66 protein-coding genes (2 of these 66 only partly in view) are annotated in these 56,270 nt (G+C 39.7%); 30 read left to right on the top strand and 36 right to left on the bottom strand.

Features of this window, described 5'->3' with window-relative positions; translation table 11 throughout:
• The 3 genes in view from C9J41_RS08555 to C9J41_RS08545 are tightly spaced (at most 25 nt apart) and all read right to left on the bottom strand, a layout consistent with a single transcriptional unit that may run on beyond the window.
• Positions 1 to 103: the beginning of a DUF3592 domain-containing protein gene (locus tag C9J41_RS08555; protein WP_107206808.1), read on the bottom strand. The gene continues 290 nt to the left of window position 1, outside the view; only the first 103 of its 393 coding nucleotides appear in the window; it begins with the start codon at positions 101 to 103; its stop codon lies beyond the left edge, outside the window.
• Positions 104 to 120: 17 nt separating this feature from the next.
• Entirely contained in the window at positions 121 to 1,134 is a 1,014-nt protein-coding gene (locus C9J41_RS08550) for a Gfo/Idh/MocA family protein (protein ID WP_107294457.1), read from the bottom strand.
• Between the two features lie 25 nt (positions 1,135 to 1,159).
• Positions 1,160 to 1,360 carry a DMT family transporter gene (locus C9J41_RS08545; protein ID WP_233220402.1) on the bottom strand — a complete coding sequence of 67 codons (201 nt, stop codon included), beginning with the start codon at positions 1,358 to 1,360 and terminating at the stop codon, positions 1,160 to 1,162.
• A 513-nt stretch (positions 1,361 to 1,873) separates the two neighbouring features.
• Here C9J41_RS08545 and C9J41_RS08540 point away from each other — a divergent pair.
• Positions 1,874 to 3,523 carry an AAA family ATPase gene (locus tag C9J41_RS08540; protein ID WP_107294456.1) on the top strand — a complete coding sequence of 550 codons (1,650 nt, stop codon included), beginning with the start codon at positions 1,874 to 1,876 and terminating at the stop codon, positions 3,521 to 3,523.
• The gene (locus C9J41_RS08535; RefSeq protein ID WP_107294455.1) at positions 3,516 to 4,580 is read left to right on the top strand and encodes a hypothetical protein; all 1,065 of its coding nucleotides are present in this window, start codon (positions 3,516 to 3,518) and stop codon (positions 4,578 to 4,580) included. The genes C9J41_RS08540 and C9J41_RS08535 overlap by 8 nt, the downstream gene beginning before the upstream one ends.
• Positions 4,581 to 4,971: 391 nt before the next feature.
• Here the strand turns inward: C9J41_RS08535 and C9J41_RS08530 are convergent, their stop codons facing one another.
• From C9J41_RS08530 to C9J41_RS08475, 12 genes are all read right to left on the bottom strand, one after another.
• Positions 4,972 to 5,448 (bottom strand): GNAT family N-acetyltransferase, encoded by a 477-nt coding sequence (locus tag C9J41_RS08530; protein ID WP_199194434.1) that lies wholly within the window; start codon positions 5,446 to 5,448, stop codon positions 4,972 to 4,974.
• A gap of 204 nt (positions 5,449 to 5,652) precedes the next feature.
• Positions 5,653 to 6,057, bottom strand: coding sequence for a DUF1801 domain-containing protein (locus C9J41_RS08525; protein ID WP_107247881.1), 405 nt, complete (start codon positions 6,055 to 6,057; stop codon positions 5,653 to 5,655).
• A gap of 148 nt (positions 6,058 to 6,205) precedes the next feature.
• A complete protein-coding gene (locus C9J41_RS08520) occupies positions 6,206 to 6,589 on the bottom strand; it encodes a GFA family protein (protein WP_045130267.1) in 384 nt (127 codons plus the stop codon).
• Positions 6,590 to 6,751: 162 nt separating this feature from the next.
• Entirely contained in the window at positions 6,752 to 7,984 is a 1,233-nt protein-coding gene (locus tag C9J41_RS21795) for a hypothetical protein (protein WP_158259675.1), read from the bottom strand.
• A gap of 388 nt (positions 7,985 to 8,372) precedes the next feature.
• Positions 8,373 to 8,816 (bottom strand): flagellar export protein FliJ, encoded by a 444-nt coding sequence (gene fliJ / locus C9J41_RS08510; RefSeq protein WP_107259752.1) that lies wholly within the window; start codon positions 8,814 to 8,816, stop codon positions 8,373 to 8,375.
• A 37-nt stretch (positions 8,817 to 8,853) separates the two neighbouring features.
• Positions 8,854 to 10,203, bottom strand: coding sequence for a flagellar protein export ATPase FliI (fliI, locus tag C9J41_RS08505; protein ID WP_107294454.1), 1,350 nt, complete (start codon positions 10,201 to 10,203; stop codon positions 8,854 to 8,856).
• Complete coding sequence (gene fliH, locus C9J41_RS08500) at positions 10,181 to 10,978, bottom strand: flagellar assembly protein FliH (RefSeq protein ID WP_107287764.1); 798 nt, start codon at positions 10,976 to 10,978, stop codon at positions 10,181 to 10,183. Before fliH ends, fliI begins: the two co-directional genes overlap by 23 nt.
• Entirely contained in the window at positions 10,978 to 12,012 is a 1,035-nt protein-coding gene (locus tag C9J41_RS08495) for a flagellar motor switch protein FliG (RefSeq protein WP_107208383.1), read from the bottom strand. Before C9J41_RS08495 ends, fliH begins: the two co-directional genes overlap by 1 nt.
• Complete coding sequence (gene fliF, locus C9J41_RS08490; protein ID WP_107294453.1) at positions 11,978 to 13,723, bottom strand: flagellar basal-body MS-ring/collar protein FliF; 1,746 nt, start codon at positions 13,721 to 13,723, stop codon at positions 11,978 to 11,980. Before fliF ends, C9J41_RS08495 begins: the two co-directional genes overlap by 35 nt.
• 3 nt (positions 13,724 to 13,726) lie before the next feature.
• Entirely contained in the window at positions 13,727 to 14,098 is a 372-nt protein-coding gene (locus tag C9J41_RS08485; RefSeq protein ID WP_107208381.1) for a flagellar hook-basal body complex protein FliE, read from the bottom strand.
• Between the two features lie 12 nt (positions 14,099 to 14,110).
• Positions 14,111 to 15,460, bottom strand: a complete 1,350-nt coding sequence (locus C9J41_RS08480) for a sigma-54 dependent transcriptional regulator (RefSeq protein ID WP_107294452.1) — start codon at positions 15,458 to 15,460, stop codon at positions 14,111 to 14,113.
• Complete coding sequence (locus tag C9J41_RS08475) at positions 15,460 to 16,260, bottom strand: OmpA family protein (RefSeq protein ID WP_233218532.1); 801 nt, start codon at positions 16,258 to 16,260, stop codon at positions 15,460 to 15,462. Before C9J41_RS08475 ends, C9J41_RS08480 begins: the two co-directional genes overlap by 1 nt.
• A gap of 727 nt (positions 16,261 to 16,987) precedes the next feature.
• On the opposite strand from C9J41_RS08475, the gene C9J41_RS08470 reads away from it, so the two are divergent.
• The 18 genes from C9J41_RS08470 (at position 16,988) to C9J41_RS08385 (ending at position 31,946) form a co-directional block, all read left to right on the top strand.
• The gene (locus tag C9J41_RS08470) at positions 16,988 to 17,635 is read left to right on the top strand and encodes a FliM/FliN family flagellar motor switch protein (RefSeq protein WP_233220399.1); all 648 of its coding nucleotides are present in this window, start codon (positions 16,988 to 16,990) and stop codon (positions 17,633 to 17,635) included.
• Positions 17,636 to 17,637: 2 nt separating this feature from the next.
• Positions 17,638 to 18,003: a flagellar motor switch protein FliN gene (gene fliN, locus C9J41_RS08465; protein WP_107247888.1), complete on the top strand. Its 366-nt coding sequence runs from the start codon at positions 17,638 to 17,640 to the stop codon at positions 18,001 to 18,003.
• Positions 18,004 to 18,006: 3 nt separating this feature from the next.
• Positions 18,007 to 18,798, top strand: coding sequence for a flagellar type III secretion system pore protein FliP (fliP, locus tag C9J41_RS08460; RefSeq protein ID WP_107290758.1), 792 nt, complete (start codon positions 18,007 to 18,009; stop codon positions 18,796 to 18,798).
• An 18-nt stretch (positions 18,799 to 18,816) separates the two neighbouring features.
• Entirely contained in the window at positions 18,817 to 19,086 is a 270-nt protein-coding gene (gene fliQ, locus C9J41_RS08455) for a flagellar biosynthesis protein FliQ (RefSeq protein WP_107208376.1), read from the top strand.
• Positions 19,086 to 19,862, top strand: a complete 777-nt coding sequence (gene fliR / locus C9J41_RS08450) for a flagellar biosynthetic protein FliR (RefSeq protein WP_107208375.1) — start codon at positions 19,086 to 19,088, stop codon at positions 19,860 to 19,862. The genes fliQ and fliR overlap by 1 nt, the downstream gene beginning before the upstream one ends.
• Complete coding sequence (gene flhB / locus C9J41_RS08445) at positions 19,859 to 20,986, top strand: flagellar biosynthesis protein FlhB (protein WP_107208374.1); 1,128 nt, start codon at positions 19,859 to 19,861, stop codon at positions 20,984 to 20,986. The genes fliR and flhB overlap by 4 nt, the downstream gene beginning before the upstream one ends.
• 39 nt (positions 20,987 to 21,025) lie before the next feature.
• Positions 21,026 to 23,119, top strand: a complete 2,094-nt coding sequence (flhA, locus tag C9J41_RS08440; protein WP_107208373.1) for a flagellar biosynthesis protein FlhA — start codon at positions 21,026 to 21,028, stop codon at positions 23,117 to 23,119.
• A 32-nt stretch (positions 23,120 to 23,151) separates the two neighbouring features.
• Positions 23,152 to 23,982 (top strand): EAL domain-containing protein, encoded by an 831-nt coding sequence (locus C9J41_RS08435; RefSeq protein ID WP_107208372.1) that lies wholly within the window; start codon positions 23,152 to 23,154, stop codon positions 23,980 to 23,982.
• A 233-nt stretch (positions 23,983 to 24,215) separates the two neighbouring features.
• Positions 24,216 to 25,085 (top strand): lateral flagellin LafA, encoded by an 870-nt coding sequence (lafA, locus tag C9J41_RS08430; protein WP_107259765.1) that lies wholly within the window; start codon positions 24,216 to 24,218, stop codon positions 25,083 to 25,085.
• 267 nt (positions 25,086 to 25,352) lie between these two features.
• Positions 25,353 to 26,687 (top strand): flagellar filament capping protein FliD, encoded by a 1,335-nt coding sequence (fliD, locus tag C9J41_RS08425; RefSeq protein ID WP_107208370.1) that lies wholly within the window; start codon positions 25,353 to 25,355, stop codon positions 26,685 to 26,687.
• A 13-nt stretch (positions 26,688 to 26,700) separates the two neighbouring features.
• Positions 26,701 to 27,096: a flagellar export chaperone FliS gene (gene fliS, locus C9J41_RS08420; protein ID WP_107208369.1), complete on the top strand. Its 396-nt coding sequence runs from the start codon at positions 26,701 to 26,703 to the stop codon at positions 27,094 to 27,096.
• Positions 27,083 to 27,385 carry a hypothetical protein gene (locus tag C9J41_RS08415; protein WP_107208368.1) on the top strand — a complete coding sequence of 101 codons (303 nt, stop codon included), beginning with the start codon at positions 27,083 to 27,085 and terminating at the stop codon, positions 27,383 to 27,385. Before fliS ends, C9J41_RS08415 begins: the two co-directional genes overlap by 14 nt.
• Before the next feature lie 3 nt (positions 27,386 to 27,388).
• The gene (locus C9J41_RS08410; RefSeq protein WP_107294449.1) at positions 27,389 to 28,474 is read left to right on the top strand and encodes a flagellar hook-length control protein FliK; all 1,086 of its coding nucleotides are present in this window, start codon (positions 27,389 to 27,391) and stop codon (positions 28,472 to 28,474) included.
• 23 nt (positions 28,475 to 28,497) lie between these two features.
• Positions 28,498 to 28,983, top strand: coding sequence for a flagellar basal body-associated protein FliL (fliL, locus tag C9J41_RS08405; RefSeq protein ID WP_107208366.1), 486 nt, complete (start codon positions 28,498 to 28,500; stop codon positions 28,981 to 28,983).
• Between the two features lie 10 nt (positions 28,984 to 28,993).
• Positions 28,994 to 29,722, top strand: a complete 729-nt coding sequence (locus tag C9J41_RS08400; protein ID WP_107208365.1) for a FliA/WhiG family RNA polymerase sigma factor — start codon at positions 28,994 to 28,996, stop codon at positions 29,720 to 29,722.
• 9 nt (positions 29,723 to 29,731) lie between these two features.
• Positions 29,732 to 30,589 (top strand): flagellar motor stator protein MotA, encoded by an 858-nt coding sequence (motA, locus tag C9J41_RS08395; protein ID WP_107208364.1) that lies wholly within the window; start codon positions 29,732 to 29,734, stop codon positions 30,587 to 30,589.
• The gene (locus tag C9J41_RS08390) at positions 30,589 to 31,587 is read left to right on the top strand and encodes a flagellar motor protein MotB (protein ID WP_107208363.1); all 999 of its coding nucleotides are present in this window, start codon (positions 30,589 to 30,591) and stop codon (positions 31,585 to 31,587) included. Before motA ends, C9J41_RS08390 begins: the two co-directional genes overlap by 1 nt.
• A 65-nt stretch (positions 31,588 to 31,652) precedes the next feature.
• Positions 31,653 to 31,946: a hypothetical protein gene (locus tag C9J41_RS08385; protein WP_107208395.1), complete on the top strand. Its 294-nt coding sequence runs from the start codon at positions 31,653 to 31,655 to the stop codon at positions 31,944 to 31,946.
• Here C9J41_RS08385 and C9J41_RS08380 read toward each other — a convergent pair.
• Entirely contained in the window at positions 31,943 to 32,218 is a 276-nt protein-coding gene (locus C9J41_RS08380; protein ID WP_107208362.1) for a hypothetical protein, read from the bottom strand. The genes C9J41_RS08385 and C9J41_RS08380 overlap by 4 nt on opposite strands.
• 171 nt (positions 32,219 to 32,389) lie before the next feature.
• Positions 32,390 to 33,085, bottom strand: coding sequence for a class I SAM-dependent methyltransferase (locus tag C9J41_RS08375; RefSeq protein WP_199187102.1), 696 nt, complete (start codon positions 33,083 to 33,085; stop codon positions 32,390 to 32,392).
• 449 nt (positions 33,086 to 33,534) lie between these two features.
• Between C9J41_RS08375 and C9J41_RS08370 the strand changes: the two genes are divergently transcribed.
• Positions 33,535 to 33,816 (top strand): hypothetical protein, encoded by a 282-nt coding sequence (locus C9J41_RS08370; RefSeq protein WP_105062575.1) that lies wholly within the window; start codon positions 33,535 to 33,537, stop codon positions 33,814 to 33,816.
• 71 nt (positions 33,817 to 33,887) lie between these two features.
• Positions 33,888 to 34,595 (top strand): SDR family NAD(P)-dependent oxidoreductase, encoded by a 708-nt coding sequence (locus C9J41_RS08365; protein WP_107290754.1) that lies wholly within the window; start codon positions 33,888 to 33,890, stop codon positions 34,593 to 34,595.
• Between the two features lie 578 nt (positions 34,596 to 35,173).
• Here C9J41_RS08365 and C9J41_RS22155 read toward each other — a convergent pair.
• On the bottom strand, positions 35,174 to 35,386 hold the full coding sequence (locus C9J41_RS22155; protein WP_107290753.1) for a toxin-activating lysine-acyltransferase: 213 nt from the start codon (positions 35,384 to 35,386) through the stop codon (positions 35,174 to 35,176).
• 524 nt (positions 35,387 to 35,910) lie between these two features.
• Positions 35,911 to 36,807, bottom strand: a complete 897-nt coding sequence (locus C9J41_RS08355; RefSeq protein WP_107246762.1) for a permease — start codon at positions 36,805 to 36,807, stop codon at positions 35,911 to 35,913.
• Between the two features lie 110 nt (positions 36,808 to 36,917).
• Between C9J41_RS08355 and C9J41_RS08350 the strand changes: the two genes are divergently transcribed.
• The gene (locus C9J41_RS08350) at positions 36,918 to 37,214 is read left to right on the top strand and encodes a helix-turn-helix transcriptional regulator (RefSeq protein WP_107246763.1); all 297 of its coding nucleotides are present in this window, start codon (positions 36,918 to 36,920) and stop codon (positions 37,212 to 37,214) included.
• Positions 37,215 to 37,231: 17 nt separating this feature from the next.
• Here C9J41_RS08350 and C9J41_RS08345 read toward each other — a convergent pair whose 3' ends face one another.
• The 12 genes from C9J41_RS08345 to flgB form a co-directional block, all read right to left on the bottom strand.
• Positions 37,232 to 38,281, bottom strand: coding sequence for a flagellin (locus C9J41_RS08345; protein ID WP_107208357.1), 1,050 nt, complete (start codon positions 38,279 to 38,281; stop codon positions 37,232 to 37,234).
• Positions 38,282 to 38,295: 14 nt separating this feature from the next.
• Positions 38,296 to 39,195: a flagellar hook-associated protein FlgL gene (gene flgL, locus C9J41_RS08340; RefSeq protein WP_107208356.1), complete on the bottom strand. Its 900-nt coding sequence runs from the start codon at positions 39,193 to 39,195 to the stop codon at positions 38,296 to 38,298.
• A 10-nt stretch (positions 39,196 to 39,205) separates the two neighbouring features.
• Positions 39,206 to 40,573 carry a flagellar hook-associated protein FlgK gene (flgK, locus tag C9J41_RS08335; RefSeq protein WP_107208355.1) on the bottom strand — a complete coding sequence of 456 codons (1,368 nt, stop codon included), beginning with the start codon at positions 40,571 to 40,573 and terminating at the stop codon, positions 39,206 to 39,208.
• A 5-nt stretch (positions 40,574 to 40,578) separates the two neighbouring features.
• Complete coding sequence (locus C9J41_RS08330; protein ID WP_107287752.1) at positions 40,579 to 41,061, bottom strand: rod-binding protein; 483 nt, start codon at positions 41,059 to 41,061, stop codon at positions 40,579 to 40,581.
• A 9-nt stretch (positions 41,062 to 41,070) separates the two neighbouring features.
• Positions 41,071 to 42,192, bottom strand: coding sequence for a flagellar basal body P-ring protein FlgI (locus C9J41_RS08325; RefSeq protein ID WP_107290752.1), 1,122 nt, complete (start codon positions 42,190 to 42,192; stop codon positions 41,071 to 41,073).
• Positions 42,192 to 42,860 (bottom strand): flagellar basal body L-ring protein FlgH, encoded by a 669-nt coding sequence (gene flgH / locus C9J41_RS08320; RefSeq protein WP_005364296.1) that lies wholly within the window; start codon positions 42,858 to 42,860, stop codon positions 42,192 to 42,194. The genes C9J41_RS08325 and flgH overlap by 1 nt, the downstream gene beginning before the upstream one ends.
• Before the next feature lie 9 nt (positions 42,861 to 42,869).
• A complete protein-coding gene (gene flgG / locus C9J41_RS08315; protein WP_107290751.1) occupies positions 42,870 to 43,655 on the bottom strand; it encodes a flagellar basal-body rod protein FlgG in 786 nt (261 codons plus the stop codon).
• 35 nt (positions 43,656 to 43,690) lie between these two features.
• Positions 43,691 to 44,422: a flagellar basal body rod protein FlgF gene (locus C9J41_RS08310; protein ID WP_107246772.1), complete on the bottom strand. Its 732-nt coding sequence runs from the start codon at positions 44,420 to 44,422 to the stop codon at positions 43,691 to 43,693.
• A gap of 12 nt (positions 44,423 to 44,434) precedes the next feature.
• Complete coding sequence (gene flgE / locus C9J41_RS08305; RefSeq protein WP_107246773.1) at positions 44,435 to 45,631, bottom strand: flagellar hook protein FlgE; 1,197 nt, start codon at positions 45,629 to 45,631, stop codon at positions 44,435 to 44,437.
• A 70-nt stretch (positions 45,632 to 45,701) separates the two neighbouring features.
• Positions 45,702 to 46,379 (bottom strand): flagellar hook assembly protein FlgD, encoded by a 678-nt coding sequence (flgD, locus tag C9J41_RS08300; RefSeq protein WP_107208348.1) that lies wholly within the window; start codon positions 46,377 to 46,379, stop codon positions 45,702 to 45,704.
• Positions 46,379 to 46,813: a flagellar basal body rod protein FlgC gene (flgC, locus tag C9J41_RS08295; protein ID WP_005364289.1), complete on the bottom strand. Its 435-nt coding sequence runs from the start codon at positions 46,811 to 46,813 to the stop codon at positions 46,379 to 46,381. The genes flgD and flgC overlap by 1 nt, the downstream gene beginning before the upstream one ends.
• A 2-nt stretch (positions 46,814 to 46,815) precedes the next feature.
• Positions 46,816 to 47,178: a flagellar basal body rod protein FlgB gene (gene flgB / locus C9J41_RS08290; protein WP_107246777.1), complete on the bottom strand. Its 363-nt coding sequence runs from the start codon at positions 47,176 to 47,178 to the stop codon at positions 46,816 to 46,818.
• 831 nt (positions 47,179 to 48,009) lie between these two features.
• Here flgB and flgA point away from each other — a divergent pair.
• Positions 48,010 to 48,804 carry a flagellar basal body P-ring formation chaperone FlgA gene (flgA, locus tag C9J41_RS08280; RefSeq protein WP_233217723.1) on the top strand — a complete coding sequence of 265 codons (795 nt, stop codon included), beginning with the start codon at positions 48,010 to 48,012 and terminating at the stop codon, positions 48,802 to 48,804.
• Between the two features lie 171 nt (positions 48,805 to 48,975).
• On the opposite strand, the gene C9J41_RS22140 is transcribed toward flgA, so the two are convergent.
• Positions 48,976 to 49,548: a prepilin-type N-terminal cleavage/methylation domain-containing protein gene (locus C9J41_RS22140; RefSeq protein ID WP_107259785.1), complete on the bottom strand. Its 573-nt coding sequence runs from the start codon at positions 49,546 to 49,548 to the stop codon at positions 48,976 to 48,978.
• A gap of 245 nt (positions 49,549 to 49,793) precedes the next feature.
• Between C9J41_RS22140 and flgM the strand changes: the two genes are divergently transcribed.
• From flgM to C9J41_RS08260, 3 genes are all read left to right on the top strand, one after another.
• The gene (gene flgM, locus C9J41_RS08270) at positions 49,794 to 50,075 is read left to right on the top strand and encodes a flagellar biosynthesis anti-sigma factor FlgM (RefSeq protein WP_107259787.1); all 282 of its coding nucleotides are present in this window, start codon (positions 49,794 to 49,796) and stop codon (positions 50,073 to 50,075) included.
• Positions 50,076 to 50,105: 30 nt separating this feature from the next.
• On the top strand, positions 50,106 to 50,573 hold the full coding sequence (flgN, locus tag C9J41_RS08265) for a flagellar protein FlgN (RefSeq protein ID WP_107290750.1): 468 nt from the start codon (positions 50,106 to 50,108) through the stop codon (positions 50,571 to 50,573).
• Between the two features lie 75 nt (positions 50,574 to 50,648).
• Positions 50,649 to 51,386, top strand: a complete 738-nt coding sequence (locus tag C9J41_RS08260; RefSeq protein ID WP_107259789.1) for a lytic transglycosylase domain-containing protein — start codon at positions 50,649 to 50,651, stop codon at positions 51,384 to 51,386.
• 284 nt (positions 51,387 to 51,670) lie between these two features.
• On the opposite strand, the gene C9J41_RS21915 is transcribed toward C9J41_RS08260, so the two are convergent.
• Positions 51,671 to 51,823: a hypothetical protein gene (locus C9J41_RS21915; protein ID WP_199187097.1), complete on the bottom strand. Its 153-nt coding sequence runs from the start codon at positions 51,821 to 51,823 to the stop codon at positions 51,671 to 51,673.
• A 419-nt stretch (positions 51,824 to 52,242) separates the two neighbouring features.
• Here C9J41_RS21915 and C9J41_RS08250 point away from each other — a divergent pair, with 419 nt between their 5' ends.
• Together C9J41_RS08250 and C9J41_RS08245 are read left to right on the top strand one after the other, a co-directional pair.
• Complete coding sequence (locus tag C9J41_RS08250; RefSeq protein WP_107287751.1) at positions 52,243 to 53,052, top strand: PhzF family phenazine biosynthesis protein; 810 nt, start codon at positions 52,243 to 52,245, stop codon at positions 53,050 to 53,052.
• Between the two features lie 121 nt (positions 53,053 to 53,173).
• Entirely contained in the window at positions 53,174 to 53,464 is a 291-nt protein-coding gene (locus C9J41_RS08245; RefSeq protein ID WP_107208340.1) for a YkgJ family cysteine cluster protein, read from the top strand.
• 70 nt (positions 53,465 to 53,534) lie between these two features.
• Here C9J41_RS08245 and C9J41_RS08240 read toward each other — a convergent pair whose 3' ends face one another.
• Both C9J41_RS08240 and C9J41_RS08235 read right to left on the bottom strand, forming a co-directional pair.
• Positions 53,535 to 54,122, bottom strand: a complete 588-nt coding sequence (locus C9J41_RS08240) for a YceI family protein (protein ID WP_107290749.1) — start codon at positions 54,120 to 54,122, stop codon at positions 53,535 to 53,537.
• Positions 54,123 to 54,167: 45 nt separating this feature from the next.
• Positions 54,168 to 54,713 (bottom strand): cytochrome b, encoded by a 546-nt coding sequence (locus C9J41_RS08235; RefSeq protein ID WP_107294448.1) that lies wholly within the window; start codon positions 54,711 to 54,713, stop codon positions 54,168 to 54,170.
• A gap of 252 nt (positions 54,714 to 54,965) precedes the next feature.
• Here C9J41_RS08235 and C9J41_RS08230 point away from each other — a divergent pair, with 252 nt between their 5' ends.
• A complete protein-coding gene (locus C9J41_RS08230) occupies positions 54,966 to 55,661 on the top strand; it encodes a pseudouridine synthase (protein WP_107294469.1) in 696 nt (231 codons plus the stop codon).
• Positions 55,662 to 55,782: 121 nt separating this feature from the next.
• On the opposite strand, the gene C9J41_RS08225 is transcribed toward C9J41_RS08230, so the two are convergent.
• On the bottom strand, positions 55,783 to 56,270 hold the 3' portion of the coding sequence (locus C9J41_RS08225) for a lactoylglutathione lyase family protein (RefSeq protein ID WP_105061909.1). The gene runs 19 nt beyond the window's last position; the window shows 488 of its 507 coding nt (coding positions 20-507); its start codon lies beyond the right edge, outside the window — the gene reads right to left on this strand; its stop codon occupies positions 55,783 to 55,785.

Genomic DNA, 56,270 nt, shown 5'->3' with positions numbered 1-56,270 from the left:
CTTGAGTCTTAATCGCATTTTTATTAAATCGCCGATAGTCATAGCATATATAAACGCCTAAAACACTAAATAGAATTGCAGCAAAGAGAGGAACAATATTCATTATTATGCCTTAAATTATCAATTACTTGAGGGTTTCGAACAAACTAGATAGTCAAAGCCATTCTCAACGAGAGACGCTTCCATAATAGAAATAACTTGCCGACTCGTTTTTTTACACATCACATCCGAATAATTGATCTTGTTTAGAATAAGCGAAGATATATGCTCTATCTCGTATTCAAACCCACCTCCGCTTACAGCCGCTGAAATTTGTGTTTGTTCACCTTTAAACGATATATCGATTTTCTTTGGGTTCCACCATTTATTATGAATAACGATTTCTAGTTCAGGCCCTCGAATGATGGCTTCTCGTTTGAGGTCACGCGTGATCGATGCGCAAATTTCACCTTTTATCTGGCCATCAAATTTAAACACGACATTTTCATCGACTTCGCTTTGGCTATTATCATTAACGTACTCGACAGTGGGTTTCTCTATAGGAGTATTTGTTAATCGACACAAATCAGCATAAAACCAGAGACCGTATACACCGACATCTAAAGTCGCCCCGCCACATAACGTTGGATTAAATAAGTGCCAATCACTATCGAACTCATGCCAATTACCAAAGGAAGCTTCTATCGCGTTAATTTCAACCTTGTTTTCTTTTATAAACTGCTTCATTGCTTGATAAGCGGGAAATGCGACTGTTTTCATTGCTTCAGCTAACAGTAACCCTTTTTCTTCAGCAAGCGTCGACATCGCATCCCAATCTTGTAAGTTAGTGAATGCTGGTTTCTCTACAAGAACATGCTTTCCTTTATTTAGAAATAATTCAACCAAGCCTTTATGAAATGGGTGAATAGTCGCGATATAGACAATATCTACATTAGCGTCGTTTGCGAGTTCTGTGTAGGAACCATAACTTCTTTGGCAACCATATTGATTTGAAAAGCTATCAGCTCGCTGTTTATCTCGTGCCGCAACAGTATAGAGTTCAGCATTGTCGACTTGCATAGTCAGATCTGAAACAAAGCGATGTGCAATTTTACCCAGTCCTGCAATTCCCCAGCGTGCTTTCTGATTATTCAACTTATTATCCTTTAATGTTTGCTTTCTAGTCTTGTCCGCGCTTGGTGACCAAGATACCCGTAAGGATACACAAAATACCCAATAAAAGGGCAAGTTCTACACCGTTACTGATAGCATCCCAAACAACTCCCGTCAGCAATTGACCGGTTATGACAAGTATTACTGTCAGCGTTGCGCCAACTTTTGATAACACATAACTATTAAGAGCGACAAACAAAGCCCCCATCACACCGCCAAGTTAATCTAATATTGGAACAATATCGACTACCCTAATGCACATTTATGCCAACAAAATTGAAAGTATCTCTTGATTATTTAGAACAAAATTTGAGTGATAAGAGCCAAATTTGGTAATGGTATTCACTCTAACTACAGAAGAGATAATGATGAGTTAGCCGAATAGCTAACTCATTTATGGACAGAACCTTCTTAGTCGCTTTAGGCGATATCTACCCTTCGGATAACTTTTCGTATCCTAAAAAGCTAAATGCCACCGTTGATACAGGTGGTGATTTTGATAGAAACTGGACACAACCTTATATCCTCAAATCGTTGTGTCAGATTTGCTTAATGCAAAACTTTTTTAGAAAGTGCAAAGCACGACTAAACTCTGAAGTGCTTTAGATCCATTTTAAGTGTTAGTACTCGTCCCCACCAATAATCGATAAAACAAAAGAACTGTCTTTATAATATGTGTATAATGTATATTAAATCAAACACATAAAAGCTAAGTAAGCTCATGCATATCTGTTACATTTGGGTAAAGAAGTACAAAAATTTTCGAAACTATGGATTGAATTTATCGAATGATTACACATTCAACTTTGATCATACAAACTCAACGCTTAGTTACAGTGATAATACAGTACTGCCTGAAGGCTTTTTTGGAAAAAACATTAGTGGTGTTACTGCTCTTTTGGGAGTAAATGGATCAGGTAAAACCACTGCGTTGGAGCTAATATGCCGATGTATTACGGAACATTACCACTTCATAGAAAGTTACATTTTAATTTACAAAATAGATAATAATTTCTATTTATCAAATAATTTCAAAGAAAACATATCGATCAATTTCCCTTTCATCCCAGATAATGAAAATAGAAAATTAAGGGAACTGAATACAATATATTTTTCAAATGTATTCGATCAAAACAATCTTGAATTTAACAATAAGGTTATAGATATATCAATAAATAGAAAGATGAACCCTAGGTACCAATATAAAGATAGCTTAGATAAAAAAAGAGGAGAAATTGAAAAGCAAATTATATTTTTGCAGTCAGGCAAAGCAAAAAAGATTAACTTAGATGCACCAAGAAGAATTGAATACAAACTATATAAAAACACAACAGAGCTAATAAAAAAAACATTCAAGACAAATTTTGGACGAAGTAATTCAGACATTTACGAGCCTAAACCAGATGAAAACATAGGCGAAAACTTAAGAAGAATATTCATTAGTGAGCGAAGAGAATATCATTCTCGAGACGGTATAAAATATACCTCAATGCTAATTAGACAGCATTTTATAGTTTCAATCATTAGAACAAAACCTGAGGTCCAGAAGGTTCTATCTACCTTTTTTGAGGATTTGAATAGCGAAAGTAGCTCTATAGCTATACTAGAAGCTCTTTCAAAGAAAACCTCTTTATCCCTTGGTGAACATTACTTATCGGAAATGATTAACATAATAATACTTCAACTTGAGGGTTGGCTAGAAGTATTTAACTATGAATCAGAACAAAGCATTCGAGGAGGAAGACATTCATTTATAGTCGATATAAATGAAGACAACCTTTGGCATCATACAAAGTTGTCACACATATTTGAAATGCTAATCGAAATGGATGCATCATGGCATGGTATTAGCTCTGGACAAAAAGCATATTTAAACATGTTTAGTTCAATATGGAATTGCATAGAAGAAAATAAAAATAATAAATTTAATAATCACACACTAATATGTATTGATGAAGGGGATTTATATCTTCACCCTCAATGGCAAGTAGAGTTCGTAGAACGTCTAACAAACTGCTTGCCAGCAATTTCCAATGGAAACGTACAAATTATATTTACAACACATTCTCCTTTACTCGTTTCTGACATACCAAATCAGTGTGTTTGTGTGTTAAATGAGTGTGATGATAAGAAAACTTCTGAATTAAAAACCTTTGGTGCAAATATTTACGACATTTATAAAGAAGTATTCGGCATGGGAGCCACCCGAACAGGAAATATATCACATAAATATATTAAAAAAACTTTTGATATCTTGGATAAGAAATCGTTAGATATGTCTGATTATGATTTTTTAAAAGAAGCAAAAAATTTAATTGACAATAAGCTAATTCTTCAACACATAAATTTAAAGCTAAGTGATCATGATTAATCTATATACTTACCTAAAAACAAGATTTGATGACGTTGATAACGTACTTAAAGTTTCTACAGATAAAGTTTGGAACAGCCTAAATCCTAAGAATAAAAACGGCGAGTATTCATCTCATTCAATTATTGAAAGAGCTAAAAAATTTAGAATTGAAGTGTATAGTATTGAGCATCAGTCAAAGTATAAACTATCTTATATGAGACATAGGAATTTTTTAAATTATTTATGCAAGGATGGCGTATTAAAAAGAATTGTAACTTGCAAGCCTGAAAATTTCGAAAGTATATCAAGTTCAATCTATAAACATCTAACAAAAAGTGATTTGTATGTAAAGAAAGGCACATCCTACTATAAAACGAGCTTTGGTGAACTTATATATAAAAAAGTATTCAACTACGATAACTATCGTAAAAAAGCTATAGTTGGAGAAATATATAAAGAACTGGGTTTTGATAAGGCAACATGTCCCTACTGCAATTCTGAACCAGTTACAATAATTGACTTAGAAAAAGCTAGTTCTAAAAATAGCGCCAAAATAATTTTATTTGAACTTGATCACTTTTATCCTAAATCCAAATATCCCTACTTAGCGTTGTCTTTCTACAACCATATTCCATCATGCTCAAATTGCAATGGGAAGCTAAAGCGTTCTAGAGATTTTACCATCTCGACACATATTCAACCATACAATAGATGTTTTAACGATATTTACACTTTCTATCCAAATACTGACATTAGTTCTGGTAATAAACTAACAACAATCTCACTTCGGAGTAGTTCTGACCAAGTGGATAACTTAGTGAAGGACTTATCTTTAGATAAACGCTACGTAGAATTATTGCACCTATGTAATGCAAATGAACTAATAAAACTAATGCAAGATAATTATGACCTCTTTGAATCCGAAGAAGATGACAGGTATCGAGCGCTCTTTATTCAATCTATACAATCACATATCAAAGTTGATAAAGGGGAAATTCTTACATCTAATTTCTGTAAGCTAAAACGTGACCTAGTAAAGTTTTTTGATCAGCAGAAAGCCATCATTAAAGATTAGTTTGCTCATTTTGATATAATTTTTGATTAGTTCATGAGGTCAAATTAACTGTTGGATTAAACGGTATAGGATCGATTATATCGACTTGAATGGAACGGAATAATCTTGGGATAGGCCAACAATTCCCTCTTAATATCTATAATTTAAACGACTAGAGCGAGGGTTAAGTCTCTTGCTCTTTTCTGCCTGTTTTGTGAGGTATCGCTTCCAGCGGACTTCCACAACAATGCAGGGGATAATTTCAAGTTAGGAATCACAATTCTGTAAGAAACTGGGAGATTCCGAGCATAGCCCCTTAACCGAAAATCATGAGGAAAAGCACTGCGATTCTTGTGGCGTGATCTGCTACTGAGTAATTACGTTAACACCGAAAGGGGCAAAAATGAGTTTATTAAACGTGTTTTACTAGCGGCTTTTGCATTGGAATACAATCCAAACTAATGCCTCTTGGTGAATGATAGGTAGATAGTTTCTCCCCTATAAACCCATATGAACGATAGAAAGGCGCCGCATTTATCGTGGATTCTAATTTCAGCAACAATAGGCCGTTTTCTTTAGCCAAGTTTTCCAAAAAAGTAAGCATCTGCTTTGCCGCACCTATTCCACAGTACTCAGGATCAACAAAAATAGCATCAACCATACCTGTTTCGATATTGAGCTTACCACTACCAATAACGCGGCCATTAGTAACAGAAACATAGAAAGTTTTCATCACATCTTGAACGAATCCGTCAGACACTCCCCCATCAGTCCACAATGAAAGCTGTTCTTTACTGTAGTACGCTGAGCATTTATCTAAGATTGCGCGGCTTCTCAACGCATGAATTAAAACCGCATCTGCTTGAGTTGCTTTCCTTATTGTGATCACTAAACTTCTCCCTCGGTATTCACAGAATTCTCAATACAGTAACTAATTAATCTAAAGTTCAAACGTAAGAATGTGCGTGGGCAAATTAATATCAACTTGTTCAGGCTATATATAATTTAACGCAACTAATTTTATAGCCTGTTAACCGACAATAGAAACAAGCCCACAGCGTATTATCTTTGTTTAATTACTTTGTTATATGTTCTAAGCACCTAACAAATCAAGGTGTTTTATCTTTTTGTAGCGTAATGCCATAGATATGCAGTGTGACAACTCTTTCGTTGGAACATGGTCGCCAAGCTTAAATATTAATGCCCGATTACCTTCGTACTCAAAGGTATTTCCGTATACCTCTTTAAAGGTATCAACTAAGGTTGTTTGGCAGTGGAAGTAAATACGATATTCATTTGGGAATTTGGGTTTCCAGTCATATCTAATAGTGCTTCCAATTTTAGAAATATAACTTGGCTCTCCCCACTTTAGTGTTTCGATTAAATCAGCAATCCCATGTTCATTTGCTGTATTTATGATAAGTGAACGAATAACTAAGAGAGACTCTGTTACTTCATCAGGATACGTTTCAAATTTTTGTTTAACACTTAAATCCATTCGTTTGCTCCTATAAATAAGAACATATCACGCTTAATTAAAATATGGGCAGCACTACCCCATTACTTTAAGCACTAAAGTGTCACTAAAACAATGTATTGGAGTGTAATCTTATACACTTTCCTATAACACGCATAAATGTTTGCAGTTACAAGTTGATCGTATCTTTTGGGTGATTGATCCCATCGTAAATTTTGACGGGCTCCAAATCATAAGGATTAACGCCATCAAGACATGCAACATTAATTGCAAATTGATGGGGATTAGAACGTCTTTGATGATGAGTATAGATACCGCAAGTCTTACAGAAGTAATGTTTAGCAGTCTTTGTATTGAATTGATAAAGGGTCAAGTTATCTTCTCCCTTTATTATCTTTAGGTTTTCAAGTAATACAGAAGCAGCGATGGCACCACGTTTTCGACACATAGAACATGAACAACGACGAGGATCTTCTAATCCGTTTGGCATGGTCAGCTCTAACTCAACAGCACCACAGTGACATTTTGCAATATGTATTTCTTTAATTTCCATTATTTAATCACCATGTCGATGCACCAACAGAACGACCAAGTTTATTGTGTAGTGAAGTAGTTGTAAGTACATTATTGGGCTTGTGAAATACATTTACATTTTGCTGTAAATAAACCTCAGTCTTAATGTGAGACTGAGGTTTAATGCTTATATTACTGTGGATTATGGACAACTGACCACAGTCCAAAACCAAGACGTTGAACTTGGAATTTCCCAGCTACCCGGATTGTTCTTTGCCTGATAACAAATATTGTTATAAGTCACTGTATCTCCGTTTTTAACCTTTGTTGAACCCGGTATGAACTCAACAGCAGTTGTTGGTGGTAGAGGATCTGTTGGCTGCACAGGATCTGTTGGTGGTACAGGCTCTGTCGGTAGTTCAGGATCAGTGGGTGGCGAAGGATTATCTATGCATTCAACCGCATCCCAAAACCATGACGCGTTACTTGGAACCTCCCAACTGCCAGGGCTATTTTTGGCTTGATAACACGGCCCATCATACGAATAGATCTCACCATTGATGGCTTTGGTTTTTCCGGGGATAAATTCAACGACCTGTGCTGGTGTTTCGGGATCAGTGGGTATTTCAGGATCTGTTGGGGGATCAATAACTATTGAATTACTCGATAGCAACTGCCAATCATCAAGGTAAGCAGATAGGTTATCGGTGCGGATACCGATAGTACCCTCAGTTAATAAATCATTGTTTACCGACAATAATTCGACACCATCTAGGGCCAACGTTAATTTATTACCTACCACAGAAAAGTGAATGTCATACCATTGACCAGCGGCAAGCTTCCCCTCTGTATTAAGGTAGTTTTTAACGCCATTGCTTAATTTGGTTTGAGCCAGAGTAGTATAAGAACCTTGGTATTTTACTTTAATCGTTACATTACCGTCATAACGAATAGAGCCTACATATAAATCATCAGATGTTTGGTAACGAGCAAACGCATGTAAGCCAGACCAAGCAGGTATAGTGCCGGAATTTTTCCATGCTTTAATGTACGCCCTATATTGATTCGTTTGGTCGGTGTACTTTATTTCATTGCCATTACTGTCTTTTCCTATCGCGACGACACGAAAGACTTTATCGTTCGTCCAACCTAACTTCCCACTATCCACAGATTTAGACTGTAAACATCCTGAAGTAACATCAAAATGATCGATGGCGCTTTTATTATTCGAACATTCTAACTGCTGACTATTAGGGTAGCTTGAGAAATCTTCGCCTGACCACGTAAAATTTTCAGATGCCGAGCCACTAATATAAGGCCCTTCACTTTCAGGGTAGGCATCATAGAATGCAGTAGCCGAGTTACTTGCAGTAATTAAACAGAAGGTACCAATGTAGCTAAATATTTTTTTTAGTTTGAAATAATTTTTGATCATTGTTGTATCCTTACATGATTGTTATTTAATGGTTCGTAACCATACTCATACCCATCTGGCGACAACAGTCGATAACGATAGCAGTGCACTCCATCGCATTACTCGCTCACTAGAAACATCGCTTAGCATATTAACCGTTAAATATATCAATCAGCACTTTGCACAACGGTTCAAGCGTTATTTAGGGAGCGTGATTAAAATTAATCGTCATTGATTACATTTTTAGAGTGTAAGAATGAGGTATAAAATGCGATTGGGGAGTATTGCTGACGAGATAAAAACTTTTAATAATAAGCGATAAAGAGGATATAACTAGAAATCAAAGTATTAAATTTGTTGATTAGCAGCTCATATACATTTTCAATAATATCTCCTTGTAGTGAGCACTTCAGACCTTCCGCTTTTTATGCCGCAAGTTAATCAACTCTTCTAATTGCTTTTGCTCTTTACGGGCTTGTTCGTATTGTTGTTTGGCAAGCCAGCGTTTTTTTACTTCTTCAAAGCGTTTAACTTGTTGATTACTGGCTTGTAATTGCTGCTCACTGTGATCACATTCCGCACTCATGATCGCTTGCTCATGCTGATGATGATCAATCATGGTCGTTAACTGTGACGTTAATTGATTGCTGTTATTTAACATCGCACTGTTAATCGCAGAGCCGTGTGTTTGTTCAGCCCCCATATAATGCTGTTTTAGCTGACCTAATAACTGTAGTTGTTGCTGATAATTATCCACTTGCCGGCGCTGCTGCTGGTAAATAGCACTGAGTTTATCGCGCTTTTGCTCTGATAATCGTTGTAATTGCTCAACAGCTTTGACTGGCAAATTCATGGTTTATTCTTGCTCCATTTCCTAAAACACGGTGTGGCTATGGTGCTGACGGACTGGATTGATTGCCTGAAAACAAGTTAGCTAATTGGGTTAAGCTCGCTTGGTAATCACAGTGTTCAGTCACAGGCTGCTGCAAAAACTGTTTAAGCTGGGGTTGCATCATTACCGCTTGATCTAATTCAGGATCTTGTCCTTGCTGATAGCCACCTAATGGTAATAACTCTTTTACTTGCTGATAATTCGCATTTAACTGCCTAAATTGGTTAGCAACAGTGACATGGGCTTGCTCAGTACAACTGCTCATACATCGGCTGATGGAAGCATTAATATCAATGGCTGGATAATGCCCTTGCTCTGCCAATGTGCGAGATAGCACAATATGACCGTCTAAAATGGCACGAGCAGAGTCCACTACCGGATCTTGCTGATCGTCCCCTTCTGCTAACACGGTATAAATCGCAGTTAAACTGCCATTGGGATTCTCTCCGTTACCAGCACGTTCTAGTAATTGTGGTAATAAACTGAATACTGACGGTGGATAACCCCGAGAAGCTGGCGGCTCTCCTAGTGCGAGTGCAATTTCACGCTGCGCCATCGCATATCGGGTTAATGAGTCCATCAGTAGCAATACGTCTTTGCCTTGATCACGAAAGTATTCGGCAACGCGGTGACAAAGCTTGGTCGCTCGTAAACGCATGAGTGGTGATTCATCAGCAGGCGCGGCGATGATCACTGCACGTTTTCGTCCTTCCTCACCTAAGCTACGTTCAATGAATTCACGGACTTCTCGACCACGTTCACCAATCAGCCCCACCACAATAATATCGGCGGCAGTGTATTTGGTGATCATCCCCATCAAGACACTTTTACCTACGCCACTGCCCGCCATTAAGCCAATGCGCTGACCTTTACCAACAGTCAGTAAACCATTAATCGCTTTAATACCAACATCTAATGGTGATTCAACTGGCTGGCGTTTCATTGGGTTAATAGGCTTTGGTTCTAACGATAAACACTCACCACCTTTTAGCGGTGAACCATTATCTAGCGGCTCTCCTAACCCATTAACAACTCGTCCAATCCACTTGTGGCTCACATTCACTGTACTGCCACCTTGCATCGGGATCACCTTTGCACCTGCGTATAATCCACCGAGTTGTCGAACTGGCATTAAATACGCAATATTGTGATCAAAACCGACCACTTGTGCTTCAATCTGCTCACCATCATCAGCGACGATTAAGCAACGTTGATCAAGTTTAAAACGACACCCCACGGCTTGTAGCATTAAGCCATTCACTTTTACTAACCGCCCCGTGACCCGTGCAATAGGCACACTATCAAGAGCGGCAAGGGCGGTTAAACTATCCGCTTGAAGACGATTCATGCAGATCTCCTTGTTCAACACGGATTGGGGTATCTAACGGGTGATTCTGCTCAACTAAATGTTGCTGCACATTCTCGATACAGGCTTCTAGTCGCGCATCACACCCCACATCGGCTTCTGCGTTATCGGTTATCAGCTGACAACCGCCGACGGGTAATGTGGGATTAGCAATCAGCTTCCAAGACTCAGGTAAGCTCTTATTGATGGTATGGATCCGATCAATATCTTGTGGGTTAAGTTCAATGATGATTTTTTCTGTTTTACCCGGAATCGCATCCAATGCTTCTTCTACTAGAGCGAGAATTTGTTGTGGCATCAATGTCAGTTCAGCACGGATAACCTGTTGCGACACTTTTTGTACCAAGTCGCAAATAAGCTGACGTTGTTGTTTGTCTTTTTCTTGTTGCCATTGTTCTAATTCAAACAAGATTTTCTCAACTGGTTTTACTGCTTGGCTAAAGATCTCTCGCCCTGCTTGTTCACCTTGTCCGTAACCTTGTTGAAAACCGTCTTTTTGCCCTTCTATAACACCTTGATCACGACCTTGCACAACGCCTTGGTTAAATCCTTCGTCATAGCCTTTGTTTAGCCCTTGTTGAAAGCCTTCATCCAATTTTTGTTGTAATTCAAACTGGCTGTCTTGCCAATTAATCGCAGGATCAACATCGCCTAATTCATCATTAAAACCATGATTTACTGGCTCTGCCACAGGAGGAAAACGATGAGGCCGATATTGCCCCGGTGATAACTGATGTATTTTTACTTTCTTCATCATTACTCCACCGTCATTTCCTGATAGAGCTGAAGATCAATCTCGCCATTTTCTGCCAGCTCACGCACTTGATCCATAATGGCAGTTCGGGCGCGTTCTACCTCACTCACAGGTACTGCACCTTTTAGCGCCATTTCATCTTCTAGGGATTTCACCATACGCTGTGGCATTGAACGTTTAATCGCTTGTTGTAAGCTGATCTCAGCACCTTTTAACGCAATCACCCACGTCGCGACAGGAATTTCTTGCACCAATCTATCCATGGTCGATTCTTTCTGGCGACCAAGCACCATAAAGTCAAACATGTTGGTTTCAATTTCGTGCACCATGTCTTCATCGTGCAAACGGAGTAATTCCATTAATTGGCCGCGATCACCTTCGAAACGGTTGATAATATCGGCAACTTGCTTCGTTCCTAAAATAGGTGCATTTTGCGCTTGTGACATATGAGCAATGCAACGTTCAATCAAATCATGTAAGTCAGCGGCAACATCATGATCTATTTCATCAAGTTGTGCGATGCGATATAGCAGCTCGTCATGATAATCCACTGGCATTTTCGCCAACACTTTCGATGAGGTTTCTGGCGGTAAATAGGCTAAGAATATCGCCTGCATTTGTGGGTGCTCTTGGCTAACATATTTAGCCAATAATTCTGCATCCACCCATTGCAATCGCTGCATGTTGTTACGTAATTCATCACCATAAATGTTATTAAGTAACCCTTTGGCTAAATCATTACCCAACGCTTTACGCAAAGTATTTGAAAGGTATTCTTTCGATGCGCCACGAATACCACTGTGCGCACGAAAATCTTCAAAAAAGTGCTGAATTACCCCTTTCGCACTATCACTTTGAATACCACTTAATGCCGCCATCGAACGGGTCACACGCTGCACTTCATCACGGGTAAAGTGCTTCAATACCTCCGCGGCGGCATCTTCTCCCATTCCCAACAATACGACGGCTGTTTTATCAACATAAGTCAGTGCAGGGGTTTTACTATCCGTCTGATTTTTTGTTTGTGATTGACTCATTAACATTCACCCATTGTTTTAAGACTTCAGCAACACGCTCTGGCTCTTCGGTTGAAATAAGCTGTAAGTGTTTAAGTTGGATTTCTAATGGCGAGCCCTGTGGTGGCAGCAAATCATTGTTGGCACTAAAGGCGTTATTCGTCCCGTTTATCCCTTTCGCGGCTAAACGCTCATTTAACGTTTCTTCGTGTTCTTGCTCTTCGCGAGTTTGCAGGCTTTCATCGTAAGAGTGCGCCATATCTTCTTCAGCAAAAGTTAACTCATCACGTCGACGATCTAATCCTGTTAAATGACTAATAAGCGGTCTTAGCACAAAGAAAATCATCGATAAGCCGAGAATACCGCCGATCATGTAGCGTAGTGGTTGTTGAACGGTTGGATCTTGCCACCACGGAATAGCAGGTGGCGCATCAATTGCAATCGGTGTGAAGTTGAAACTTAAAATACTCAAACTATCGCCACGAGCAGCGCTGATCCCTACCGCATCTTTGATCATATTGCTAATTTGCTGTGTTTCCGCTTCTGTCCATGCTTTACCATTTGGTGCAGCGGTAGAATTAAGTAACACAGAGACATTGAGTTTATTTAATTTGCCTTGTTGATATTGGGTATGACGAACACTGCTGCCTAACGCATATTGACGATTAATTTCCGTTCGTTCATTGGTGTTTTTACTGTCTTTGTTCTCTTCTTCGCCAGTAACGGGTGGCTTGTTACTTAATGAACCCGGCACACCTAAAGCAATATTATCAATACTGTTATTTTCAATACGGTGCTCGTTTTTCACTACAGGCGTTGAATCAACCACCTCTTTGGTTTCTTGGACATGGCTAAAATCAAGATCAGCGGCGACTTGTACGCGGTAATTACTTGGTCCGACAATCGGCGTTAGCATATCAGCGGCACGTTGGATCACCTGCTTTTCGAGATTCTTCTGATAGTCGAGGTATTTAGCATTCACTTTACCCATTTCAGTCGAGCCAATATCAGCACTGAGTAAACGCCCATACTGATCAACAACTGACACATTTTCTGTCTTCATTCCTGTCACACTGCCAGTAACAAGGTTAATGATGGCTTCAACTTGCTCAGTTTTTAGATCTTCACCCGGTTTTAGCTCAACCATTACTGACGCTGTCGGCGCTTCCGCATTGTGGCGAACAAATAAGGTTTTTCGTGGAATGGCTAAGTGAACGCGGGCATTAGCAATAGCATCAAGGGCAATAATAGTACGCACTAACTCGCCTTCCAATCCATGACGGTAACGTGCGGTTTCCATGAACTGGCTGGTGCCTAACGACGAATCTTCTTTTAATGAATCAAGCCCTGTCGGTAACTTGGCTTTGATCCCTTTTGCTGCCAGTAACATCCTAATTTTTGCGACTTCACCTTCTGCCACCAGCACCTGTCCGTTGGCTTCTTGTAAACGATAAGGGATCCCTTCCGTTTCTAATACCGAGATGATTTCACCGCTATCAAAACGTTCTTGCTGCCCGTATAACGGGCGGTAATTTTGACTTGAACTCCATAGTGCCACCACAATAATGGCAGCCACAATCGCAGCAAGTACAGCAGACAAAACCAGATTGCGCTGACTACTATGCCAAAGATTTTTAAGGTTATTAATATACGGATTTGACGACAATCCACTGCTCGCAGTTGAACCTGTTGCCGTATTTGTCATCGATGGTTGGGCAATGATTTCAGACATAAGTTACACCGGCATCTTCATAACATCTTCAAATGACGCAACCACTTTATTACGCACTTGCATGAGGGCAGAAAAAGATAAACTGGCTTTTTGGCTTGCCACCATCGCGCCTACTAAGTCGTCACTTTTCCCCAATTCAACCGCTGTCACTTTGTCACTGGCGATTTTTTGATGTTGATTAACGGTGTTTAATACACCTGTCATAGCTTGCGAAAATGACAATGGCGAAGCGGCAAACTGTGTATTGGTTGCGTCGACCTGCATCAGATTAGGTTTTACGATGAAATCAGCTTGAGTGCGTTGCTGCATCTGCTGCATTTTATCAAGCATGAGTTGTTCAGATGATACAGACGGTAGCGAATTATTTGTGCTCATTTAACTCTCCTTTTATGCCGCAGAACCTAATACAGCATCGATGTCTATTCCCTGTTCACGCATCGCGGCTAACTTGTAACGCAGTGCGCGAGTAGTAACGCCCAATTGCTGAGCCGTCTTGGTTCGGTTACCACCGAATTGTTTAAGAATTTTGATAATGTATTGAAACTCTGCCATTTTCTTCGCTTCTACCCGACCATTCCCCCCCTCAGTTTGAGGTAAAGATGGCGCAGTATTAGGATCAATTGGCAACATTAAATCTTGTGCGGTAATGAAATCACCATGACGCATCACCAAGGCTCGTTGCATGACATTTTCTAACTCTCGGATATTGCCCGGCCAGTGATATTTAGACAGTGCAAAACACGCATCTTCCGACAACTGGCACGCACTTCCCATTTGATATTTATTGATGAAAAATCGCGCCAGAGGAAGAATATCAGCGCTTCGATCTCGCAGTGATGGCCAATGCAACGGCAGCACATCTAAACGGTAATAAAGATCTTCTCGGAACGTCCCTTTTTGAATTTCTACACGAAGATCTTTATTGGTTGACGCTATGACGCGAATATCCAATGGAACGGTTTTATGACTCCCCACTTTTTCGACTTCACGCTCTTGCAACACACGCAATAATTTAGCTTGAAGACTGGGTGACATTTCAGCGATTTCATCTAATAAAATCGTACCACCATTGGCTTCTTCAAATTTACCAGTTTGCGTTTGTGTCGCGCCAGTAAACGCCCCTTTCACATGACCAAACAACACCGCTTCGAGCATGGATTCAGGAATAGCGGCACAGTTAACGGCAACAAAAGGCGCATTTGAACGCGAAGAATGTTGGTGCACATATTGCGCTAATACTTCTTTCCCGGTGCCAGATTCACCGGTGATCAATACGGTCGCGTTTGTCCCTGCCGCACGGTGTGCTAACTGCAACACTTGCTTGCTACGCCATGATTCCACCACGATATTGGTTAAGGGTTTATCTAGTGCTTCAACGCGCGCGAGTAAGCCCAGTAACTGTTCAGATTCAAAAGGACGTAGTAAATAATCGGTTGCGCCTGCTTTCATTGCATCCGCCGCCATCATTCCTTGCGCCTGATCGACAATAGCAATGGAAATGGGCGTGGAAGAACGGTGAGTCGCGACAGCTTTTTGATGGAATTGGCGAATAAAATCAGTCAGTGAGATATCTGTAATATGCGAGCTGACCAAAGTAATGGCTGAGCGAGATTGATATAACGCAGCACGTCCAGAAGTGAAGTGATTGACGCTATAACCATTGCCTTCAAGCACAGCAATAATTTGGTTTGCTGCACTTAAATTTGGCTCGACTAATTGAATATTGTTAGGCTGCATTAGCTACCCTTCCTTTTTACTGCATCTTCCTTGCGAATAGCGCGAATAGTCACGCGACGATTTTTAGCTTTTCCATCTTGGGTATTGTTGTTGGCAACAGGATAGCGAGATCCATGAGAGCGAATTTCCATCAGCGATGAGCGCACACCGTTTTCACGCAGAATGCTGGCTACATCGTCAGCACGAATTTTTGAAATCTGTAAATTGGCAACATTGGAGCCAACATTGTCTGTATGCCCATCAATCAATACACGTTTGACATTTTTGTCATGTTTTAAATAACTCGCTAAATCAGCCAAGATTTGTTTTTGTGATGAACTGACCACACGTTGACCTAACTTAAATTGCAATACTACGTCTCTCGCATCTTGGTATGCCATTGCAGGTAACTTGGCTCGACACAAATTAAAATCAGCCATTGCATGAGCCATATTCACTGAAGGGACTGTTACATCAAACGTGTTGTTTTGGTTCGACGATGACAGCCTTACTCCTAACCAATTACCTTGCGCCATGGCTTCAAGTAACAGCTCAATATCAGTATAAAAAGAGACTTGTCCTGATTTTTTATCTAAATCCACCTCATCGACTGTGATAGGTGCGGTATTCAATGCCCAAGGAGACTGTACTTGGCTCAATATGGCACGCTCATAAGGCGGTTTTACATGGTAGCTTTGTACCTGTATACCAAGTGGCTGCTTAGGTTTCGCAACAAAGGTAATTGCCCCAAATTGGCTAATGGTTTGACTCAATGAACAACTAAATTTATCGCCTTTATATTCCCACGAAACAAGATCCATCGGTAAAAATAACTCTTTAGCGACAGAACTCATGGAAAAGAATAAAGAAATAAAAATCGAATATATAAATATAATTGTATATTTTATGAGTGTCATAATAAGCACTCACCTCTACCTATTAATCACATGATTTATTATAGCCAAAAAATCTTATGGCGATTTTATATTTAACCCTAATATTCTAACGCTTGAATATATCTATTTAATAACCATAGAAAACAAGTCGAATAAATATTATTTGACGCTCTTGAGGGCATTTTTTTGACGTTTGTATTAACGAATTAATGTCATACTAAAGTCTAATATTATTCCATTATTAATCATAAGTTTAGCAACACACCTCCATTTGATTTAACTTCATCATAATCGAAGTTTTTTAAATTTAAACATTAAAACAATTTTTATTTCATCGAATGCTAATGCTATGAACTAAAGTCACATTTTTGCTCTTAAAAATTTTTAATTTATATCTTCATAGTTATAAACGCGATAAACATATTTATATATTACGAATAAACATCAACTACACTTTGTTTTTACCCACTTAACTATGATAACTATGGAATATATAAAATCAGATTTTGACAATAGATATCCCATATTGAATGTGGAATTGCTAGGAAAACCTATTCATATAATCAAAGATGAATTAGCTAATATTTTAAGTAATTCATTACTGGGATTAACTGACCAAATACAAAAGTGGGTGAAAACCCATGAACTGACGATGTCGGTTACTAGTATTGATTTTCAATCGCCAAAACAGGGACAACATGCGGCATTTACGGTGGCCCATAATGACGGGGGGATGATGAATTTTCGCTGTTCTGCGCCATTGCTCATTGTACTCGCCGATCGCTTTTATCACTCATCTGTAAATCGTCTTAATAGTGCTAAAAGTCAAACGATTACAACGAGTGATTTGCGGTTACAAGAACGCATAGGACGACTTTTTTCAGCCCAGATAGCACCAGAAAATATGTGGCAAGCCTGTGATAATTCACTATCAGATGATATCGGCTTAGTCATTCAACTTTCCGTTACCTGCGAAGAGACGATTGGCGACATCATCATCTGTATTGATTCCGCATTAATTCAAACATTAACCAGTGTTATTGGCTTACAACCCACATCTGAACTTAATGCACTCTTTAGTCAGCAACTTGAATCGACCAAGGTCAAACTCAATACAGTTTTATGTGAAAGACAGATGCCTTTAGACCAAGTATTGCAGCTAAGGCCCGGTGACATCTTTGATATTGATTTACTGCAATCCTCTCCGATCAGTATCGGTCAAGAGCATTTATTTAACGGCCATGTCGCAGAGCAAAACGGTCAACTTGTTTTAATCATCAACACCAGTAAGGACACATAAGCATGAGCGATATTAACGAATCCGACCTATTTAATGGTGATGACCTCAATTTCGACGATATTCAGTTAGAACAATTTGATGAAACACCTCAACTTAATAGCAGCATGTCGCAACGTAGCTTAAGTTTTTTCAAAAAGATCCCCGTGACTGTGACTCTTGAGGTCTCAAGCACAGAAATCTCATTAGGTGAGTTAATGAAAGCCGGTGAAGGCAGTGTGATTGAGCTAGATAAACTCAACGGTGAACCGCTTGATGTGAAAGTGAATGGGTCACTGATGGGCCATGCCGAAGTGGTTGTGATCAATGATAAATATGGCCTACGGCTAATTGATGTCGTCGAATCACCTCTTAACACCATGGATAGTTAAAAAATGATCGATCAGGGATACCGCTTGCTGATAAAAACATCTCAACAGCGCCATTGTCTGTATTTACTCACTTTGCTACTTATTGCGCTCGGCGTACTGTTTTCTTCGAGCGCAGAAGCCAATAGTGGGCTGAATTTCTTGACCGTTACAGATGATCAAGGCGAGCAAGAATACAGTGTAAAATTACAAATCTTGTTGTTAATGACAGCACTGAGTTTTATCCCTGCCTTTCTGCTAATGGCGACCAGTTTTACCCGCATCATTATCGTACTTTCTATTTTGCGCCAAGCACTGGGTTTACAGCAGAGCCCGCCAAATAGAATACTGGTGGGTATCGCGCTCTCTTTAACAATTTTGATCATGCGTCCGGTCTGGACGGATGTCTACGATAATGCTTTTGTCCCTTATGACAACGGTGATATTACCCTTTTACAAGCCTTTGATACTGCCGAAAAACCCGTTCGTGATTTCATGCTAAAACAAACCCATCAAAGTGCTTTAGAGCAGATGATGCGAATTGCTAACGAACCATTAGACCAAGATGTGGAAGATATTTCGTTTGCTATCGTGTTACCTGCTTTTGTGATCAGTGAGCTTAAAACAGCGTTTCAAATTGGTTTTATGTTGTTCATTCCTTTTTTGATCATCGATCTCGTGGTTGCCAGTGTCTTGATGGCTATGGGTATGATGATGCTGTCACCGCTGATTATTTCTCTCCCTTTCAAATTAATTGTGTTTGTACTCGCTGATGGCTGGACCATGACGGTCGGATCGCTATCTGCCAGCTTTGGATAAAACAGAAAGGAGTAAATGATGACCCCAGAGCTTGCTGTCGATCTATTTTCTAATGCAGTTTGGCTAATTATTAATATGGTAATGGTACTTGTTATCCCGGGGTTATTAGTCGGGTTAGTGATTGCCGTTTTTCAAGCCGCGACCCAGATCAACGAGCAAACCTTAAGTTTTCTCCCTCGTTTAATCATGACTTTGCTGATGGTGATTTTTGCCGGACATTGGATGTTAAGGCGCTTAATGGAATTATTTGATTACCTCTTTTATAACATTCCGGGAATGATTGGCTAATGGCTATCTCGTTTGCAGAGCTCAACGCCCTTCTCGCTCAGTTTTGGTGGCCGTTTTTTCGCATTGGGGCTGCCATGTTAGCCATGCCATTTTTTGGTGATGCGTTAATTCCTATTTGGGTACGCGCTTTATTAGCAGTTGCTATCAGTTTTATTGCCGCGCCACTGATGCCAGCTATGCCCACGACAGATTTACTTTCTCTCTCGGCACTTATGCTGGCTTTTGAGCAAGCAATATGGGGGCTGTTATTTGGCTTAATTATCCATTTCCTATTTTCCATCATGACATTGTTAGGTCAGATCATTTCACTGCAAATGGGCTTAGGGATGGCAATGATGAACGATCCCGTTAATGGTGTTTCAGTCGCAATTCTTGGGCGAATGTTTTTACTGTTTTCTACCTTGTTATTTCTGGCTTTAGATGGGCATTTATTGGTTATTGATATTTTAGTGCAAAGCTTTACCTCTTGGCCTGTAGGCAGTGGGTTGGCTCTATCTTCAGTAAAACAAATACTCGCACTTTTTGGTTGGATGTTCAGTTCAGCCCTTGCCATCGCTCTGCCCGCTATTGTTTCAATGCTTCTGGCTAATATCAGTTTCGGGGTCATGAACCGCGCCGCGCCTAGTTTGAACGTATACGCATTAGGCTTTCCTATGACCATGTTGTTAGGACTGTTTAGTGTCTTAATTTCTGTCAGCGGTGTACCAGCGCGTTATGTCGAGTTAGTCCACTACAGCTTAGATCAGCTTCAACTCTATATTTCGGGAGGCGCATGAGTCAGTCATCGGCACAAGATAAAACTGAAAAAGCCACTCCGCAGAAGATCCGTCAGGCCCGAGAGCAAGGTCAGATCCCACGCGCCAAAGACTTCACAGCAGCTACGATTTTTATTGCGGTTGTGGTTTTCTTTTATTTCCAAATTGATGCGATTTGGCAGGCGCTGAATGGCGTATTTACATTGAACATGACAATCTCTCGTGATGATTTACGCTCACCTTGGCTAGCGATTGAAGCATTAGGCACAAGCTTAGCCATTATTATTCAATTACTACTGCCATTATTTGGTTTAATTCTAATCACCACTATCGCCAGCAGTTTACTGATTGGTGGTTGGCTATTCTACCCTGCAGGCGTATTGCCAAAATTATCAAAAATCGATCCCATTGCGGGGATAAAAAGGATGTTTTCAACCCGATCTTTGGTTGAACTTTTAAAATCGACACTCAAAGTCTGTGTGATTTTCCTCCTGCTATATCTCTATCTTGATGCCAATTTAAGCCGCTTATTAGGGATGCAAAACTTACCACTAAAACAAGGCGTGTCATTAATTCTGACGATTCTCTTTCATGGTATTTTGCTGATGGGCGTGGCGCTATTGTTATTTGGTTTAATTGATATTCCCTACCAAAAATGGGAGCACGCCAAAGAGCTGAAAATGACCAAACAAGAGCTGAAAGAAGAATTTAAAAACAATGAAGGTAGCCCAGAAATCAAGCAACGCATTCGTCAAATTCAACAGCAGTTCGCCCGAAGAAAAATAGATAAAGCAGTGCCTAAAGCTGATGTGGTGATCGTCAACCCAACCCATTATGCCGTTGCGATTAAATACGATACCACACTGTCTGAAGCGCCCTTTGTGGTAGCAAAAGGCATAGATGAAACGGCGATGCATATTCAAACCATTGCCAAACAGCACGATGTTGAGATCTTACATTCACCACCATTAACGCGTGCGATTTATCACAGCACCCAGATAGAGCAAGCGATCCCAAGCCAGCTCTATGTCGCTGTGGCGCATATATTAACTTATGTTTTACAGCTTAAAGCCTTTCGACAAGGTAAAGGAAATCAACCACAAACATTACCCAATTTTGTTATCCCAAAACATTTACAGCATTAATTTCAGCGCATTTTTACCGGATTGGATGAAGGACTTCACATGTTAAATTGGCTCACAACACTCAAACAGTCGAGTAAAGGTTATATCGGTATTCCTATCGCCTTACTGATGATTCTGGCAATGGTAATTTTGCCATTACCTCCTATGCTGCTCGATGCCTTATTCACCTTTAATATTGTCTTGGCCATCTTGGTATTGTTAGTCAGTACCACAGCAAAAAGGCCGTTAGACTTTTCTGTTTTCCCCACCATTCTATTAGTCGCGACATTAATGCGACTCACTTTGAATGTGGCCTCAACACGTATTGTATTACTGGAAGGTCACAATGGTGGCGATTCAGCAGGTAAAGTGATCCAAGCTTTTGGTGAAGTCGTTATTGGCGGTAACTATGTTGTGGGTATGGTGATTTTCGTGATTTTAATGATCATCAACTTTGTGGTGATCACCAAAGGTGGCGAACGTATCTCTGAGGTAGCAGCCCGTTTCACCCTTGACGCCCTACCCGGTAAACAGATGGCAATAGATGCGGATTTAAACGCGGGGATTATTGACCAAAACCAAGCAAAACAGCGCCGTCGTGATGTTGCCAATGAAGCGGATTTTTACGGTTCAATGGACGGTGCTTCAAAGTTCGTTCGTGGTGATGCCATTGCGGGTTTATTGATCCTATTTATCAATATCATTGGTGGTATCAGCATCGGTGTTTTTGAATACGGACTCAGCGCTTCTGATGCTTTTAAAACTTACGCCTTACTGACCATTGGTGATGGTCTTGTCGCGCAAATTCCTTCACTGTTATTAGCCACCTCTGCCGCTATTATTGTCACTCGTATTAACGACAGTGATGATGACATGACGCAAGCTATGCAGAACCAACTGCTTGCCTCGCCTGCAACCTTATTCACTGTTGCTTCTGTGATGGCCATCATAGGTATTGTGCCAGGCATGCCGCACTTGGCATTTTTCAGCTTTGCCGCAGTATTAGCCTTTGCGGGCTGGCGACAATATAAAAAACCTCACCACCACCAGCAACTCGACGAAGTTGAAGCCGTTTCTCAAGCCATGCAACTCGACCACGAAACGCCATTAACATGGGATGATATTCCTCATGTTCAAAGTATGTCGTTATCGCTCGGTTTTCGTTTAGTTCATCTGGTGAATAAAGAACAAGGCGCGCCACTCACCCAGCGTATTCGCGGTGTTCGTAAAAATCTTTCTGAGCAAGTCGGCTATTTGCTGCCTGAAGTGAATATTCGCGACAACCTAAGCTTAAAACCGAACCATTATACTATTGCCGTTCATGGCGAGATCATTGAACAAGGCAGCATTGAGCCTGAGCGTTTAATGGCTATTGCCGTGGGTGATACCTATGGCGAAATAGATGGCATCCTTGGTCACGATCCTGCTTATCAACTCCCTGCGGTATGGATTGAAAATAGCAACAAAGCAAAGGCCTTGAACATGGGCTACCAAGTCGTAGATGACGCTACCGTCATTGCCACTCACATAAGCAAAGTGATGAAAGTACATTTAGCCGATTTGTTTACCCATGATGATGTGGATTTTATTAATCAACGTTTGGCGCAACAGGCACCCAAATTGGCGGAAAGTTTAAGTGCTGCATTAACGCCTGCTCAGCAACTGAAGGTGTATCGCCAATTACTCATTGATCAAGTGCCGCTTAAAGATATCCGTACCATTGCCAATACCATGTTAGAAGCGTCTGAAAACACCAAAGATCCAATCTTAATTGCTGCTGATGTGCGTTGCAGCTTACGCCGTACCTTGGTGAATCTACTCAATGGTGATAAGAAAGATCTTAACGTCTATGCCTTATCCGATGAACTTGAACAGATGCTATTAACATCGCTCCAACAAGCACAAGCCAGTGGCAATGTGATGCTAGATAGCTTTCCAATTGAGCCAAATATTTTAAGCCAATTTCAACAAAATATGCCGCTTGCGAAGCAACAATTAAAACAGCAAGGCGCAGCCCCTGTGTTGCTAGTAATGCCACAATTACGACCACTGCTATCTCGCTATGCGCGTACTTTCGCCCAAGGCTTAGCAGTATTGTCTTATAACGAAATTCCTGAAAATAAGAATATCAATATCATTGGCAACTTAGGTTAATTCATTCCCGTGAAATTGAACGAGGACGAGCTATGACAACGCAACACACATTACACACCATGGACGAACTTTACAGCTATATTCAAAGTATTATCCCATCGTTAACCCGCAATAACGACGATGCGATCCTACTTGACGCATTTGAGCAAAACGATGTTAGTCATGTCTGTCAGGCTATTCGCGAAACCACCACCAATCAAGTCACCTACCAACACCTAACATTACGTTTTGGTAGTAATAACGAGCAAAGTGTTTACCAATTTGATGTTTCTAAACCTGTACAATTTCTGTTTGATCTCTATAGCTTATATTTAGCCGTCCGCCATATTGAGTTTCAGCTATCGACTTTCCATAAAGATATTATTAATCCGTTAGTGGTGCCGATAAATTCAGAAACGCTATCATGGCCTATTGGACAAGGCTTTATTAATCAGGTTTTTCAACATCATTCCGTTGCAATGCAATACATTATTCCCTGTGTTCAACTTCATGACATGGAAAATAGTGAATGCCATAACGTAATGACATTAAATGCAAATTTAGAATCATTAAAAAAGAAAGCGGTTAAACTCTGGATAGATATTATTCCACCCACCCGCTATTTAGAAACAATAAAAAACATTAAACCTGATGCAATTAAAACGTCGCATATTCTCAATGATGATCATAAGCGCTCAGGCCTGATTCCCGTCATTCGTTTTATCCGTAAAAACAATACATTATTTATTGCTGGACGAGTGGGAAGCCAACACGAACTCAATCAATATCGTCTACTTGGCGCGCAATATTATTTCGGTTATGTCAGTGATATACCAATGTCGGTATCAATGAAAAAAAAGGTTGCGAATAATAATCAAATATAAAACCATGACTTTTATATCTCTACATCCCCTTAAAAATTAATGAGGTTTTCTTATTTAATATCAACACGATTTAATAAGAAAACCTCATTTATTTGGCTCAATATCAAATTTATTCTCCAATTCTTTTATTTTTTGAAAATATTAAAAATAAAAATTAATGATCTTTTCCAACTGACCGCATAGATACAGTGAGCAGGAAATACCTCGATAGATTGATTACAAGGAGAACTATCATGGCTCTATCTATGCACACCAATTACGCATCACTGGTTACACAAAATACACTGAGCAATACTAGCAATTTGTTAAACACAGCAATGGAACGTTTAAGTACAGGTTTCCGTGTAAATTCAGCTGCAGATGATGCTGCTGGTCTTCAAATCGCAACACGTCTAGATGCGCAAACTCGTGGCATGTCTGTAGCTATGCGTAACTCGCAAGACGGTATTTCAATGATGCAAACCGCTGAAGGTGCGATGGATGAAATGACTAACATCGTCTACCGTATGAACGACCTTGCGACACAGGCATCAAACGGCACAGTATCAGCCAATGACCGTGTAGCTTTGGACGCAGAATTCCAACAGCTTGGTGAAGAGCTTGCTAACGTAATGGCATCAACCAGCTTTGGTGGACAAGATATTTTGACCGATGCAGGCTCATTTGGTGCAGGCGCAGTCAACTTCCAGATTGGTACGCAATCAGGTGATCAACTTGCAGTTGATGTATCTACGGAAGTAAAAGCAGTCAATGCAACTATTGGTACTTCAGGCGCATTAGCTTTAGGTGATTTGACTTCTGCAGCTAACGCGCAAACAGCACTAACGACCCTAACAGGTGCTAACGGTGAAGCGGGTTTACTGAAAGAAATTGGTGATGCACGTTCAGCACTGGGTGCCAACATTAACCGCCTTGACCACACTATCACTAACCTGGGCAATATGGTTGAGAATGTATCTGCAGCCAAAGGTCGTATTGTTGATGCTGACTTTGCTGTTGAATCTTCAAGCATGACTAAAAACCAAATGTTAATGCAAGCCGGCACAACGGTACTTTCACAAACTAACCAGTTACCGGGTATGGCAATGTCACTACTTCGCTAAACTGTAGTTTCTTTTTCCTAAGCCTCCTTCGTGGAGGCTTTTTTGTAGCCATCATTAAATATCAGTAAGTCGGTATGTCGGAAAGCTAGCCATTAGTAACCCTTTGGTTAATAAACGGAACATAGGAATAAAGCAGGAAATAACAAACGGAAATCACATTTCCGCCACCTAACGCGACAATCATAACTACCTGTTTTTAAATGCTTTATATCGAGAAAGTTTTGGCATAGCTCTTGCCAATATAAATAGTCACTTAAGGAGCAATCAATGAATTCGTTAGATCCTATTCAAATGGCCACTCAACTCGCCACCTTTGATGTACAGCCATTTCAGCAGCGGTATCAATTACAAGCTGATAAGTACCAGAGCCAATTAAGTGCATTGGGTAAAGTAGAATCTGCCCTACGTGATTTTCGCGCAACAATTCAAAGCATCAACAGCTCAACTGCCAGCATTATTCAAAATAAAGCGACATTAAGTGACGACAGCCACTTTTCCGTCAGTGCAAATGCAAAAGCGTTAAGCGGCAATTATCAAGTCTTTGTTGAGCAAGTTGCCAGTGCCCATCAGGTCAAAACTGATATGCCAACAAACTTGGAGTCAACAACGTCTGTACCTAATACAGGAACCCTTTCATTCACTGTCGATGGTCAGACTCTAGATCTTGATCTTTCGACAATAGATAGCGATGGTGACGGGCAATCCACCATATCAGAGCTCACTACAGCAATTAATAACCACCCCGATAACCCCGGAGTCAATGCCACGTTAGTTCGTACCAGTGGTCAAACTCATTTCATGCTAGCAAGTAACGAAACAGGGATTGCGAACACATTAAGTGTTTCTTCGAGCACAGGCACAACATGGTTTGATGATGCTTTTACTAACTTAACTGAAATAAGTGCGCCACAAGATGCAGTGATTTGGCTTGGTGCGGAAACCACGGGCTTAAAACTAACCAATAGCAGTAATACGTTTTCCAATGTTATTGATGGTATTGATATTACTGCAACCAAAGCACAAACCTCTGGTGATACAGCCATTTCTATGGCTATCGATGCCGATCAAGATGCCACCTTGGAGCAAGTTAATTCATTTATTGAAAGCTATAACAAGGTGATATCCAACCTTGATAGTTATACCCAAACAGGGTCAGCAGATACCAAACGTGGTGCACTGGCAAATGATCCCACTCTTCGCTCAATAGAATCGCAATTAAATAACCTTTTACGCGATCAATTTGAAGGCAAGAGGCTGTCTGAAATTGGGATCAGTATTAACCGCGAAGGCAAACTTGAAGTTGATAAAGATACCTTTAAAAACGCACAACAAACCATGGGTTCAACCATTGAATCCATGTTTAACGGTGACGGTAATTTATTCGATTCATTAGAAGATTCACTTAAGCCTTTTCTCCAATTTTCTTCAGGCATGTTTACTTCTCGCAAAGATGCCCTGAGAAACAACATCGATCGTATCGACGATAAACAAGCCAACCTTGAACGTAAATATGACATGGCTTACACCCGCTACCTCAAACAATTCACCCAAATGAATCAAATCATGACCCAAATGCAGCAAACCCAAGGTTTATTTGGTTAAAAGGAGTACAACAATGTTAATGCAAGATGCAGGTTTTAATTCATATCAACAAGTCGACTTGGATGCACAAGCCGCTTCAGCCTCCCCTCATCAATTAGTTTTAATGCTTATTGATGGCTTTCAAGATGAACTGATCCGTGCACAAGGACATATCGAAGCAAAACGACTCGATGCCAAGGGGATCAGTATCAATAAATGCATGAATATCTTAATAGGGCTAGATAGTGCGTTAGATCTAGAACTTGGCGGCGAAGTTGCAGCTAATTTGCATGATCTTTATGAGTTTTGTCAGCTTGAGCTTTACCAAGCAAGTGTCAAAAACGATCTCTCCCACCTCGATAATGTCACTTTAGTGATGAACAATATTCGAGAAGGTTGGCAAGGGTTTGGGCAGCATGCAGCCAAATAATTCCATATCGCTCAAAGTACTCACAGCAAAAATTCAGCAAGCTGCTGAGACTGAAAATTGGTCTCGCTTACAGCAGCTTGATGAAGTGTTACGTGCGCTGTTACTACCACTTAAATCAAAACCTAAAACAGCGCAACAGCAAGGACAAATAACGGCGTTAATGGCTGCACATCGCCAAGCCTATCTTGCGTTACAACAAGCACAACAAATACTGCAACACAAAATAGCAACTGCTGACAAGGAAAAAGAACGCCTTGAGGCTTATCAGTCAGCCAACAATATGGAGTGAACGATGTTAATTAATACTGCGCTCACCAAAATTGACAATGTATCGTCATCATCTGATATCAAACAAGCTGGGATGCTTGTTGAAAGCTCAGACGCTACGGTAGGGCAAGAAGGTTTCTCGCAAACATTACAAATATTTTCTCAGCAAAGCGAAAGTACGTTACCAGAGCTACTATCAGGCAATGCCAATACAACCGATCTTGAACAGCGAGACTCTGCATCAGCACCGCAACATCAAACATTGCTGCCGATACCGCCAAGTGAAATTGAAATAGCCGTAACTACACCAACCATTGGCAATTTTCCACTTAATCACTTAGCTACACCATCAACAACAAGCACACTGTCCTCTGCTTCATTTACGCAGAATGCATTATCAAGTTCTCATCAGGTGCTAAACGGTGTCAATACATCTGCGCTTAACCACGCAAACAATCCTATTAAGGAAGTCATCGCACCACTAACTATAACTTCACTACCCAGTTCTGCCTTAGAACAAATGTCATCGTTAAACGCGGTAAAAACACCGCTTTTCAATGGTGAAATGCCTGCGCCACAATTGGTTCAAAATCTTACCGCAGTCGAACAAGTTTTATCTGCTCAAGCACAAACACAAACACAAACACAAACCAACATAACGGTTAATCGTGTGAATTGGGCTCCCATAAGTGTTGATCCTCAATCTTCACAATGGGGTGAGAAAATGCTGAATATTCTACAAGATCGCGTTTCTCTTCAAGCGACACAAAACATGCAAGAAGCACGTATTCGTTTAGATCCACCAGATCTTGGCAAGCTTGATCTGATCGTCAAAATGGATGGCGATAAGTTGAATGTTCAAATCAGTGCTAATAACAATGCAGTACGTGATGCACTTAACCAAGTCTCTGAACGTTTACGTCATGATCTCCAGCAGCAATTTGTCAGTGTCGATGTCAACATCAGCCACGGTAAGCAAGATTCCCATTCAGATCAAACCGCACAACATTCAACCCAAGATGATAACGATCACAGGGTAATCACTTCCACGTCATCTGCAGACGTTGAAACATCGACAACCAATGAGCATTGGCTATCTACGCTCGCATAATTTTCTTATTTAGGATCAGGATGATGACTAATAAAAAAACACTTTCTAACCTGTTTATTATATTGCTGATCAGCATTATTGTTGCTATTGCCACTTTTAGCGCCACTCTATGGTATAGCCAACAGAATACGTCCACTCCAAACATCGATGTATGGTTCACAAACGTCTTTGAATCAGAGCCAGAAGCTACGGCACAACCTGCCTTTCATCCTCTCGATAAGGTCGTTGTCAGTGTAAAAGGTGAACGCCAAACTCATTATGTGATGATTGAGCTAGCAGTCCAAACCCACTATCCCGAACGAATAAAACAAATCGATAGCTACATGCCGCTCGTTCGCAATGCATTACTCAAAATGTTCAGCAAGAAAAAGTATGAAGAGTTACAAAACCAACAATCTATCGATCAATTACAGCAAGAAGTAAAACAAACCCTGACCGCAGCCTTTGCCAATACCACGATCGCTCGTGATATTGATGATGTGCTTTTTACCAAATACGTCATTCAATAATGAGGTGAGTATGCTTGATCACAACCCAACCACTCACTATAACCTCGACACGGCCCCATCGCCGCAACAGCATCATATTGATGAAGATTTATTAATCCGTCATCACCTTGTTTTAGTAAAGCGCGTGGTTAATCAACTTCGTCACCATACTAGCCCACATTGCAGTTATGAAGACATGCAGCAAATTGGATTAATTGGGCTGTTAGAAGCGGCGCGACGTTATGGCGATGTCGAAGATCCTCAATTTCCAGCATTTGCTGTATGTCGTATTCGTGGGGCGATTTTAGACGAACTGCGAAGATTAGATTGGCGTTCTCGTCATACACGCCAACAAGCTCATGAGCTGAACGACATCACCCGTGACTTAATGAAACAACTTGGCCGACAGCCCACAGAAGCTGAGATCACATCTGCGCTTGGCATTGATAGTGAAAATTATCAACTGCGTTTACAAGCCAGTATGGCAAGTGAAATGCAAAGCCTTGATCAACTGCTAGAAGCCGGTAAAGAGCTAGATGCACCGTTGGAATATAACGGTGTTGAACATGAACATATGCGTCGCACACTGGAATACGCTTTAACACAATTATCAAAACGAGAGCAGTTATTGCTGACCCTGTTTTATCAACATGAACTCAATCTACATGAGATCGCGTTAGTGCTAAACCTTACTCCACCGCGTATTTGTCAGCTGCATAAACAAGCACTGAAATCCCTCAATCACTATTTATCGGCTTAGGAGCTGTATATGCAAAAGTTAATCGGTGCCATCATCATTATTATTTGTGTTTTTGGTGGCTATGTTTGGGCTGGCGGAAATTTACGTGCGATTTGGCAACCTGCTGAATTTTTAATTATTGCCGGAGCAACATTGGGCTCCTTGATCATTGGTAACCCACCGCATGTTTTAAAGGAAATGCGTCAGCAATTTCGTCAAGTACTCTCGCCTCGTAATAATGAGGCTCAGTACTACATGGAATTAATGGCATTACTGCAAACCTTGCTTGATACCGTTCGTAATAAAGGCTTTAAAGCACTCGATGAGCATATTGAGTCACCTCAAAGCAGCACGATTTTTAATCGCTACCCTCTCATTAAGCATGACCATCATGTTATTTCTTTCATTACAGACAATTTACGTTTAATGGCAATGGGACAAATGTCGCCTTATGAACTTGAAGGGTTACTAGAACAAGAAATCAGTGCAATAGAAGAAGACTTACTCTTGCCTTCGCGTTCTATGCAACGTACCGCAGAAGCCTTACCTGGATTTGGTATTTTGGCAGCGGTCATGGGGATCATCATTACCATGCAAGCCATTGATGGCTCTATCGCCATGATTGGCTATCACGTTGCTGCCGCATTAGTCGGTACTTTTCTTGGAATTTTTGGCTGTTATTGCATTCTAGATCCTGCCAGTAATGCCATGGCACAGCGTGTTAAACGCAATATGTCAGCATTTGAATGTATAAGAGCAACACTTGTCGCCTATGTCGCTAAAAAGCCGACCTTATTAGCTATTGACGCAGGAAGAAAACATATTCAGCTAGACATTAAACCTACATTTAACGAAATGGAGAGGTGGCTAACTGAACAGGAGGGATAATGCAGAACACAGAGCAGATCGTCTTTAAACGTGCAACAAAACGACATTCACATGAACATCACGGTGGCGCATGGAAAGTCGCTTTTGCTGATTTTATGATTGCTCTTATGGCACTATTTTTAGTGCTTTGGTTAATGCAAGTGGTTGATCAAAAGGAACGTAAAGCCATTGTTGCTTATTTAAATAGTGCCAGTGTTTTTGACGAAGGCGCTGGCAATCCTTTTGATACCGCCAACAGCTTATCCCCTATTGATTTCGGTGGCGAAGCTGCCGATCTAAGTTCTCACAATGCAGCGATGACAATAAAATCGTTTTTTGATGGTAACGGTGATGGCCCTGAAAGTGATGCGTTAATTCCAGGTAGTTTTGAAACCCAAGCGCAATTAGCGATCCTTGCTTCAGTTGTTGAAGAAACCGCTAAGCAAGTATCAGCTCAAGGTAATATTTCAGTTGATGTGACACCGCAAGGGTTGAGGATCATTTTACAAGATGACTTCAAACAAAATATGTTTCATCGTGGCAGTGCTGATTTAACGCCCTTTTTTGAAGATGTATTATTAAACATTGCCCCTATTTTTAAACAAATCAGCAATTCACTGATCATCAGTGGCCACACAGATGCGACTCCGTTTAAACGCCAGTTTAGTAATAGATCAAACTGGGAACTCTCTTCTTCCCGTGCCAATGTCGCAAGACAGACGCTGATTGCTGGCGGCATGCCAAGCAATCGAGTACTTCAAGTTGCAGCAATGGCAGAACGTGCCCTACTGAACAAACAATCCCCTAATGCCAGTGAAAATCGTCGAATTGAGTTATTTATCTTAACGACACCCGCAGCCAGTGTTGTAGATGCTCTTTTTGGTACAGGAAATCCTGATAACATTGTTGATAAAGCTTACGAAAAAGCGCGTCTTAATCAACCCGTGCTACGAAGCGACTATATAAACCATTCAGTCACCCAACCAAAAGAAATACAGCCCGTCGTGTCTAATTTATAAGCTATGTTTTATAAATATTGAATACAATGCTTGGTTTTGGTGAGATTTTAGTGGATGTGTGCCCAATGACTCATACACAAATAAAACAGCGTAAAGCTGATAATTTACAAAAGACTTTTCTCTGGCTGATCGTCATTGATTATGTTCTGCTGTCTTTTTTTCTATTTCAGCTTGGTTCGCTAGATTTACGTACTGGCACAATGATCAGCCTGTTATTGATCTTTTATAATGGTTTGTTAGCGTTTTTTTGTTTTCATCGCGCGAATAGAATAGATGATAGCTACATTATTTACCCTATCATCTCGGCTATATTGCTCGCTTTCGTCTGCTTCTTGTATTTCTTCTTTTTAGTGGCTTAACGTCGACGACAAAAAAATCTTACCACTATTTTCCCCAGCCAAAAGCTAACCGCAAACAATGAGATAAAAAAGACACTACTACATGCGTACGCCCACATAGCAGATAAACGAAAGAAATATCCAAAGCTAAATGCTATGCCATTAAATGCTTCAAATGGCATCTGTAACCATGGCGTATTGGAAGAACTTCCTATTGTTGCAACGACACAAATTAAAACAATGCAGGCAATACATAAGCCCAGTTTATTTTCGACATGCTTCATTTTATTCATCAGCTCAGTATTCGTTATTGTGTTTCATAAACGAATATATAAATTACCATAGAATGACTTCAGCATTAATTGAAGCAAGACAATTAAAGAAATAGAAAAATACAAATGGATAAATCTAAAACGGGTTACCCAGCAGTCATCATTAATCACTGCTGGATGCCCCTTTAATCGTTACTTCTTCACACACACGACGATTGCATTACCTGATTCCCCATTCCAAGGAATAAGTTTCTCGTAGTCATGTTCAAACATATGAACATCGAAATATGGCTCAAGTAGTGCTTGAAGTTCAATAAAGCTCACCGCAACCATTGGATGCTCATCATGCCAAATTTCAGTATTGAGTGTGTCGGCTTTTTCAATACTCAATTTCAGCGCTTGTTTCTCACCTTCACCTTGATAATACCAACCAGAGCTAAAAGTAAAACGACTGTTATCATGTTCCACACTGTGGCTGACAAAGTAATTATTGTTGATTAAGTTCTTTTCAACCGCATTGAAACAAAATATACCATCTTCTTTTAATGCCGCATGTGCACTTTCAATACAGCGCGTTAAATTGACAAGACCGTCACTGTAATGAATCGAATATAAAAAACAGGTAATCAAATCCAATGGCTGATCAACTTTAAATTCGCACATATTCTGTAAAACAAAGTCGGCTTCTGGACAGCGAAGTTTTGCTAGATCAAGCATTGGCTGATTGATATCTAAGCCAGAACTTTGAAAACCATGATCAATAAAGTGACGAACATGAGGACCTGTTCCACAGGCAAGATCTAGATGTCGCGTACCTTTATTACCAAATAATTGGTGAAGTCGACGAACACATTCTGCTTGGGCTTGGTAGTTAATATCTGCACACATGAGATCGTAGTAAGAAGATAGATCAGTGTACAGCGCAGTAGAAGATGTTGTAGTCAATTCGATATACCATACAGGAGTAATTGACGCGGATAGTATAGTAATTACTAATCGTTAAAAAACACACTTCTTTGTCGTAACGATAAATATGATTAATCAAAAACCGCGAGATCAATATTGCTTGGATGTATTCCAAAAACGCTAAGCTAAAGCTCACCTAATACATCAGATTACATTTTATTTTTTACATCCCGTTACAAAATAAAACGTGAGTTCAAAGCCTTGCTTATAAACTCACCTTTCACATAGGATAAAAGCATACTTTTACAGCTAAATTTAATCATAACGCAATGAGTTAAATATTATTTCAATGTATTAGCAGCACCAAAGACGTATTACTCAAACTTTCGTTTTCAATTTTTATACGCTTGGTGAAATATAAGGGAATAATTATGGCGATTAAATTTCAGTTTTTTACGCTTAACAACGACAGAAAACAATACACTTTTATAGATATGTCATCTTCGACATTTCTGAAAGAGAAAGAAGCATTACTGTCTCAAGGCTTTGAAGTGTTAGATGATGTGATTTATGCAGAAACAAGTGAAGAAGCAGTAGAGCACTATAAGTCGAACTTCATCTACGTATTAGAAGAATATAACAAAGCTGATAATCCCTTTTATAGTGTATTACTCATTTTCGAATCTATTCGAGATTACTTTAAGCGTAAGTAATTAAAACAAAACTATTTAGCTAAACTCATCGTATAGATACTTTGTTATTTCAATACGATGAGTTTCTCTTTATGCATATATTGATATTAGGTGGCACAGGTGGCATTGGTTCAGCCTTAATAAAAGCATATCTAAGCCAAGATGCAGTCAATCATATCCATGCGACATACCACAACAGCCATCCAACTATTGAATACCCTCAACTTACTTGGCATCGTACTGATGTCAGCAAAGATTCTGATGTGGCTAAATTATCAGAAACAGTTGGCCAGCTTGATATCGTGATCAATACGGTTGGCATGTTACACAATGGCGATATGATGCCAGAAAAAACGATTACTCAATTTGATAGTGATTTTTTCAATCAAAATATCGCAACGAACGTATTACCTACACTGCTCATCGCTAAGCACTTATCTCCTAAATTAAAATCAAAAACATTGAATTACTTTGTTACTGTTTCGGCAAAAATTGGCAGTATTGAAGACAATCATTTGGGTGGATGGATAAGTTACCGAAGTTCAAAAGCAGCATTAAATATGGCTTTGAAAACCATTAGTATTGAATGGAAAAATAAAAAATTTAATACCTGTGTATTCGCTTTTCACCCCGGCACGACAGACACAGACTTATCAAAGCCTTTTCAACGCAACGTGCCAGAAGGTAATTTACAAACGCCAGAAAAAGTCGCTGCAGCATTAATTAACTTGCTACAGCGACTGAGCTTAAAAGATAATGGAAAATTCTTCAGTTACGATGGCACTGAAATTCCATGGTAGTTAATAAATTATCCATACTAATAAGGAGTGGCCACTACCCACTTTCCTGATTCAAAAGGGGGATGTACTAGTGGCCTTGGTATTGAGCATCTACAGGTCCAAAAGCTGCTGCATAATATGCGGCACCAGCAGAAACGGCACCATAAACAGCATTTTGTATAAAACCGCCATCACCTCCAGCATCCACTCTTGATATTTCATCTACAGTTAAATTATTCCTTCTATATTATAAATACACTACAATCATTTAAAATTATAATATAAAAATATCATACACATTCTCGTTACATTAACGAATAACTCTTTTATGGCAACAAACTTTTGAAATGAACATTGGTATAAACGCTACTATTGATATTAATATTAATTTAGTAAAGAAAGGAAATTTAGAAATTACAATAAAACTTATACAAACAGATGATATTACCATGTAAAAATAATAAGAATTTTTAAACTTTATTTCAGAATTACATTTAGAACACACTACCTTTTTTCGAACAGATAATTTATATAAATCATATATACTTATCGTTTTATTAAAACAGTTAGGACAACTTTTCATTTGTAGTCTCTTCTCCTTATATATCAATAAATAAATTTTCACCTTCATTCCATGACATTGGTTGGAGAACATACCTATTTTCAATCATGAAATCTGAATAAGTATTGTCATCAACCCATGCCCATATTACGTAACCAGAATATTCTAACTTTCCTTTCTCTCTTATTAAGAAAAATTGATCATGAAGAATTGCAGGTTTAACCCAGTTCAAGAAAGAAGATATATTCAAATTACTATTTTTTTAATAGCAACTTCAATCAAAAGACTAATTTAATAACATATTTTTCTTTTCCTATTTGATTCCTATCTAAAAACAATGAATTTCTTTTACTAACAGGGACTTTTATAATCGCGCTCAAGGATTTAAACCATTTAGTTGATTAACTTAAAACTAATATTATCAAGGTATTGAATAATCAAAAGTTATTTATCAAAATGTATCTAAAATATTAGACGCAATTCATAGATAAAATTTTTATTACACCCCTCTTTCAAAAAGCAATAATAAAAACATATCACCAAATAAAAACAGATTTAAAGCACCTTTAACTACCTAAAGGTGCTTTAATACGCAATATTAATATTAAATTTAATATTTATTCTTATTTAATGTTAACCATAAAGCGTCAACATGATATAAAAAACCAGACAAAACACACGCGTCATAAATATGTAATATTTAAATCACAATGATACTATAAAGATAATGGAAAATTCTTCAGTTACGATGGCACTGAAATTCCATGGTAAGGATTAAAAAATCCAGCTATATAAGTAACCTGAACTCATAGCCATGGTTAAAACAACCGCAACAAAAGCAATAATCATTGGTGTTTTAAATATTGATTTCAATAAGATAACTTCTGTTAAACTTGCGCCAGCACTACCAATAATTAATGCCATCACCGCCCCTAATCCCATTCCTTTTGCAGCTAATGCGGCACTTAATGGAATGACAGCTTCTGCACGAATATATAATGGAATACCAATGACAGCCGCTACCGGAATGGCAAATGGATTATTATCACTTGCTATTTTTGCAATGAATTCAGTTGGCATAAAACCATAAATCAATGAACCAATAGCAATACCACCGATTAAGTATGGCAGTACTTTTTTGAAATCTTTCCATGTTGTATTCCAGATTTTTTTCCATTTATTGGTTTCAACTTTCACTCCACCACAGCTTTTAGCACCACATGATGATTCAGGTTCAATATAGGCTTCTGGTTTTACAAAGCGCTCAAAATTGAGCTTTTCTAATAGCACGCCGGCAATAACAGATACACCCATCGCCATCACAAAATAGAATGCCGCAACTTTAATACCAAAGGTTACAACAAATAAGCCAATGATTACGGGGTTAAGCAGTGGACTCGCGAAAAGGAACACCATCATGGTGCCAAAACCCGCTTTAGCTCTGAGTAATCCTTTTAAGAACGGAATTGTCGAACAAGAACAAAACGGAGTAATAGCTGCTAATAATGCAGCAACAACATAACCGTGACCTTTCTTTCCGCTTAATATCCTCTGAATTTTTTCCGGTGGTATATAACTTTGTAACACACCAACCAAAAAGCTAATCAACAAAAACAGTAGCGTTAACTCAGTCGCCAAAAAGAGGAACATCTCTAACGTATCTTTGAACATCACAACACCAATCTATATTTCTAGAATAGTCGAAATATAATTGATCTTTATTGGCTAGATCAAGACATTTCCAGTAATATCGAAATATAAATTTAGTGAGGGTATTAACAATGAATACAGAGATCATTGCTAAGGCATTGAAAGAATTAGGACATCCGACACGATTGATGATTTACAAAACAGTGATTAGAGCGGGTCATCAAGGTATTGCTGTTGGGGGATTACAAGAAAAGCTTTCTGTTCCTGGCTCAACCCTCTCTCATCATATTGCCGGGCTGGCCTCTGCTGGGCTCATTTCACAACGCAGAGAAGGACGAACTTTGTTTTGTGTCGCTGAATATCAGAAGCTGGATTCTGTGATCGCCTATCTACAAGATGAATGTTGTGCAGACGAAAATCAGCAATAAACATGCAGTCAGTGACATTATTTCAATAAAGCGACAACCGTATGACGATGTACATTTGCTTGTGCTGCTAAAGAGCGATACGTTGCACTAAATTGCTGGTTTCCAGCCCCCGAGAGTTGGCTAAGCTTTTCTTCTACTTGCTTAACATCTCCCAGCGACGTGTTTGCCTTCGCATCTGCCATTTGTTTAGCCAATACCGCCTGATAAGCTTTGATATCATCAAGGCTTTGTTGCACTTGCCGTAAATGTTGGTTCACTTTTACTAAAGTATCGCGAATTTGCTCACGGTTATTAAAAGTAAATTGACTATCTTCAATACCTTCTGGCTCAGGCTTAATCGTGAGTGTATTGGCCTGTCCTGCAGGGTATCGATGCCCTTGACCAATAACCTGTACTTTTCCTTCCAACCCTTGAAAGCTTTGCTCATTGGTTCGAAATACAATATCGCCGTTATCTTGTTGCGATGCTCGAAGACCAAAAGGGATTACATGACGATCTATTTGCGAAACTAAGGCTTTATCGCTTAATTTCGCATCCATATTCACAACAACCGTTCCTAACTGTTGAAAGCTTAATTTAATCAGTTCACTGTGCTCTCGCTGACGCTGAACATTCAGACCGGGAACAGAAAATGTACGTGTTATTGGTCTATCAATATTAACTTTAAGCTCTGCATCAATAACACGAAGTCCGTCGCTCTTAGCGTTATTCAATGTGTGTTTTATCGAATCAAGATGATGATTCGCATTGCTTTGAGCTGACGGAGAAACTGCGCGTTGAGCAATAAGCTCAGTACTTAAGATCTTCTTTATGGCTTGTAAGTCACGCCCTACAACGCCTAAAGCTTGTTGTGCTATTTGTACCGATGTTACTTGCTGCTGCCCCTTGGCAAGTAAGGTTTTAGAAACCGTATATCCATCTTGCTGATAGCTTAATTGTTTTAAGTTCGAACCCGCAATTTTCTTGGTATCGATTGTGTCTGCGGCTGACGGAACAATGGCAGCTTGCTTGCTCGCATTAGCAAAATTTATACTCTGAGTTCTGACTTCCGATGTACTTGTCACCATAATTCTTTGCTACCTTACAATCGCTTAAACAATGAAAGGTCGTTAATTTTCATATAGCTTGCCTGTGTAGCCTGAAGCGCAGCCATGTAATTATTTAAACGAACCGATGCTTCACCATAATCCAACGCTTCTAGATCATTGGTTACGGCTTCAACAAATAACTTATTATCACCATGGCTGGTTTCCATTAAATCTAAATTATTATGGCGCCCACCAATATCGGTTACTGCTGCTAATACATTATCATGCGTCGTATCTAGAGTATTTAACGTTGCTTGTAAGGTGTTATTGAGATTTGCTGTCGGGGCTTGTAACTCGGTTATCGCGGCGTCAATCTGATTTAAGATATTATTACCGCCAAGATCGAGCATTTCTTGTGAAGCAAAATTGGCTTCCATCGTAACGCCTTTGGCTACCGTCACTACCCGCTTATCACTATTACCTTCAAAAATATAACCACCAGCAGGTTGTGCTGTAATCGCTGGGACATCACTTTGAGTACCGGAAAAAAGGTAATTACCCTCTTCATCTTGAACATTAAATGAAGACATAAAAGCATCGCGTAAGCTGACTAATTTATTCGCATAACTTTCTCTATCAGCATCTGAGATGGCACCATTTGACGCTAGTAACAACGTATCTCGCATATCTTTTAACGTATCACTTGCAGCCATTAAATGAACTTCTTGCGACGATAACGCGGTTTTCACATTATTAATGTTGTCTTGGTACTGATTTATCGCGCTATTTTCACGATCTAAATTCAATAAGTTAATAGAATCAATTGGGTTATCAGATAATTTGAGTAAGCGCTGACCAGTCGACATCTGCGCTAACACTTCCCCTAAGCCTTGGTTATTCTTTGATAGGCTAGTTAACATTAGCTGGCTAAATTGCGTATCACTGACTCTCATCATTCATCCCTTACAATAATCGTAATACTGAGTCGAACAGTTCATTGGCTGTACTGATCACTTTCATGTTTGCTTGATAAGCATTAGTAAATGTCATTAGGTTTGCCGCTTCTTCATCACTGTTAACCGCACTTAAATTATCTCGTGCTGCATTGGCTTGACTAAATAAGGTTTCTGCGGCTTTTTGATCAACGGCGGCTTGTCGCGTTTCTATTGCCGTTTTACCCACCATAGAAGCAAATGCATCATTCAAGGTCACACTCCCTAACCCTGTGATCGCCATTGGTTTCGTCGACAAATTGATCAAGGCTTGTAACGTATCACTGTTACCCGGTGTCCCATCTGAAGATAATGCCAGCTCAGCCGGTGTGATCGCGGTGATATCAAGGCTGGCCGCTGGTGAATTGGGATCGAATGAAAACAATGCTTGGCCTGGATTACCGTTTAAATCAAAACCCGTCGCGAGTACCTGATTAAATTCGGTTGCTAGGTTTTGTGCCATCTCATCAAGGGCTTGTTGGGTCGGTTTTAAGGTGTCTTTAAGATAGCTATCAAATGCTCCTAACTGCCCTCCTAACTCACCTGTAACTGCAAAGGTTTGCCCAGAAAAATTAATTTCAATATTCTTAATAAACGGCTCATTAACTATCGGAGTCGATTTTAATTGCGCAGCATCACTACCTAAGATCAAGGGCTGACCCGATGCCAGAGTGACTTGTAGGCTACCATCTGGTTGCTGGGTTGAACTGATCTCTACTACTTCAGATAGTTGTTTAATTAATACATCACGTTCATCAATAAGCTGAGAAGGATTACCGCCTGTCGCTTGTGTCTCAACAACGCGATGGTTTATATCAGCAATGTTGTTCATTAAGCTATTAGCATGCTCAATCGACGCCGTGGCCTTGTCACTGATACGTTTACCTTGACCATGTAAAGATTCAGACAAGGTATTAAAGCGACGAGATAACGCTTTAGCTTCATTAATAATTTGCTGGCGATTAGGGGTAGATTCAGGTTTAAGCGTCGCGTCATTTAGCGCCGAATATAAAGAATCAAGACCAGCACTAATGTTAAAGCCCTCGCCACCTAAAAGGCTTTCGAGCATCGTCATATTGTCTAAATTCGCATTGCTTGCTGCTTGTTGACTGGTTGCTGCCCATGTTTGCTTTACAATAAATTGGTCTGAAATACGACGTATGCTGGCAACGTCAACACCACTTCCCGCACTTAATATATCGTTGCCAGCAAGAGCACTCATCATTGCCTGCTGTCGACTAAATCCTGGCGTATTAACATTAGCAACATTATGAGCAGTAACATCAAGCGCCGTTTTATTGGCATTTAACCCTGTTAAACCAATATTAATCATATTCATAGCGATTACTGCTCCTTGTAAGATTGCAATGATTGTTGAAAAGCAGTACACGTTCGAATCGCCAATTGATTGGCCGCTTCATTGTTAACAGGCTTTGGTGTGTCTTGTTTTTCCAGTACTTGATGAGTTAATGCGGCACTATTTTGAACATCATTAAATCCTTGGTTAGGATTTAACTGTTTCATCAACATTTCTTTAATGCCTGTTTGCTGTTGTTTCGCCATTTCAATCGCTAACTGGCCATCATAAAAGTCGCGATAGACGCTCTGTTGTTTACTGGAAAATGGATTATCTTCATCAGCCAAGACATCACTGCTACTTCGCATCTGGCGTAAAACCATTTGTAAAAACATCGCTTCAAATTGCCCTGCAACCACCTCTAAACCTTGCTCATCAGATAGCGAATGTTTGATTTGCTGCAAACCATTATTATCATGGTATAGAACATTATTTTTGTTCATTACGCTGATATTGTCGTCGAACTTCATCTAACTCTCCTAAATCACTACCAGTTCTGCATTCAATGCGCCTGCTTCATGTAGCGCTTGTAGAATAGACATAAGATCATCAGGTGACGCACCTAAGCTGTTCACGGCATTTACGATAGTATTAAGCTCAGTCCCTTCAGGCCAAATGTACATTTGTGCCTCATCTTGGTTGATATCAACTTTAGAATTATTGACTCGCTCTGTTGTACCTTGGCTAAAAGCGTTAGGCTGGCTGATTTGATCACTTTCTGAAATCGTCACGGTAAGGTTACCGTGGCTCACAGCCGCTTCACTCACACGGACATTTTTGCCAACCACAACCGTTCCTGTTCTTGCATTAAATACCACCCGCGCGGCTGTTCTCCCTGTCATCACTTTTAAGTCTTCCAACATCGACATAAAAGTCACCCGCTGTTGTAGGTCTTGCGGCGCACGCATTTCCACTCGACCTTTACTTACCGCAGTCGCCACTTTTGGACCGAAAGTCGCGTTGATTGCACGGGAAATATTTTTCGCGGTGGTAAAACTCGGTTGGCGTAAATTTAACGTGACGATGCTGCTGTTATTAAAGTCCGTCGGTATTTCTCGCTCTAACGTGGCACCATTAGGAATTCGCCCTGTTGTGGGTGTATTGACCGTGATTTTTGAACCACTTTGCCCTTCTGCTTTTACCCCTCCAACGACGACATTCCCCTGTGCAACAGCATAAACTTCACCATCGATACCTCTAAGTGGCGTCAATAATAAAGTACCGCCACGTAGGCTTTTTGCATCACCAATAGAGGAAACAACAACATTAAGCTCTTGACCGGGTCCCGCCATCGCTTCAACGGTGGCTGTCACACTCACTGAAGCGACATTTTTTAGCTTTGGATCGATCCTATCACCAATTTGTACCCCAAACTGACGCAGCATATTGGTGATAGACTGGCTGGTAAATTTCACTTGATTTCGATCTCCTGAGCCATCAAGACCAACCACCAAACCATAACCCACCAGCTGATTTGAGCGTATGCCTTGCACATCCACTAAATCCATCATAGGAACTGCTGTTTTAGCGCTAACGTTAAGTGGCATCCAACCCAACGTTACCCACAAAAAAGACAGGATAAAATAAACTATTTTTTTCATTAGAAAGGCATCCATGGGCTAGTGAAAAATTGCGTTAACCAGCCTGCAGCATTGCTATCAGCCAGTGCGCCTCTGCCAGAATAAGTGATCCTCGCATCACCAATACGTTGAGAAGACACTTGGTTATGACGATTAACATCATCAACCCGAACCACGCCTGTTAAGCGTATGTATTCATCCCCTTGGTTTAGTCGGATCCACTTTTCACCACGGATCATCAGCACGCCATTAGGTAATACTTTATGTACAGTGACAGTGATTGCCCCTTGCAACTTATTGCCTTGAGTGCTGGCAGCAGTACCATCAAAACCACGATCACCGCTAACACTGGCTGAGAGATCATCAAAGGTTTTATTACCTAATGTTGGCGCTGCAAATTCAATAGAGGAAGATTTACCAAACTTGGTATTGGCTTTTTTGCTTGACTGCGTTTGCTCATCCAACTCCACCGTTAATACATCGCCGACCCGATAGGCACGGCGATCTTGAAACAAGGTCATCGAATAATTATGGCGATACAAGCTGCCATGCTTGGCTTCAGGTAAGCTGTAATCAAGATCCGGTGGCGCAAATGCAGCATCATTAGGTTCAGGCGGAATAAACTCTTCACGCACCGCACAACCTGATACAAATGAGAGAAAACATAGCAGCATTAAAAGCGTCTTCATCCTCACTCCTTACACGGCTTGAGCGACAAATTTCAGCATGTCATCAGCGGCAGAAACGACTTTGGCATTCATTTCATAAGCGCGTTGAGTGGTGATCATATCAACCATTTCTTCAACCACTTGCACGTTCGAACCTTCTAGCGCCCCTTGTTTCAAACTGCCTGCGCCATCAGTGCCTGCAATCATCTCTTGCGGCTGACCACTGGCTTGTGTCTCTTTATAAAGGTTACCGCCCACCGCTTCTAAGCCTGCTGGATTAATAAATTTCGCTAAGGTAATTTGCCCTAACTCTTGCGGCTGAGGATCCCCTGCTAGCGTCGCCGTGACAAGGCCATCAACACCAATGGATATCGTATTCGCTTCTTCAGGTATTTGAATTTGCGGTTGAAGTGGCAGACCTTGTCCGTTCACCATTAAGCCTTCAGAGTTAACGTGAAACTGGCCATTACGGCTAAACATCACTTCACCATCGGAATTTTCTATTTGGAAAAAGCCCGATCCCATTACAGCAAGATCCAACTGTTGTTGGGTATTTTGTGAATTCCCTTGCGTAAACACTTTTTGTGTACCGACTACACGCACACCACTACCAAGCTGTACTCCACTCGGTAATTGATTTAACTGATCAACTTGCGCCCCTGGTTGACGTTGAATACTGTAAAACAAATCTTCAAAAACAACACGATCACGCTTAAAACCTACCGTATTAACATTGGCAAGGTTGTTGGAAATCGCAGTCATTTTTGTATCTTGTGCTGCCATTCCTGTTTTACTGACCCAAAGTGCTGAATGCATGATGACTCTCCTTGTAATTATGTTTACCTACGTGATTAACGTGGGTTCATTAAGCGGGTTCCAGCTTGTGCTAAAGTTTCTGCGGTTTTCATCATTCGCACTTGCATTTCAAAGTTACGAGTTAGCGACATCACACTAACCAGCTCATTAATCGCCGACACGTTACTGCCTTCTAAATGCCCAGCCGTCATCGCTACACTCGGGTCTTGAGCAAAGACTTGGTCATTTACTGGATGTAATAAGCCATCACTTTGTTTTTGCAGTTGATTAAACTCCGGATTAACCAACTTTAATTGTCCGACTTCAAGCTTGGCACCACCGCCAGGAGGCACCACAGTCACCACACCTTTATCGCTGATTTCCACATCTTGATGTTCTGGTAGCACTAAGGCTTCCCCTTCTGACATCAATGGAAAACCGTTAACTCGCATCATGCCTTGATCATCAACACGAATGTTGCCAGCACGGGTATAGGCTTCATTACCAGCGACAGTTTGTACGGTAAAAAAGCCATCACCATTAATCGCAATATCCAGTGCGCGCCCTGTTTTGATCACATCCCCTGCATCAAAGCGTGTCGCTGCTGAGTTAGTTACAACCATAGTGCGACCATCAAATCCCGCGCCCTGTAACGGGATACTTTTCACTCGCTCCATATCAGCACGAAAACCTGCTGTGTCAGCATTTGATAAGTTATTTGAACGCACGTGCTGCGCTTTCATCACTCGGCTTGCGCCACTGGTTGCGGTATATAAAAAACTATCCATAACAGCCTCTCACTACACCGCGTTAAAGAGTGATTGCGTTAATTTATCTGACGTCGATATAGTTTTGGCATTCGCTTGATAGTTGCGCTGAGCGGTCATTAGGCTTACCAGTTCACTGGTGAGATCAACATTTGAGCCTTCTAAAGCGCCAGCAACTAATCCACCTAAGGTCCCCGTACTTGGCGCACCATTAACTGGGGCACCCGAGCTGAAGCTTTGGATCCAAGAAGTGCCATTGGTTTTTACCAATCCTTGAGGGTTGGCAAAATCAGCCAGCATCACTTGACCTTGTAACTGAGATTGTCCATTAGTGTAAGTAGCAAACACCATCCCATTATCTTCAACACGCACACCAGCAAGCTCACCCGAGGTATAGCCATTCGGCGCATTGGTACTCACGCCAAAATCCGCACCAAACTGAGTCGTCCCAGCTATATCAATATTGATATTCGCCGCATCCGCACCTGCAGGGTTGAAATTCACAACAAAAGGAGTCGTTGGTGATTGCAATGTACCGTCGGTATTAAAAACAACATTTTGGGTTTGCGTCGGGGTAGCCGCGCCATCAACGACCACATTTACCTGCCACTCATTGGCATTGGTTTTGGTGAAGTACTGTGTAACGGTGTGGGGGTTACCTAAAGAGTCATAAACTTTAGAAGTATAAGAAGAGTTAAAGCTGTCAGTCGCATTAGGGTCGAAAGGATTAATGGCAGGATCAATCACACTAGAACGGGCATCTAAGTTAGCCACAAAAGCAAGCTCATCTGTCGCTTTTGCTGGCAGTGAACCGGTGGTGATTTTTAAATTACCGACTGCGCCAGCTTGTAAATTGTTATTCGCATCAACGGTATAGCCTTGAAGCTTGGCGCCATTATTACTAACAATGTTGTTATCTTTATCAGAACCAAACACGCCTGAGCGGGTATATAAGGTTTGCCCAGTATGATCTTTAGTGACAAAAAATCCGCTTCCCGAAATCGCCAGATCTAACGGTCGACCAGTCCCTGTAATTGAACCTGTTTTATCAAAGTTCTGCGAAATAGCGGCAACTTCAACCCCTCCGGCTTGCATACCATTGTATACCGCTGAAAATTCAGTACGTGACTCCTTAAAACCCGAGGTAGAAACATTGGCAATATTATTACTAATAGTATTTAACTGAACATTGGTTGCGTCTAATCCACTTAATGCGATATCAAAACTCATAACTTCCTCTTCTCTTCATTCCTTGATTACTTTCGTTCACGGTCTAAACCAAGCGAAAGCTTAAATAGATTTACTCGCCAAACTGGCTAATTTGATAAAACGGTACTCGACCAATACCTTCAACATTTACCAACGCGGCACCGCCATTAGAGGGCACGCGGACCTGCGATACTTCTCCTGCGAGCAGAACACTGGGTTGTGGTATATCTTTCGCCACCTCAACACTGATTTGATATTGCCCTTTAGCTAAACCCAACGCGTTAGGATCAATCGTAAATTCTACTTCCCCCTTATTTTTAGGGCCTAACGGCATCACTTTTTTATTACCAAGTTGATCTGTTAAAACAATCGAGACGGTACTCGATGCATGGTCTAATTCGATCCGTCCTTGCTGCTTAGCATCCGTTAATGCAACCTCATTACCTTCAACATAAACGGTTTGCCCTACTAACCCTGCCGTTGACAGGACTTGCATGTTATCCAGTAAAACCATGCTGTTTTGCATCAACTTCGCCATATTCTCGGTACTTTCAACCTGAGAAAATTGCGCTAATTGGCCGACATATTCAGTGCCATCAAGCGGATTTAACGGATCTTGATTTTGAATTTGAGCCACCATTAAATTAATGAATTCATTTTTTAATGAGTTAGCATCGTTGGCATTATTCGGGTTACCCGCGACAGCCATATTGGTCGACTCAATCGCAGGCACATCGGTACTCAGTGCGTTAAATTGTGCAATGGTCATCAGTTACCCTCACCTAAACGAAGCAACCCTTGCTGCATGCTTTTTACATTACTCAGCACTTCTACATTGGTTTCAAAACTGCGGGTAGCTGACATCATGTCTGCCATCTCTGCGACTACATCTATATCAGGGTAATAAACATACCCCTCTTCATTGGCCAGTGGGTTACTCGGCTCAAAGCGTTTTTCAGCCTCTCCAGCATGTTGAACCACATCCATAATGCGCACTTCAGCACTCGGGTAATCTGCTTGATCCCCTGTTAATTGAGTTTTGTTGTAAACGGTGGCGAATACAGGTTTTAACGCCTTGTAAGCATCATTAGGATTAGCGGCAACAGCATCGGCATTCGCTAAATTACTTGCGACAGTATTTAAACGTATGGTTTGCGCATTCATTGCAGAACCCGCTATGGAATAAATATCAGTAAATGCCATTGTTAACGTCCTTTAATCACGGCAGCTAAGCCCTTAAATTTCATATTCATAAACGTTAAGCTGCTCTGAAAATCCATGTTGTTTTTAGTAAACTTTGCCTGCTCGACACTGAGCTCTACCGTATTGCCATCTTTTGAGTTCTGGTAAGGCACAGCGTAACCATCAGACACCACAAGTTGTGTCGGGGCTTTTTGTACTTTTCCAAAACCCATTTGACTTACAATGGCATCAAAACGAATATCTTTTGCTAGGTATCCAGGGGTATCTACATTTGCTAAATTACTGGCAAGCACTTTGGCTCTTTGCACCCGAAAATCGAGCGTTTGAGGATGAACACCAAGTGCATTTTCAAAACTTATTGCCATTAACCACTCCTTAGACAGTACAACCAAGATTGCAATAGAGTGTATTAATCCAAAATTCGTGCCAAAATATTTTTTAAATATTATCAGGGAGTTATATTTAAATACGGAAAGTTAACTTCCCATAGGGGAAATAATCGGAAAGGAAATAACACGATTGAACTAAATGTAATTATTCCTTTGATACTATTAATGAATCTATTTCAAACTTAATAACAGTTTTTATATTTAACTATCTCTATCTCAACATTTAAATATAATAAATATCTAGACATACCTGCATAAAAAGCTTGACTAAACACTAGGTATGAAGTTATTTTCCGCTCTCAAACCACATCATCCACATAGAAATATAAGTCTAATAAGTATTGGCACTAATCTTGCTCTTAATTATTAATACAAAAAACTTATCGAGAGAAAAATGTTTAAATTTATAGTTAGTTTTATTTTATTATGCTTATCACAATCAAGTTTTAGTGAAGAGATAACCATAACATTTATAGGAAAAGTAACGGAACCCGCAGAAAGAATAATATCAAGCAAAATCAAGAATATAGATGATATCAAGTCAGATAAAAGCCGTTTTAGTATCAAAGAAGAAGAGATACCATCAAACCCTTTAGCAAAGTTATATATCATGACTTACTATTGATGCTAAGTTATTATTAACAATTGAGTTTTAATATTTACAAGAGCACTCTTAAACCTAAATTATTTATTAAATCATAAGGTTATCATCAATAAATCAGATAACTTCATCTAATTAATGCCTTTGTAGAAAGCGACTATTAAAGGCATGCTAATTTAACATTAATAATGTAACTAAGAGTGAACATGTTGAAGATACTTGAAGTGGTGTCAAACCCAGCAAAAAAAGCATTTGTGAGTTTAACGTATTTAATAATTCTAGTTATATTTTTACCTTTTAGCGTTTTTGCTGATAATTTACAAGAGGTTAAATTAATAACCTCAAATAGCGTTAATATACAGAAAATTAAAAGCACCTTGGTAGACGAAATAAAAAATGAAATCCAGCATTACAGTGATATTCATGGCTGGAAAAAAGTGGTTCCAAATATAAAGGTCAATATTCCGAAGGCCATATCATCATTACCTCATTGCCCTGAACCTGTTCGTTTTACTGCACAAGATAATCAATCTCAGCCCGTAGGCAGATTAAAAAGACAAGTTAAGTGTGAAAGCCCAACAGTGAACTGGCGACTCAATGCAACGGTTTATGTCCAATTAACACTTCCAGTAATGGTAGCCCGCACGTTAATCCATCGCGACGAGGTTATTACAATGGATATGCTCGACAGCAAAAAACTGCAACTAAAAGCACCTAAGAACATCATCACTGATGCGGATCAAGTGATAGGGTTACATGCCATCCGTCGAATTCGCCAAGGACAACTGATTACTGAAAACGTGTTAAAAAAGCCGTTTCTGATTAACAAAGGGGATCAAGTACTGATTGTCGCTAAGAAAGGTAAATTTGAAGCATCAACCAAAGGAATGGCGTTAGAACATGGAAAAATGTACGAACAAATTAAAGTAGAGAATACAGCAACTCAAAAAGTCATTCATGCTCGTGTTGTTGCACAAGGGAAAGTAGAAACAATATTTTAAAATAAGCAAAAATAACCGCTACATTAAATATAAGCATTGATAACAAATAGAGCTCAACTTGTTGTTTTATGCTTCGCATCCCGACATTACATAAGAACAATCAACAATGATTATGCTTCTGTGAGAAAGCCCTATTCTTTTAATGAATAGAGCTACTTAATGTTTCGGTTATCAGCAATCAGATGTGAACAATGTAAAATGTGGTTTAGCTAGATTATCAACGTTATATTGTAAGTAGCATTTCTTTTGTTCAGGGTGACTATAGTAATCATTTACTTGTGGGAAAATTCTAAAATCACCGTCTGTATTTGTATAAAATTCAATGTTTAATTTGTGTGTTGCATTACCCTTTTTATCCAGAGGGTATACGTCAATATTAGCCAGTTTTTTTATTGCTTCGATGCCTGAATATTCAGTTTTAGAGCTAATAGAGCTAAACCACGGGTAATTATCATAATTTGATATACGAATGCCTTTATTTTCATTACTCGGTGTAGTGGAGCTTCCACTAAGCATAAACCTATAGCCATACTTATCAGTATAAATGTTTGCAGATGGTAATTCCGTCTTTGCTGCAAATATAGCAAATGAAGACTCTAAGGCCCCTTTTGTCGCTTTTAGGGTAGCTATTCTTGCATCACGCTGAATATTTAAGAATTTTGGGACTGCAACGACAGCTAATATTCCTAGAATAACAATAACAACGACGATTTCTATCAGTGTGAAACCTTTACTTTTTTTCATTCAAGACGCTCAACATGAAAATGGATTAAGCCATGCGTGATTTTAAACAATCACAATGAGTTTTCGGTATGCATAACAGCTTTGTTTCTTCGAGACCGTTCGATTACTATATCCACGAACGTTATCTATCGTATACGCTCTAACACTATTTTCGATAAAAATACTGAAACTGTCATTTCTTATTTAATCTTCCTATGAGTTTGGTCGCCTAAGTAAACTAAGCGTCTTGTTTAGGAATTAAAACGATGAAAATAGATAAAATTGCAACCGCGCAGTTTTCCCATACCCAGTTAAAACCAGCAGAACAACAGCCAAGTACTCTGCCCATCAAAAATAACGTCATAAACACACCCAGCACCATTGATAGCCAACTGTTAGCACAAGCACAGCAACCGTTAAATGCTCTACCTGATGTGGATATGGCAAAAGTGGAACAAATCAAAAATGCTCTAAACCGTGGGGAAATCAACCTCGATATTGAAGCGCTTTCGAGTGCGATTTTGCAATTTCATACCGGTCATGAATAAACACATTGCTAATATTATATGGAGTAAAACATGCCTAATCCTCACAATAAACAGCAAATGCTCACTGTACTTATAAAAGACATTCAGTGCGATATTGTTGATTACCGCCAGCTTTATCAACTGATGTTAAAACAGCACCAATGCTATTTGAAATTTGATGGTACGTTACTTTCGCAGCTAACGGAACAACAACTGCCACTGCTAAGCAAACTGACACAACGAAGCCAACAGCGCGCACAACAACTACATAAGCTCGGTTTACCCATTAATAATCAAAGCATGAATAAACTGATCCATGCTTTACCAAATGCAATAAAAAGCAAACTTCAGCAACAATGGCAAACGTTAGAAACCTTAGTAAAACAGTGCCATGACTTAAATCAGCGCAACGGAATATTATCAGCGAACTTCAGCGAATTGCTCAATCAAGTGTATACTCAAATGCCCCAACATAATGACAATAACGCTTATAGCTCACCGCATTTAATGCAGTATTAAAATTAAAGGCTAATGAGGTATCATTTGGGCAATAAAAAATGCACTATTCTCTCTCTACCTCTCAGTATGTTCATCATGCTGATTTTGTTATTGTTTGCAAATCCTAACCAAGCATCCACGCCAATACCCACCAAGTACCAAACGCAATTTGAACAACAAGTCAGTAAACATTATCAACGATTATCACCGCATAAAAAAGTGATCAATAAACAGTTCACGCGCCATCAAACAACGGTACAGCATATAATCAAACGGCTTGATGCTAAAAAGCTACCGCGTAATCTGGTATTAATACCAATGATTGAATCGACATTCGATCGCCATGCCGTCTCTCACGCAAAAGCGGCTGGTCTTTGGCAGCTCATGCCCGCAACAGCAAAGCGTTTTGGTTTAACTGTCTCCAAGACTAAAGATGAAAGATTCAATATTGCCCGTAGTACCGATGCTGCTATACAGTATTTGATCTTTCTCTATAACAAATTTGATCAAGATTTAAAGCTGACTTTAGCAGCCTATAATTCAGGGGAAGGACGTGTACAACGGGCATTAAAACGCGTCGTGGATAAACATTTTTCAGCTCTACGCTTACCGAATGAAACCGTTGATTACGTGCATAAATTTTACGCTTTAGAAAAGTTGGTCGATCTTGATACGTTAGTAAGCTCAATACCGAGAGCCCAGTCTCCCTTCGCAATCAATGCAGTATCTATTAATAATGATGTCGTGTTTCTAAAACAATTATTTGAAACCAAAACAGTGATTAACATGAAACCCATAAAGCCAATCATTACGCTTAAATCTTTATCAGACTAATCTAAAGAAAAATAACATAATTAATCAGCAGGTTGCCTAGTTGCAATAAAACGTTAGGAGAAAAATGCAATAGAAAAAACAATAAAATTACGGTAATAACAGAGGAAGTTTGCGGCGCCCAAAAATCTGAGAGCATATCGCTATTTGTTTCTCAGATACTTGGTCATAATGTATAAGGCTTTGATATAAATTGCTAAGGTAGTCTTGTTCCCAATGACTTAACGTTCAAAATAGAGTAATAATGCATGCATCATTAATCTTCTGAATAATTAATGAGCTATTGATCATAGCTCCCACTCTTTATCCCATTCGCGCTGCATGTGTAAGTTTTCAATTCGCTCGCGAACACTCACTTTTCTTTCTGTTGTCTTTGGTGCTACTTTTCTTTTTGTTTTAGCTTCTGTAGTTGTTCGTTTGATGTCAGTTTGCTTTGTCATGAATGTCTCTCTGTTAATACATAATCGTAAATAGCTATATCGGTCGATAATTGAATGTTGCCGTTATCAAGCAACAATAGTGCATGATATGGAAAGATATAGATAAGCTAGGAGGTCAATATATGGCTTTGCTGGTGAAGTTATTCAATTCATTAAAAGTAATATAAAGACTTGTTTACATAATACCAAAATTATTGCATAACTTCCACACAAACATTTTTATTCGGATTTGTAAACTGATTTTTTCTAACCAAATACCTTATGGTTCGCTTCTTGTTGTTCCCTGATGTAGATAATTAAAATCATCTATATATGGATGAATAAAAAACTATATATCAGAAACTTAACAATGAGTTAACAACATACGCAGGGTGACTTGCTACGATAATAATAAATAAGAGAAAGAAGAGTAGGAAATAATGGATATCGAGATCTATCAAGTTGATGCTTTTACCAATGAAACATTCAAAGGTAATCCTGCGGGTGTTTGCATTACAAAAGAAACGTTATCGAATGATTTAATGCTATCGATTGCAGCGGAAATGGCAGTATCAGAAACCGCTTTTTTATCATTAAATAACATGAACTTAAAATGGTTTACACCTCAAGCTGAAGTCAAACTATGTGGCCATGGTACACTTTCCGTTACTCATATTTTAAAAGAAAAAAAACTTTTTAACGTTAATGATACCGTGACATTTAATACCCTGTCAGGATCATTAAGCGCCTTAATTAGATCATCAACTATAGAACTCGATTTTCCGGCACCAATACTTGATTTTAATATCACACCATCCACAGAATTGTTAGCGTCTTTAGGCATTGAAGCTACACATGTTATTGCTTATGGTATTTTTGATTCGAAGATATTTATTGAAGTTGATAACGAAGAGATTGTATTAAATCTTGCGCCAAACTTTGATCGCCTAACAAAAATTGATGGTCGTGGTGTGTTAATTACTGCACCAACTCAGCGTGATGATCTTGATTTTATCTCTCGCTTTTTTGCCCCTTGGGTTGGCGTTAATGAAGATCCCGTAACAGGTTCAGCACACTGTGCTTTAACACTTTACTGGTCAGAAAAGCTCAATAAAGTAAAACTTAATGGTTATCAAGCATCTGCGCGTGGTGGATATGTCAGCACCGAGTTATTACCCAATGAACGTATAAAACTCATAGGCTCAGCGATTACAACCATAAAAGGTACAATGCAGTTACCTAATGTATAACGACATCTGATATATACGATATTTAGAACATGGCACATCATTGGAAAACATAAGATAGCAATGCCGTTTTGGGGTATGATGCGGCATTGAGTTACTTAAAGATAACTGTGTTTTTCAAGCTATGAACATCCCAATTAAAAATGAAACCACACCTGAAGTCTCATGCTCTAACTGTAAAGCATGCTGCTGCCGTTTAGAGGTGATGATTATCTCAGATACAGGTGTACCAGAAAGGCATATCAAACGAGATATGTGGGGAGGTGAAACTATGCTTCGACTCGCTGATGGTTGGTGCTCTGCACTTGATAGAGAGACCTTCATGTGTACGATTTATGAAAACCGTCCTTGGATTTGCCGCGAATTTGAAATGGGCTCTTACGAATGTGTTGATGAGCGTACTGAATTTCTATAGCTCCAATATCTATCACTAACGAGTTAGCGCTTACATTTTATATAAATGCTAACTCGTCTACCTTACTCAATTAAAGGCGGATCCCTTCAACATTGAGTTCTAACTCAACCTCTGTAGAAGCAGGGCCTAAATTTGTTTTAATATCATAATCTTTCAATGAGATCATTGTAGTACCAACAAATCCACGACGATAGCCGCCCCACGGATCATTACCTGCACCAACATGTTTAACATCAATCGTAACCGGCTTTGTAACGCCATTTAACGTTAAATCACCTGTCATGGTAGCGTTGCCATCCCCCGACTCTTTAAAAGAGCTACTAACAAAAGTCGCTTCTGGAAATTTTTCAACATTTAAAAAATCACTGCTGCGTAAATGTTTATCACGCTCAGCATGGTTGGAGTCCACACTCGCCGTTGCTATATTCACTTTAACTTTTGATGCTTCAGGCTGCTTTTCATCATAACTAAACTCACCATCAAAGGTATTAAAACGCCCTACCAACCAACTGTAACCAAGATGCTGGATCCGAAATTGAATCGATGCATGTGAGCCATTAGTATCGATTTTATAATCGTCTGCTAGCGCTACTGATGACATACTAGCCGCAGCCAAAAGTGTGCAAGGAATAAAAGATCTTAGTAGGCGCTTTTTCATCATAATCTCCGTTTATGTCGTAATACGTCTTATCTAATTTTGTCATTATGCTTTGCCTAGCATGCGTTTTAGCGTGTTATCTTTATCTATAAAGTGATGTTTTAACGCGCCAATAGCATGTAAAAGAGCAAAACCAATCAACACACAAGCACCATACCAGTGAATAGTACCCGCGATATCTTCTTGATTTTGAATACTTGTAAGCGTTGCTGGAATATCAAATACACCAAAGATACTGATCGCTCTTCCATCGGCAGTTGAGATCAAGTAACCACTGAACATCACCACAAATAACAGCAGATACAATAGCCAATGCGTTTTTTGTGCGAGCCATTGCTCCCATTGAGCATGACTAGAAAGAGTGGCTGGTGCGTCAGTTAATGCTCTTAATAGCAACCTTACGATCAATACAAAGAATAAGATCAAACCAGTACTCTTATGAGTATCAGGCGCAGTGTTATACCAAGCATGATAATAATTTAAATCAACCATCCACCAGCCAATCGCAAATAATCCAACGACAGTCAGCGCAACCAACCAGTGAAGTAAAATAATCATGGGGTTCCAATTTTTATTTGGTGTTTTTTTCATGGTTATTCGCTCGATGAGGAAAGTTGTTTTTAGCATAATAAACAAATAAGTAACAATTTATTAACCAACTTTGTCAGTGTTTGTGTATCAGACCGCTATATTTATTCGCATAGAAGATAAAAATGGATATTTACCTGTAAAGTGATAATGCTCTTTCGCATAAAAAACACTCGCTAAATTAAGGTTCAGGATTGCTAAATAGAAATGATAACGGATAATAATGCGCTTGTTTCCCTACTTGTGTTCAGTGTTATGCGTCTTGATAAATTTATTTGTAAAAGTACCCAACTGACTAAAGCAGAAGCCATAGAGCGAATACACGCCGGTAATATTAGCGTCAACGATGCTGTAATTATCAATGAAACAACACAAGTACATGAGAATAATACCGTTATCATGGATGGCAAAAGGCTAATTGCGCGTGAGTTTCGCTATATCCTAATGCATAAACCTGCGGGCACTATCTGCTCAAATATTGATGAAGTTTATCCCTCTCTATTTAACTACCTTGATATTGAAAATATCGCTGAATTACACATTGCAGGGCGTTTAGATGCGGATACCACAGGAATGGTACTGATCACTGATGATGGGCGTTGGTCATTTAATATCACATCACCAAATCAAAAATGCAGTAAAGTTTATCGGGTTGGTTTGTCTCGAGATATTGCGGCAGACGTGGCCGAAAAATTTAAAGCAGGGATCAAATTACAAGGCGAACAAAAGTTAACCGCACCAGCGATATTAACCATTATTTCAGTGAAAGAAGTATTGCTGACGATTACTGAAGGCAAGTTTCATCAGGTTAAGCGCATGTTTGCCGCTGTTGGTAATCGCGTCGTGTCTCTTCACCGTGAAGCGATTGGCGAGGTGACGCTTGATCTTGAAGTCGGGCAATGGCGTTACCTAACCAAAGACGAAGTCGCCTCTTTTGTTAAAGCTGATTAACCAAAACAAATACTGAAATATACAAAATCCGACTCATTTACCTTTCCTCGAAGAAAATGTAAAAGCCGGATTTTGGTTATAACAACACCGTACTATTTACAACAAAGCTAACACTCAACGCTTATTTATATGCACCAGCACTGTAGTGTAATTCATAGCTATGAGAGTAAATTTCAATGATGTTACCAAATGGGTCTTCCATGTAAATCATACGGTATGGCTTCTCACCAGGGTAATAAAAACGTGGTGCTTTCATACGTTTTTTACCGCCAGCTGCAACGATCTTTTCTGCAAGCTCTTCAACATTAGGATCTTGAACACTAAAGTGGAATACCCCTGTCTTCCAATACTCGAAGTTATCTTCAGGATTGGTTTGGTTTTTAAACTCAAACAGTTCGATACCAATACGATCACCGGTTGATAAATGTGCAATACGAAAACGCTCCCAGTTACTACCAAAAACATCTGTGCACATTTCACCAATCGCGGAATCATCTTCAATAATTTCTGTTGGTTCCATGATCACATACCACCCCAGAACTTCGGTGTAAAACTTAACCGCAGCATCAAGGTCAGGTACTGAAATACCAATATGAGAAAAGCTACGTG

This window comes from Photobacterium sp. GB-50 (assembly GCF_003026755.1).
In the GTDB taxonomy this organism is placed as follows: Bacteria; Pseudomonadota; Gammaproteobacteria; order Enterobacterales; family Vibrionaceae; genus Photobacterium.
Note: the sequence above shows the minus strand (reverse complement) of the source record. Positions and strands in the feature narration are given on the sequence as shown.

What these genes read in the sequence shown, in the direction of transcription:
- C9J41_RS08545 (WP_233220402.1), bottom strand. Translation starts at nt 1,360, where the DNA reads ATGGGGGCTTTGTTTGTCGCTCTTAATAGTTATGTGTTATCAAAAGTT.
- C9J41_RS08540 (WP_107294456.1), top strand. Translation starts at nt 1,874, where the DNA reads ATGCATATCTGTTACATTTGGGTAAAGAAGTACAAAAATTTTCGAAAC.
- C9J41_RS08535 (WP_107294455.1), top strand. Translation starts at nt 3,516, where the DNA reads ATGATTAATCTATATACTTACCTAAAAACAAGATTTGATGACGTTGAT.
- C9J41_RS08525 (WP_107247881.1), bottom strand. Translation starts at nt 6,057, where the DNA reads ATGGATTTAAGTGTTAAACAAAAATTTGAAACGTATCCTGATGAAGTA.
- C9J41_RS08520 (WP_045130267.1), bottom strand. Translation starts at nt 6,589, where the DNA reads ATGGAAATTAAAGAAATACATATTGCAAAATGTCACTGTGGTGCTGTT.
- C9J41_RS21795 (WP_158259675.1), bottom strand. Translation starts at nt 7,984, where the DNA reads ATGATCAAAAATTATTTCAAACTAAAAAAAATATTTAGCTACATTGGT.
- fliJ (WP_107259752.1), bottom strand. Translation starts at nt 8,816, where the DNA reads ATGAATTTGCCAGTCAAAGCTGTTGAGCAATTACAACGATTATCAGAG.
- fliI (WP_107294454.1), bottom strand. Translation starts at nt 10,203, where the DNA reads ATGAATCGTCTTCAAGCGGATAGTTTAACCGCCCTTGCCGCTCTTGAT.
- fliH (WP_107287764.1), bottom strand. Translation starts at nt 10,978, where the DNA reads ATGATGAAGAAAGTAAAAATACATCAGTTATCACCGGGGCAATATCGG.
- C9J41_RS08495 (WP_107208383.1), bottom strand. Translation starts at nt 12,012, where the DNA reads ATGAGTCAATCACAAACAAAAAATCAGACGGATAGTAAAACCCCTGCA.
- fliF (WP_107294453.1), bottom strand. Translation starts at nt 13,723, where the DNA reads ATGTCTGAAATCATTGCCCAACCATCGATGACAAATACGGCAACAGGT.
- C9J41_RS08485 (WP_107208381.1), bottom strand. Translation starts at nt 14,098, where the DNA reads ATGAGCACAAATAATTCGCTACCGTCTGTATCATCTGAACAACTCATG.
- C9J41_RS08480 (WP_107294452.1), bottom strand. Translation starts at nt 15,460, where the DNA reads ATGCAGCCTAACAATATTCAATTAGTCGAGCCAAATTTAAGTGCAGCA.
- C9J41_RS08475 (WP_233218532.1), bottom strand. Translation starts at nt 16,260, where the DNA reads ATGGATCTTGTTTCGTGGGAATATAAAGGCGATAAATTTAGTTGTTCA.
- C9J41_RS08470 (WP_233220399.1), top strand. Translation starts at nt 16,988, where the DNA reads ATGTCGGTTACTAGTATTGATTTTCAATCGCCAAAACAGGGACAACAT.
- fliN (WP_107247888.1), top strand. Translation starts at nt 17,638, where the DNA reads ATGAGCGATATTAACGAATCCGACCTATTTAATGGTGATGACCTCAAT.
- fliP (WP_107290758.1), top strand. Translation starts at nt 18,007, where the DNA reads ATGATCGATCAGGGATACCGCTTGCTGATAAAAACATCTCAACAGCGC.
- fliQ (WP_107208376.1), top strand. Translation starts at nt 18,817, where the DNA reads ATGACCCCAGAGCTTGCTGTCGATCTATTTTCTAATGCAGTTTGGCTA.
- fliR (WP_107208375.1), top strand. Translation starts at nt 19,086, where the DNA reads ATGGCTATCTCGTTTGCAGAGCTCAACGCCCTTCTCGCTCAGTTTTGG.
- flhB (WP_107208374.1), top strand. Translation starts at nt 19,859, where the DNA reads ATGAGTCAGTCATCGGCACAAGATAAAACTGAAAAAGCCACTCCGCAG.
- flhA (WP_107208373.1), top strand. Translation starts at nt 21,026, where the DNA reads ATGTTAAATTGGCTCACAACACTCAAACAGTCGAGTAAAGGTTATATC.
- C9J41_RS08435 (WP_107208372.1), top strand. Translation starts at nt 23,152, where the DNA reads ATGACAACGCAACACACATTACACACCATGGACGAACTTTACAGCTAT.
- lafA (WP_107259765.1), top strand. Translation starts at nt 24,216, where the DNA reads ATGGCTCTATCTATGCACACCAATTACGCATCACTGGTTACACAAAAT.
- fliD (WP_107208370.1), top strand. Translation starts at nt 25,353, where the DNA reads ATGAATTCGTTAGATCCTATTCAAATGGCCACTCAACTCGCCACCTTT.
- fliS (WP_107208369.1), top strand. Translation starts at nt 26,701, where the DNA reads ATGTTAATGCAAGATGCAGGTTTTAATTCATATCAACAAGTCGACTTG.
- C9J41_RS08415 (WP_107208368.1), top strand. Translation starts at nt 27,083, where the DNA reads ATGCAGCCAAATAATTCCATATCGCTCAAAGTACTCACAGCAAAAATT.
- C9J41_RS08410 (WP_107294449.1), top strand. Translation starts at nt 27,389, where the DNA reads ATGTTAATTAATACTGCGCTCACCAAAATTGACAATGTATCGTCATCA.
- fliL (WP_107208366.1), top strand. Translation starts at nt 28,498, where the DNA reads ATGACTAATAAAAAAACACTTTCTAACCTGTTTATTATATTGCTGATC.
- C9J41_RS08400 (WP_107208365.1), top strand. Translation starts at nt 28,994, where the DNA reads ATGCTTGATCACAACCCAACCACTCACTATAACCTCGACACGGCCCCA.
- motA (WP_107208364.1), top strand. Translation starts at nt 29,732, where the DNA reads ATGCAAAAGTTAATCGGTGCCATCATCATTATTATTTGTGTTTTTGGT.
- C9J41_RS08390 (WP_107208363.1), top strand. Translation starts at nt 30,589, where the DNA reads ATGCAGAACACAGAGCAGATCGTCTTTAAACGTGCAACAAAACGACAT.
- C9J41_RS08385 (WP_107208395.1), top strand. Translation starts at nt 31,653, where the DNA reads ATGACTCATACACAAATAAAACAGCGTAAAGCTGATAATTTACAAAAG.
- C9J41_RS08380 (WP_107208362.1), bottom strand. Translation starts at nt 32,218, where the DNA reads ATGAATAAAATGAAGCATGTCGAAAATAAACTGGGCTTATGTATTGCC.
- C9J41_RS08375 (WP_199187102.1), bottom strand. Translation starts at nt 33,085, where the DNA reads ATGTGTGCAGATATTAACTACCAAGCCCAAGCAGAATGTGTTCGTCGA.
- C9J41_RS08370 (WP_105062575.1), top strand. Translation starts at nt 33,535, where the DNA reads ATGGCGATTAAATTTCAGTTTTTTACGCTTAACAACGACAGAAAACAA.
- C9J41_RS08365 (WP_107290754.1), top strand. Translation starts at nt 33,888, where the DNA reads ATGCATATATTGATATTAGGTGGCACAGGTGGCATTGGTTCAGCCTTA.
- C9J41_RS08355 (WP_107246762.1), bottom strand. Translation starts at nt 36,807, where the DNA reads ATGTTCAAAGATACGTTAGAGATGTTCCTCTTTTTGGCGACTGAGTTA.
- C9J41_RS08350 (WP_107246763.1), top strand. Translation starts at nt 36,918, where the DNA reads ATGAATACAGAGATCATTGCTAAGGCATTGAAAGAATTAGGACATCCG.
- C9J41_RS08345 (WP_107208357.1), bottom strand. Translation starts at nt 38,281, where the DNA reads ATGGTGACAAGTACATCGGAAGTCAGAACTCAGAGTATAAATTTTGCT.
- flgL (WP_107208356.1), bottom strand. Translation starts at nt 39,195, where the DNA reads ATGAGAGTCAGTGATACGCAATTTAGCCAGCTAATGTTAACTAGCCTA.
- flgK (WP_107208355.1), bottom strand. Translation starts at nt 40,573, where the DNA reads ATGAATATGATTAATATTGGTTTAACAGGGTTAAATGCCAATAAAACG.
- C9J41_RS08330 (WP_107287752.1), bottom strand. Translation starts at nt 41,061, where the DNA reads ATGAAGTTCGACGACAATATCAGCGTAATGAACAAAAATAATGTTCTA.
- C9J41_RS08325 (WP_107290752.1), bottom strand. Translation starts at nt 42,192, where the DNA reads ATGAAAAAAATAGTTTATTTTATCCTGTCTTTTTTGTGGGTAACGTTG.
- flgH (WP_005364296.1), bottom strand. Translation starts at nt 42,860, where the DNA reads ATGAAGACGCTTTTAATGCTGCTATGTTTTCTCTCATTTGTATCAGGT.
- flgG (WP_107290751.1), bottom strand. Translation starts at nt 43,655, where the DNA reads ATGCATTCAGCACTTTGGGTCAGTAAAACAGGAATGGCAGCACAAGAT.
- C9J41_RS08310 (WP_107246772.1), bottom strand. Translation starts at nt 44,422, where the DNA reads ATGGATAGTTTTTTATATACCGCAACCAGTGGCGCAAGCCGAGTGATG.
- flgE (WP_107246773.1), bottom strand. Translation starts at nt 45,631, where the DNA reads ATGAGTTTTGATATCGCATTAAGTGGATTAGACGCAACCAATGTTCAG.
- flgD (WP_107208348.1), bottom strand. Translation starts at nt 46,379, where the DNA reads ATGACCATTGCACAATTTAACGCACTGAGTACCGATGTGCCTGCGATT.
- flgC (WP_005364289.1), bottom strand. Translation starts at nt 46,813, where the DNA reads ATGGCATTTACTGATATTTATTCCATAGCGGGTTCTGCAATGAATGCG.
- flgB (WP_107246777.1), bottom strand. Translation starts at nt 47,178, where the DNA reads ATGGCAATAAGTTTTGAAAATGCACTTGGTGTTCATCCTCAAACGCTC.
- flgA (WP_233217723.1), top strand. Translation starts at nt 48,010, where the DNA reads ATGTTGAAGATACTTGAAGTGGTGTCAAACCCAGCAAAAAAAGCATTT.
- C9J41_RS22140 (WP_107259785.1), bottom strand. Translation starts at nt 49,548, where the DNA reads ATGAAAAAAAGTAAAGGTTTCACACTGATAGAAATCGTCGTTGTTATT.
- flgM (WP_107259787.1), top strand. Translation starts at nt 49,794, where the DNA reads ATGAAAATAGATAAAATTGCAACCGCGCAGTTTTCCCATACCCAGTTA.
- flgN (WP_107290750.1), top strand. Translation starts at nt 50,106, where the DNA reads ATGCCTAATCCTCACAATAAACAGCAAATGCTCACTGTACTTATAAAA.
- C9J41_RS08260 (WP_107259789.1), top strand. Translation starts at nt 50,649, where the DNA reads ATGCTGATTTTGTTATTGTTTGCAAATCCTAACCAAGCATCCACGCCA.
- C9J41_RS21915 (WP_199187097.1), bottom strand. Translation starts at nt 51,823, where the DNA reads ATGACAAAGCAAACTGACATCAAACGAACAACTACAGAAGCTAAAACA.
- C9J41_RS08250 (WP_107287751.1), top strand. Translation starts at nt 52,243, where the DNA reads ATGGATATCGAGATCTATCAAGTTGATGCTTTTACCAATGAAACATTC.
- C9J41_RS08245 (WP_107208340.1), top strand. Translation starts at nt 53,174, where the DNA reads ATGAACATCCCAATTAAAAATGAAACCACACCTGAAGTCTCATGCTCT.
- C9J41_RS08240 (WP_107290749.1), bottom strand. Translation starts at nt 54,122, where the DNA reads ATGAAAAAGCGCCTACTAAGATCTTTTATTCCTTGCACACTTTTGGCT.
- C9J41_RS08235 (WP_107294448.1), bottom strand. Translation starts at nt 54,713, where the DNA reads ATGAAAAAAACACCAAATAAAAATTGGAACCCCATGATTATTTTACTT.
- C9J41_RS08230 (WP_107294469.1), top strand. Translation starts at nt 54,966, where the DNA reads ATGCGTCTTGATAAATTTATTTGTAAAAGTACCCAACTGACTAAAGCA.